This is a genomic window from Pedobacter sp. GW456-11-11-14-TSB4, from assembly GCF_059424425.1.
In genome coordinates this window covers 67,232-124,292 of sequence record NZ_JBWKZK010000006.1, presented here as the reverse complement: position 1 = coordinate 124,292, position 57,061 = coordinate 67,232, and the positions used below count along the sequence as shown (strand labels likewise).

Sequence of the window (57,061 nt, the reverse complement as noted above, 5' to 3'; positions counted from 1 at the left end):
TTTCGAGGGGCCCACCCTCATCATTCACAAAGCATCTAATCACTGTATTCAGCCAGTAATTAGTTCAGGGCACACTCCAGTCGCAGCATATTTTCCTGGATCTTACCCAAAATGCTCCCGAAGATATTGGCAATGGGAAGCCAAAGAAATATGTTCACATACCTAGCAATCCATACCGTCAAGGTCTGTTGGAACCCGTCAAACACCGCAAAGCCGAAAACAAGCGGCCCAAGGATCGCCATGACGATCAGCATAAAGGTCCGTACCACATTGATGCAGAGCGAAGCTGCCGAATACAATACCTCCAGCACCTGGCTCATCCACTTTTTGATTGAGTTCTCAAAATTATACTGCTGCTTTTCCATGTAAAAACTCATGTCATTGGCAATCCCGTCCAAAAACCCTTCATCATCACCATTTGGATCTTTCGGATGTCTGTACTTATACCACTTCTCTCTATCACCCTCGCCCGACTCCCCAACATAGACCTGCCACTTTTTGGTCTTCTTCAGCGCCGCTTCCTTTGCAGCAAGCAATCTTTCGATCGCCTTATTGGAATCCTTTACCATTGCTCCAGTCGCCGAAACCGTCGGTTGCAAAACCCCGTTCATCATAGAGATCACGCCTGGAAACATCAGGATCGCCAGCCCCAAGGCAAATGGCCTAAGCAAAGGATAAAAGTCGATCGACTCGGCCCGAGCAATCTGCTGCCACACCCGCGAGCCGATATACCAAAGCGCACCAAATCCAGCAAGGGCGCGCCCCACATCGATAAGCCTACTACAGAGCGGCATCATCTCCGAATACACCTTGTCCAGCACGGGCTGCATGCCTCGTAGCGACTCCGAAACACCCTGCCCAAAGGAAACCAGCGGCAATACCATCCCTATCAGCACCAAAAAGGCGCTCCATAAAATCTTTCTATCCATAATTTCTAGTTTAAAATCAGTGAAGGCCCTTGAGCTGCCCAAACTCCTTTTTCTGCTGTTTCTTCTGGAGCAATAGCATATTGGCTTCTGAATTGAAGTTCCGCAGGAACATCAGTTTGTCCTGGGTATCCAAAAATATCCGGTCAATTGCCCGAAGCCTTTCATCATCGCTCATCCGGAGCTTGGAAGAGGTAATCACCATCGTCAGATCCTCCAAGTTCTGCAAACTCTGATCAAACAGGTTTTCATAGACCAGCCCCACATATTGAAGCTCATCAGGGGAAAACACATCTGCCGAGCGAAAAGCTTTTAAGGCCCGCTTATACTCTGAGACAATGTTTTTCTGATAGGTAATAATGTCCGCCACCCTTGCATATTTTTTCACTTCCGGCGATACCAGCATCAGCCCATCCAGGAACACCTCGTGCAGAGAGAAATTCCCTTCCGCAATATCTTTTACCGAGCGGTAACCATTGGACACAATGGTATATCCCTTTTTCATATCGGTCAGGATGTTCTTCAGCTGTGATAACTTCTCTACGTTCAGCAATAGCTGCGTTGCCTCCGAAGACTGCGCTAGGCAAACATTACCAAACAGCAGAAAGAGCAAAGCCGAAAAAACGCCAAAATTTCTAATTCTTTTCATATAACCTCCTTAATCTTAAAACCTCACTTCTGCTATCCCGACCAGACTGCACAATGGAAGAAACTTCCAAATAGAACCCAGAAACAAATTCCAGTTTTTCCGACATCGAGCTGTGCACCTTTCCCAGCCGAGAAAGCCGCTCCTGGTCACTGATCTCTAAACTAGAAGCCGAAACCACTAGCAGTAGTTCATCCAGATCCTTGTTGCACTCTTCAATCACCCCGTCACGAACCGAGCGGATATAAGCTAGATTGGAACTGCCCACATCAAGGCGACCCATCAACACAAAAGCCTTGGAAATCTTGCCCTGCATCAAAGCAATCTCCATTACCCTATAATCATTTTTGATCAGCGGATTGACCAGCGCAAGCGAAACAAAGAACGCCTCGTGCAATCCGAACTCACCAGAGGTAAAACCCTTGATCGTACCCAGTCCACCAGAGACCACATCGTATCCTTTTTTCAGGTAACCTGCATAGAGTTTCAAGTAGGCGAGCTGTTTCAACAGGTATTTTTCCTGCGTTTTCTTCTGCCTAAAAAACTCCGCATAGGTTTGTCCATAAGAAAGACCAGAAATAAAAACAAGGCACACTGCCACAACCCATATCTTAATCCTCGATCCCATACAGCTCCCTTAGTTTAGCGGCTTCATCTACCGATTTGGCACGCTGGATACTTATTAGACTATTTTCCCTATTGAACCTTTTCAGGTCCGACCAGTTACGCTCCATTTCCTTTGCCGCCTCGGAAATCAGTTCCAGCCTGGCCGCATCGCTCATCTGGGTCTTGAAGGAATTCACCACCACCAAGATCTGGTCAACATTTTTGACGCTCTCGGTCAGTATCCCCGAATACACCTTTTCCATCGAGGAAAGTTCATCCACCGAAAAGTGGCCGCTCTTACCAAACAGGTTCCAGGCCCAGCGGTATTCATCCACGATATCCAGCTGCCTAGCTGAAAGGTCCTTCAGCCGCTTATAGTAGACAATGGCAGATTTCACTTTCCAAAGCTCTTCGTAATACTTCGAATAGAGTTCCTTCTGCTTCTGAGTCCAATCGGAAATCTCCGTCAGCTTCAGCTTAGAAAGCTGGTTTTCCAAGACCTTCTGCGCATTCTGCAGCCAGATCGTTTCGTTCTGCAGGCGCTGGACTTTAAGGTCCATCGCCTTGATTACCTTTTTTACTCCCGCCTTGATCACTTCAAGTACCGCTACCTGTGCATTTGCCCCAACGGGCAATGCGACAAACAGCGTCATGGTACTCAAGGGGAGTATGACCATAAATTTTTTCATCGTTTTAAGTTTGTTTTTAATGGCGATGAAGAGCCCTAGAGGGGTTTTCATCTTCCTAAATATTTTCATTTCAATTTTTTTGATTTTTTTCACGTTAATTTTTTGTTGTCAGTCTATCTTTTTGTAGACCCTTCGGCCCACACTCAGCGAACCACGATCTGGAAAAAATGAAATCAATTTCCCCTTTTTTGTCTCGGTCAGAACATGGGTATCAGAACTATAAACCGCAGTCCACTTCTCGACCTCGTACTCGCGTTTTCCAAGCTTTCCATCAGTTACCAAATTGAACCCAGTCCTGCGATGGATGACATAATTATTGCCCTCCAACAGTTCTATAGCAAGCGTATCACTTGCCACGGAAAATTCGCCGCCAGCAGAATTCACGTAAGTCCCGGGCATAAAATCCCGAACCTCGTCCGATGAGCAGCCAAACAACATAGCATAGCCCAACAGCATCATACCGATGATTACCAATAAATTTTTCATAGTTATTTTGATTTCGTCCTTAACTCATTTGCCAGTACCGCAATCCCTTTTTGGATCGAGCCGTATCGCCTTGCATACTCGTGTACCTGCACCTTTTCCCGCTCTTCTGTGGTATAGGCCAGATACTCCTCCAATGACACTTCAGTACGATAGACCTTGGAGACCTGACCACCAATAGAGATAAACACCTCCTTGTATTTCCGCTTTGGATCGTTTGCCTTGTTCATCGAAAGGATCTGCGCCTTTTCCTTTTCAGTCAAACCAAGCAGTTCCTGAATCTGATCGAACTTGTTCTGGTATTTGCTCTGGTCCAATAGGATTTTACAGTCGGAGTTATTGATGATTGCCTGCTTTACAATGGGAGAGGAAATGATATCCTCTACCTCTTGGGTAACCACGATCGCTTCACCGAAATGCTTACGCACGGTTTTGAACAGATATTTGATGTATTCCGCCATTCCCTCCTTGGCAATCGCCTTCCACGCTTCCTCCAACAAAATCACCTTGCGTACACCTTTTAGTTTCCGCATCTTGGAAATAAATACCTCCATAATGATGAGCGTTATGACTGGAAACAGAATAGGATGATCCTTCACCTGGTCCAATTCGAACACGATAAAGCGCTCATTCAATAGATCCAGATTTTCGGTAGCATTGAGCAGATAATCAAACTCACCACCACGGTAATACGGAGAAAGCACATACAGAAACCCCGCCATGTCAAAATCCTTCTCCTTTACCTTTGAATGATCGAGCACCGACTGGTACTCAGTTTGCAGGAATTCATAAAAGGTATTAAAGCAGGGAAAGATGTCCGAACGGGAATCAAGATGCTCAAAGTACAAGGTCAACGCATTGCTTAAAGCCACATATTCCGAGCGCCTAAAATTCTCATCATCCTTTTTCCATAGCGCCAGCAAAAGCGTTTTGATACTTTCCTTTTTTTCGGTATCCATCACATCACCAATAGAAAGATAGAAAGGATTAAAAGCAATCGGATTCTCCTGCGAGTAGGTAAAATAATAGCCATCCACCAGATCGCACAATCCCTTATAACTGTGGCCCACATCAACCAGCACCACATGCGCTCCCTGCTCATAGTAGCTGCGCACCATGTGGTTGGTAAAAAAGGACTTACCCGAACCCGATGGCCCCAAGATGAACTTGTTGCGATTGGTCGCAAAACCCAAACTGATCGGTTCATCGGAAATATCTACATGCACCGGACGACCAGAAAGCCTGTCACCCAAACGAATCCCAAAAGGAGAAACCGAACTTCTATAATTACTTTCCATGTTAAAAAAGCATGTCGCCTGTTCCAAGAAAGTATCAAAGGTGTCGTTCATCGGAAAGTCCGCCTCATTGCCGGGCAATCCCGCAAACCAGATCTGCGCCTGCCCATCGGTCTCCTGTTTGGCTACCGCATCAAGCTGCGCCATAGCAGAAGAAACTAAGTTCCGAAGATCTGCCCGCCCAGCCGCATCATCACTCCACGCCAAAACATTAAAATGCGCCTTTACCGGAAGCCTGCCCGAAGCAATTGCCTCGTTTAAAAAATCGTTCACTGAATCCCTAGAGATCGCATTCTCCCTAGAGTAGCCAGACAAAGATTGCAAACGCAGTTTCTTCGCTTCAAGCCTTTTCAGCGTAGCTGAGGAATCCCCCAAAAAAACATACTGGTTGAGGATATGGTTACATGGCAACAGCTGCCCAAGGGGAGAGGCAAACCCAACAGAAAACTTAGTCCGTTCGGTTGAGTACTTATCATAATTAATCCTAGAACCACACAATGCAGGCAGGTCTTCCACATCAGAAAGTGTATAGAGTTCAAGCGCCTTATCACCAACCCTGATCTCATCCCGAAGATGGATATCTCTAATAACCGAAGCCTGTCCCTCTTCCAAAAGGAAACAGTAACGTTCCATTACCCCTGGCAAATTTGCCGTACCCGCTAGTTCATCATCCGAAAGACGATGCAGGGAAACAAAACCGGAATCCTCCATCACCCGAACAAACTGTCCTACAGAATCCAGAAAATCCGAAGTAAGACGTTTACTGATCACCTGCGCAGGGGCAATACTCTTGCGCAGCACATTGCTATACACCGAAGAAGACAGTTTCCTACCAAGGGGTTTCTTGGTCAAAAAGATGTAGCACGAATGGTCCAAACATTCCCGCTCGTTAAAGAACCGCTCAGAAGACCTGGACAAAAAACTATCACGGCCATTACCAAAATCAGCTGCAAACTTGCCCGCACAGAACCAGTCCTGCTTATGGAAAACGCTGTGCTGGGGAAGCAACTTGATCGCCTTCACCCACGCCTGGTGGTAACTTTCATAATCCCTATCCGAAAGTGTAAATATCTCAGGCAAGGAAACCTTGAACCCGGCGGTAATATCTCCCTGTCTAGACAAAATGCAGTTATGCTCAATCTTATAGATCGGCAGCAAATCCTTAGCCTCTTTCATTTCCACCTCCCTTCAGCGAAATAAAAATCCTACGGGAACTGAAGCGTATATAACGTGGCAACCCACGTTTGGCAAAATATTTCATCAGCCCATGTTCACCAAAGCGATGGGATAGACGGAACACCGTAAAGAACAGTCCCGAACCCAAAGAAAGTATCAGGGGCAATACCACAAATATCGAAAGTCCCGCAATATAAAGTGCTGCAAAAAGCACCAACAGAAACACCAGCCCAACTGCCAGGTAGGCAATGTACTGCGCCTTTAGTCCCTTAAATACAATGGGCTTAGAAACCCCCTTATTTATCCTGTATACACTAGCCATAACCAAACACCCCCAACTAGATTCCAAAGAACGATTTCAAAACCGTCGCCACCACAACAAGGAAAATGCAGGACCCAAACCAGGCGGCAGCCACCTTATTGGTATCAGGCTCTCCAGCATTCCACTTGTTGAACACCTTCACCGCCCCGATTATCCCGACAACTGCACCAATGGCATACATCAGATCGCAGCCCGTATCAAAATAACCCTTCACCTTATTGGTCGCCTCCTGTATCCCCGCGTTGCCATCCTGACCAAAACAAACTCCGCACAAAAGCACCAAAGCACTGCAAAGTGCGGCCACCGAAAATACAAACACCAACTCTTTTTTATCCTTCAACCTTTTCATAAAAACTTGTTTAACAATCAAAAAAACTAACACCAAAGATTTTCCAGCTCGCCTGCAGAAAGATCGAAGGGCACATGGGCTGCGATGAACCCATTGATCGCAGCCACACTGGGATGTGCCCCGATCTGCCCGTAATCCTCCTTTACCTTTTCCAGCATCCCAAAGAAATCATCCTTTGAGCCCCCTTGGGATTCCAGCCTGGCAAAAATTCCCTTGAGCTCTTGGATCACATCGGCCACCATCCCCACCTGATCATACCTATCCTCAGCTCCTGCACCCACTGCAAAGGACAGCTGCCCCATTCCAACCACCTTCATCCCTTCTGGCATCGCCGAGGCGCCCATCAAGGAGTCCTCAACTAGACCATCATTACCATCAAAGACCTCATCATCACCATCCCGCAGATTCTCTACCCCCTTTTCCCACCGATGAGGCAAAGGGCCAGATGCCCCATGTCCAAGAAGATCCAAGACTTCCTTTCGGTAAAAAACCAAAAGCACAAAGCAGTACCATAAAAAACTCAGTACGAAGGAGGCGAGTAGAAACTGCCCCCAGGTAAATTGCTGTAACATATCCTATAGATTTTTCTAAGCGCCCAATTGCCCTTAGCACATCACAAAGCTCATCAGATCAAAAAATAATAGCGGTATATAACCCTGGACATAACCCCAAAAAATTGGTCAGCAGCAAACCTGATCGCTACATATCTGTAAAATAAAAAAGCCGTTGGTGAACCAACGGCTTATAATTCAAATAAGATCAAGATCAGATGCATTTACCCTAAGAGAAGAAAGTAAAATGCCTTCACATCAATTGTTTAACTTGGGCAAGTTAATGGGAACAGCCACCTTGATACCAAAGAACATATTTCGGTCCTGAAAATCCTTCTGGGTTTCTGCAATTCCAGTCTTAATCGGGGTCCGCACCTTATCGGTCAGATCCTCATATCGGAAATAAGGAATGACCGAGAGCAGGCTTTTATCCTTTTCCCTGTTGTTGATGTTGAAGACCACCCCTCCCTCAACCCCGGCCCTGAATGTATCGTCTGCCCTTGCAATCACCGTAGGCAGTTTGTAAAGTTCGCTTCCTGCCACATCTGCAGCAAGGTACAAGCCCGGAGAAAAGGTTTTCAGTGGAAGGTAATAGAACTCCAATGTAAATTTCGTTTCAATCCCAGAGGTGATGTCTGAATTGTTGTAGGCTGCCCCAGTCTTGCTTTTCTGGGTGACAGCCGAACCATATTGGAAAAATGGTGTCCTGGTCTCATAATTAAAAGGGGTAAGGTTATTCAGGTTATTGGTCTTCAACAATGCCAAGGTACCCCTTGCCAGCACAGCGGACTTACCCGGCGTAACCCAATATCTGTTCAAAGTCGCACTTCCCCCATAAGACCACCGGAAACCCGGCTTGAAATAAAGGGAGTCCAAGGCGCCGAATTTGGTATGGTATTCATTTGCCTTATCGGTCCTGAGAACTGGTGAAAGGCTTAGCCAATAATACCTTTTTTGTGTCCACACCCCGCTGGCATTAATGATCTGCATATCCAGTTCTTCTTCGGGAAGATTAGGGAGCCGTTTCTCATACTTCTTGTAAAGGGTGACCACCTTGTCATAATAGCTCGAGGTAACAATCCTATCCACCTGGTCGGCGATGTAGGCGGGGTCAAGCCTATAGCTGATGTCAATTTTGGCCTGTGGAAGGTTAGCTAACGTTGTTTGTAATGTTGCACCAGGTAAGATAACCATTTTCGGAGCATTCATTATTATTGGTATAAGCGCAGCGGCAATCCCCTGGTGATCGGCAAGCGACCCTTTTACTTTCCCAGGAACTGGCTTTGGTTTTCCCAAGACCTCTAGGTGATGGTTATAAAGCAGGGTCACCACATAGGCAGTATCCAAAATCCTATTAATCTCTGCCTCAGCAAGAGCGTTTTTTACCTTTACAATTGCCACTTTGTCCCTATTTTCGGACTTGGCACCATATAACGCACTACCCCAGAAAAAAAAGTGGAATGATGGCTTGAACTCAAAGGCCGAATTGGCCACAAAATTTCCCTTAAGCAGACTGAAGCTTTTATCGGTTACCCCTCCCTTGAATTCAAAACTTACTAGATCAAACAATAATTTTTTATTCTTGATTGGAAACATTCCTGAAAGGGTTCCCTCGGGCTTGGATATATCAAGCTTGATACCAGTTATCGGCGTACTCTCTCCAGAGATGGCGTAGGTGATATCATTGCGGATCATTTTGTCAAACGCCTGCGATTCGATAATTTTTTGGGCCCTTACGGCCTGGGCAAGACTGCTCAGCAGTACTATTGCCAGAATTTGGATTGTTTTCATTATGAGGTCAATTTAGATTACTTTTTATTCAAGAAAACTGATGTTTTTTCAATTCCCCGAAGGAGCTATACGAAGATAATCATTTGTCTACCAATATCATAACTAAAAGATCACTTTGCCCAAGAGGGCACGTACGCATCGGCATCATCAATGCGCTTGGCCACAGCAGCCACCATTTCCTCCAGAAACTTGGTTTTTGAAACCAGCTTGCGCTGCTTGATCTTGGCAAAGCGCTGGAAATAGTTGGAAAGGTTCACATGGAAGACCTGCTCAAAGACATTCACTAAATCGGAGATATCGATCTGCCCGCCATTGAGCTGTCTGGTCTCCGAAAGTCCATAGAGCACTTCGATCAGATTGGAAACATCACCGGTCCACTTCAGCTCCTTGCCTTTTCTGCTGATTACAGCTACCCGGGAACTCACTACCGGATGCCCCAGTTCCCCTAACAATATCTCGCGGAACCTTTCAAGGGCGATAAACTTGGAAAAAAGGTAATCGCCCACCGTTGAAAAACTAGGGTCAAGCGGAGGCAGGTCGGCGCCCACCAGCCCTGTAAATGATGCTCCCCGCAAAAAATACAGCTCATCCAGTTCTGTTGCGCCAGTCCTATAATACTCATACATAAAACCATACTGGGAAAACTGCCTGAATATGTATTCCAGCTGTAGCTGTAGATAAACTCTCTGCTTCTTACCCTTACCAGGGGGTCTAGCCGAATGGAAATTGTAATTTTCGACCGAAAGAATGATTAGGGCATAAAATCTGGGCTTGACAAGTTTAAAAAACGCAATCTCCGAGGGCTGATCCGCAAACCCATCGTTTTTTACCATCAGCGCCAACAGCTCCAAAGTAGATCTGACTTCACTCACCTCAGCCCGCATCCTGTCCATAATACCAAGGGCACTGAAAGTCTCCAACTTTTTTTCCAGCTTTACCAAAAGCTCCTGAAATCTCTTTTCCATATTTTTTAGATTAGGTACAGGCCATCCCGATATACGGACAAACCCCAAATAAATCATATCACCCTCAAACCTAGCCAGCTCAGCTGAAAACCGTTTTCATTGGTGCGCTATTGGGTTCATGATTACCTATTGATATGTTAAAAGATGCCAAAACGAACAAACAGGAAGAATGTTCGCAATATGCGTTCTATGCGCTCTGTACATTTTGAATATTGAATAGGATTTACTAACTTGTAGCTATTAACCTGCTGTAAAACAGGTCCATGCCAATCGGCATGCTATGCGCCGGCATTGTTGCAGTAAAAAACTCAACAAGATGGAAAGAATATGTGTTTTTCCCACCGATGTGATGAAGATCACCGGCCTGGGACACCGCTATGCGCAGAAGCTGTTACATGACCTGAAGATCATACTCAACAAAAAGAAACACCAACTGATCACCAAAAACGAACTGGCCGAATACCTGGGCATAGATCCCGAACTAATCCAGCTCCGGTGAAATTCTCTGGTCCGCCCTGGGCGGAAAAATAGGCTGGTCATACCAGATGATAAAATTCGGCACGGTCCTTTGGCTAACCGTCGCAAACCCGCCACTGGGGAACTTAAGCTCCAGCTCGATTGTGCTGGAGCTTCCCTGGTATGCGCAGATGATATTATCCCTTGAGATGATACATGATTTACTGATCTGGAAGAATTCATCTTTGGGAAGAAGGGCGATCGTATCCCTGATAGTGGTGGTCCATGGCTGTCTTGAAGTCAGATGGGTATAGAGAAAAAGGTCCCTGTTTATCGATACGATCATCATGATCTCTTTGATCTCCTGGTTGGAAGTAAGCTTGAATTTCAGCCTGGCCAGCCTCAACACCTCTGCTTTGGCTGCCTGCTCTGCCTGAAATTTCTCCCTGCGCCCGCGTTCCAGGTTCTCCAGCTCAAGTTTCCTGCCAATAGCCAGCTGCCTATCGGCGAAAAGTACCTGACCGAAATAATAAAGATTGGTTACCAGCAGCAAAAGCCCAACCGGAACAATCACCTGATCGAGGTAGGTGGTCTGAGAAAATGTATATCCATTACTGTCATAAAAGATGAACATCGCAGCCAAGGCCATCACCAGAGGCAGAATAATCCCAAGACCAAACTGTAAAACCGTACGCAAAATAGGCCTTTCAAACCATCCAGCCCAACGGTCAAGCCAAACGGTAAGCCAGTGAATAATCTCACCCAAAACCAGTGAGATGGAAACGCTGATGGCTAGGGCACGCGGATAGCCCCTATGCTCATGAAGGGTGGCCCAATCCTTGAGCTCACTGACGTAAACCATCAAAACACCGATCAATACGGCAATCAACATCCTTGGCAAACGTGAAACATAACTGATTTTCATAGCGCACAAATTTGGTCAAAAAAGAAAAATCGATTGTTAAACAACGCTCATGCATAGATAGTCATTTACAAACATCTTGCCATTGCGTTTGGCCGATGATTTTCCTTTAAAGAAAAAAATTATCGTTGGTCAAAGGTTTTTCCCATCGCTTGTCGAATCAACCCCCAAATGCCTTGTTTTGGTCTTTTTGGAGTTTTAGTTTGGCCCTACCTAAACGAAGGTCAGGGGAATGCCCTGACCAATTATTAACCAAAATACATATCATTATGGAAAAACAACCCTTCACCCAAGCGGGGTTTGCTGCCCTGCAGCAACAGTTCTATCAGCTAGACGACAACTCCCTACAGCTCCAGGCCGATCAGATCCAGGAAAACTTCAGCGGCTGGATGGATGATCACTTCGAACTGACCGAAAAGCAACTCAGGTTCCTATCTGAGATCAACCCAAAAGCTGCCAACTTCCTTGGAAGCCAGACCGCATTTGCGGTGGCCAACCGCCTTGACATTGTCCTTTCCAAGAACCAGGAGGAGGATGACGAACACAAGGTAGGCAAGGTGATCGAGCCCAAGAGCAATTTTAGGGTAACAGCCCCAGATGACGGCAGCTTTGCGGTCACCGGGGAATTGTGGATAGAGATCTACTACCGCAGTTCATAAGCTAACCGGACATAGCCCTATCAGGCGGCGCTAGCTGATAGGGCTATCTATATTCAGCAGACACTAAATCTGGAATTCCCGTACGTTGTAAATTCCATTGGACCTTCCAGACTTGGCCGTAAGAAATGCCGCAACAATCATTTGGAAACAAAATTCCGGACCTGATGATTACTGCTTCACGGCCCGTTAGCCCGACCGATCAAGAAACCCATACCATTGCAAACCAAAAAACAAGACCCTTGAACATGCCTGACTACCAGCCGCTGAAAGCAAGGCTCCAACAATTCGGGGCACTTCGGCCGCAGGCCTGGGAAAAAATCCTGGAAAGCTCAAAGCTTACCCATCTGAAACAGGGGGAAACTTTCATCCGAAGACATGGAAGCCTAGCCATTATCCTCGCTGGGCTGATCACCGAATATGATCCCGCCGAGCGCAAGACCCCTTCGATCATCAACTTTCTCGATGAGCTGCAGGCCCTTAGCACCGGCAGGCATAACCAGCCAAATTTCCTGAAAGCATGCCAGCCAACGCTGCTGATCCACTGGGACTGGGAAGCACTGCAATCCCTTTATGGCAATTATCCCGAACTTAAGACCATCTACGAGAGCGTACTTGAACAGTACGAGCAGCGGATCACCCTTCGCATGCGCCTTTTGGAACTCCCTGTAAACGAACGCCTTGAAACCTTCCGCTCTATTTTCAGAAAGCCGCTTCCCTATCTGAAGAAAAAGGACCTGGCCAATTATCTCCACCTGAACTACAGCCATTTCATCCGGATTTGGAATTCCTGAAACACAGTTTGCTGCAACAACTTTATTTCGATGCTGTGGCAAGGCTGAAAACCTCCGGATCATGCTGAACTTGGCAGAAGCAAAAGAAAGGAGGAAGTGACAAAGAACAAGCAAAAATCCAGCAGGCTAATGCCCGCGGTGGTGTACTCCACCAGAACCAACAGATGGCAACAAAACCAAATGCGATGCAACAACCACAAAACAAGGCAAGCACAAAGCTCAGCTGGCCGACCAGAGAGATCCTGATCCAGGGCATTACCGCAAGCTGTATATTTCTATGCGCCTATACAGCATATGCCAAACTGCAGGACCATGACAGGTTTTACAGGGGCCTAGCGGCTATTGCCCATATAGGAGATCATGCCCTTATGCTCAGCTGGTCGGTACCCATCACCGAGCTACTGATTGCCCTACTGCTGATTGTGCCCAGAACCCAACGATTGGGCCTTTATCTGTTCATCCTTATGATGTGCCTATTCACCCTGTACATCGCCAGCATGCTGTTATGGGCATCAAAGCTGCCCTGCAACTGCGGTGGCGCCATCGAAAAACTGAGCTGGAACCAGCACCTTTGGTTCAACCTGGGCTTTATCGCCCTGGCCATCCTTGCCATCCGGCTCAAAGACAACCGAAATTTTAAAATTAAAAATCAAAAAAAATGAACAACATCAAAAAATTCGCATTGGGGCTAATGGTAGCCGCCTTTGCCTTCTCTTTCAGCGCCTTTACCACAAACCAGAAACTGACCATCGAGCAGTGGCACTTCAAAACCGGGGAGCCACTTGCCAATGCCGACAATCCCTCTTCCTATGAAATGCTCTCGAGTATCCCAGCTCCATCATGTCCGGGAGATGAAGTATTGCCATGCGTGGTAGAATTCGACAACCAGAACCCCGGCACCCCGGATCTGGCGTCTTACCTTGCCACTTTCCCTAACGATGCGGCAATTGCTGCCGATGCGGTAAGCAAACGCGAAAACTAAGGCAATGGTGCCGCCCTCCAAGCGGCACCATTTTTAGCTTAATTCAATTCCCTTACATTCAATCATACATTTTCAACTGATTGTCTTCTTAAGACCAGGCTGCTTTTGTTCTTTTTTTAATCGTTCTGTCCCATCCCGTAAATCTCTGTCACCTCATCCGGTATGCACACGGCAAACCTCACACTTACGGGCTCAAGCCTTTAAACCAACGTTCATAAAAATCTATGATGCTATGATGCACAATTTGTCCCAAAACAGTACCTATTCAACCCTAATCACTCGGGAGGGAATCTCGAAGAATTCCGGAACACCGCTCCGAATGTAATTTTCCTCATAGAACCTATCCTGGAGCACACAGGCAAAAACACGCAAAATGAGTTTATTCCGAACAGCATTTAGCACAAGCATCTTGTGCTTGCCCTCATCCCTGGTCTTTTTGATATAATAGTCGGCAATCTCCCATTTTACCCTGAGTGCGGATACCGCACAGATATGTAAAAGCGATTTCATCTTCTTGTTGGCCATATGTGATACCCTTGCCCTCGAGGTCATGGTACCGGACTGCTTTCCAAACGGTGCAATCCCGGCATAACAGGCAAACTTCTTTGGGCACCTGATGTCACGAAATTCATTGGTACTGATCAAAATCTGTAAGGCGGTCACCGGACCAATACATGGAACCGAAACTATCTGTGCAAATATCCTCGATAATCGTTTATCTTGTGCAACAAGCCTTGATATTGCCTTGTCAACATCAGCTATATCAGCCTTGACCGAATCGATGCTGCGCTGGCATAACTGGTTGGCCGTTCCAGCAATTCCTGCCTTGATGAACTGCTGTTGCTCTTTTAGAGGTTCGGCAATCGCTTCCCGCACACTCATTAGCCTTGAACGCAGGGTGGCCAGATTGGCAAGTTCCAACATGATCTGCCGTTTTGGAATCCACAGCCTCAAATCCTCCCTGCACTTATAGGCAAATTCGGCAATCCGCATGGAATCAATTTTGTCGTTCTTTCCACGGATCAGTCCAAGCGAATTTTTGATATGTCCAGCATCCTCGACTACAATATTCGCCTTCATCCCACTGAGCACCTCCATATAATGGTTGCCGTAAAAGCCAGTATTTTCCATCACGAACACCGCCCTGTACATCGCAAAGTTCCGGATCTTTTTCACTTTCTCCATAAAAGCGTTGATCTCCGCCACATCGTTTTTGATCACTTGATGGAAAAGCAATGTCCTGCCTTTATAGACCGCATGGTCAAGTTTGTTCTTCGAAATATCGGTACCGATGAAGTAGGTATATTCATCGGCGTTGAGATGTGCAGGCATAAAATAGTATTCTAGTTCAAATAAAAAATGGACGGGCACTAAATCTTGCTCTAGGTCTTCCCTTAGATGTCTGTCAGCGCTCCTCCCGCCCAATAACCGTTAAGGTTTACAAACCAATTGTGTGTTGACCTCCAAAACCAAGATGGACATTATCCACTGATAGGTCGCTAGCCTTGCTGGCAGATTTGTTCCCCAACTGGTAGAAAGCCATCTCAAAAGGTTAATGCTGAAAATAAGTTTTTTTTAAAAATTCCAGGTGGCAACAGAGATCCCAATGTAATATAACGCAATGTCTGATCGTCCACTAATCGTTCTGAGCCATACCTGAAATCTCTATCACGTCATCCGGTATACTCATGGCAAACCTCCTGCTTCCGGGCTCAAGCTGGTAAACCGTACCATTAACCGTCCTCGTGATCCCGATATTTGCCCCCTGTACGTTCAGCCTTTTGATATCCATCCATCTCAAAGCCCTCATCAAAAGCTCCTTTCTTCTTTCCAGCAGCACAAGCTCGATCGCCTGCTGCTGACCGGAGATCTGGGGGACTACATAGGTGGATTGCCTTGTCAGCGGATCGATACGGAAACGCTTGACCATCAAAATCCTTAAAAGCTCCATCGCCTCAGCTATCTTGTTCTCCCGGGCCTTGCACTCGGCCCCGATCAGGTAAACCTCGTCTGCCGCCAGCCCTGTAAAATAGTTCGAGGAGCCCTCATAGCTTCCCTTGAAACCATATGAACCATCGGTATTGGCTCTGAAGAACACAGCCCTTCTAAGATCATTGGACTGATAGGTGTTATAAAGCTCCCTAGAGATCATAGCCGTTGCATTGCTTACAGCAGAAAGGCTAACAGCCCTACTCTGGTAGATCACCTCGCTGCTGAGCTGCCTGATGGGAAAGGCCGCGGTTGGAACAAGGCTGTTGAAATCAATCAGCTGATGGGGCATCGAAAGGCAGAGCGCCGCCTGCTCTCCAGCCTTGGCAAACTCCCCCATGGAAAGATACACCCTTGCAAGCATACCGTGGGCAGCCTGCCTTGAGGGCCTGGTCGGAGCAACGGCCACGGCAGGCAACAGTGCCACCGCCTCATTCAGGTCCTGCACGATCAACCCATAGGTCTGGGCTACCGTAGACCTCACAGAAACCTCGTTGAAGTTGGTGTTCAGCCTCAAGGGAAGACCAGCCTGCTGGCCCGCAGTTGCCGGGTCATAGCCCAGGCACCAGACCTGTGCCCCCTGGAAATAGAAATGGGCACGCAGGTATAGCGCCTGTCCCCTGATCTGATCCCACTGGACTCCATTTTCGGAGCTGCGTGGAATACCCTGCAAGGTCTCCAGGGCCATATTGGCCACATGGATCATATCATACATCCGCTTCCATTCGTTGATGACCGGGTCATACAGGTTCCCCTTCTGCCAGGTGTACATCCTTCCCATCTGCTCGGTAAGCGCGGCAAACCTGGCATCGGTAACCGAGTAGTCATCCGCTGAAACCTCCCCCGACATCAGATCGGTCTGGTTGACGGTAATCGAATAGTCCAACAGCGCCTGGGCATCCTTCAGCTTGGAGGGAATGACCTGGTTCTTTGTCGGTTTTTCATCAAGGAACTTCTTGCAGCCGCAGGCCATGGCTGCCAGCATCACAAGCAGCACCAAAAGATAGTTATAGTTTGTAGTTTTCATAAAATAAGCTTTAGGTCGAAAAAATTTAAAACTCCGCCCTGAGGCCGATAGCGATATTCCTGGTCAATGGGATACTCGATTCTGGATAGTCCGGATCAATACCGTTTTTATTGGCCGTCCACAAAAGCCCCAGATTGTTCGCATTGGCATAAACGTTCAACACCCTGAACGGCAGCCATGCAGCCTCCTTTTTACCCAAGCGGTAGTTCAGGGTCACATACTGCAGCCTCAAATGATCCCCACGTACCACGTTCACCGATGCACCGGCGTAAAAGGTGTCCCTACCGGAAACCACAGGGTAGGCAGCAGCGGGTACCTGGGTCGTCAGCTCATCGCCAGGCTTCTGCCACCTCAGCGAATAGTCCGAATGCCCGGCCCGGGAATTATATAGGCTGTTGTAATCGATCGACTGTTTGCGGAAATAATAACCGAGTTTATAGTTCAGCGCCACAGACAGCGAAAGGCCACCGTAAGTGAAGTTATTCCCGAGGTTGCCAAACCACCTGGGCATGGCAGAGCCGTGGTATACCAGATCCTCCAGCAGGGTTCCCGTACCGGTGATGGCGGTGTAGTCGCTGCTTACCTGCCCATTCACAACACCCAGCGGAGCTCCCGTCTTTGGATCCAGCCCTTCCCACCTGTAGGAATATACCGAGTAAAGGGGCCTACCCACCCAGCCGGTCATCGAAGGGGTGGTCCCAGAGACGAACCTGTTTCCATAGACCGCATTGGAATAGAAAGCGGTCACCCTGGTGGTATTCAGGGCAAGGTTGAGCTGGGTGCTCCAGCCCAAGCTTCCCGTGAGGTTAACCGACTGCAGCTCCACGTCCATGCCGTTTCCCACCATCGAGGCAACGTTCTTGGTGATCGTGCCACCGGCACCACCTGTATAATCCACCTGCGCGCTACCGAAAAGGTCGGTTGCGTTTTTCCGGTAATATTCCACACTGCCCTTCAGCCTATCTCCACGTATCGCAAAATCCACCGCCGCATTGAACATCGCCACCTTTTCCCATTTCAGCTCGGGATTGGCATAACTGAACAGGGTGGCGTGAGGGGTCATGGTAAAGCTCGACTGTCCCCTGTAGAACAAGGTCGGATAGGCCGTGCGGTTCTGGTCGGTATTGCCACTGTAACCAAAGGTGCTCCTGACCCTAAGATAGCTGAGTACCCCTTTTTTGAAAAATGGTTCCCCAGATATATCCCATGAAAGCCCCAGCGAACCCAGCGGATTGAACCTGTTGTTGGGCAGTACCCCAAATAGGTTAGAACCATCCTTCCTAGCGCTCACAGAAAAGGTATACCTTTTCTTGTAGCTGTAGCTGGCATTGAAAAACGAGGATACGAACCTGTTCACAAGAGATACCGTGGAACTGTTGTCGGGAATCAACCCCAAGGCGCCGGAGGCAAAGTTGGGATAGCGGTTCACGTAGTCAACCGGGGCTGTAGTCAGCACCTCAGAGTCATAGCCGTAGGAGCGGTACTGGTTTGAACTGTTCACATCCTCGCTGAACTCCGCCCCCAGAAGTGCCGCCACCCCGTGATCGCCAAAGTCCCTTGAAAAATCCAGCTGCCCCCTAAGGTTCTGGCTGGGCTGGCGGTTTGCCCGCCTGTCTATGACCCCGCCATTTGGAACCCGGTAGCTCACCACCCCAGTCTGAGGATCGATTTGCGAGAAGCTGTTGATCAGATCCCTTGCAAAAAAGCTTTCCACCCCGTTGATCGTCTGCTGGTCGGAGACCTGGGTCTTGACCCTATATAGCAACGAGACCCCCAGCCCCCAGTCCATCCTGTAGCTTGCGTTCAGGTTTCCCATCACATCAAGGCTTTCGGTATCAACCGAGCGGAAGTTGTGATCGTTCAACGGATAGTACCTCCAGTCCAGAAGCCTGCCGTTACCAGCGGTCTGCAGATAACCAAGAGAGTAGTTCTTGGCCAATGGCACCGGGTTTCCCGCAGCATCTGCGAACCGGGTATACACCGGAATATTCCCCCCTGCCATCGTCACCTCCCCATAAGCTGGCCTTCCCAGGCTGCTGCCACTACTGGTCAGAAATACGTTCGAGGAAATCTCCAGGCCCTTCAGCGGCCTGAACGAGGTAAATAGGTTCGTATTCAGCCTGCTGAAACCCGCTCCAAGCTCATTCTGGTTCCTATCATAACCCACGCTTCCCCTGAATGCCAGCTTCTCGCTGCCACCGCTCACCGTAAATGCATATTGCTGATTGAAGAGCGGCCTATAGAAATACCTTGCAAACTCATCTCGCACATCCTGGTTTGCCCACTCCCCCAGCTGCTGGGACACAAAGGCATCGGACACCTGGCCCGCAGACCTACCTCGAAGCAGCGCCACAACTGGGGTCACCGGGAACTGAGCCCCTGCCGCATTGGTGACCTCGTACTTGCCCGCAGCAAAAAGCATCTGCTCGACGTCTATCAGCTCAGCTGAGGAAATCTGCTTGATCCTGAAAAGATCAGGCTCGGCGCCAACAGTAAAGTTACTGGTCAGCGAAAAATTAAGTCCCTGGTTGAACTTGGCCTTTTTGGAGGTGATCACGATCACCCCATTGCCAGCCCTTGCTCCCCAAATGGAAACCGCGGCGGCATCCTTCAGAATAGAGATGCTTTCCACCTCATTCGGGTTCAAATTCTCCAGGCTGCCCTGATAGGGAAAATTGTCAAGGATGATCAGCGGAGACCTCGGCCCCTGCATCGTACTCAGTCCCCTGACCGAAAGCGAAGGGGTCACCGTACGCCGGTCAAGGCTCACCCCAACCGCAATATTGGGCAACCGGTCCAGAATGGTGGTACCCACCTGCTGGCTGAAAAGCTTCTCATCTATAAGTGTGAAGCTGCCCGTAGCCCTTTCCCTGGGGATCTTTTGGTATCCGGTATAGATGTTCACCTCACCCAGTAAGCTCTGATCAGTCTCAAGCAGGATCTCCAGCAAAGAAACCTCTCCCACGGTAACCCGCCTGGTCCTATAGCCCAAAAAACTCACCATAAGCGTATCACCTGCCGTACGGGAAAAAGAGAACCTGCCGTTCTCACCACTTGAAAACACCCGCCCGGTTTTCACCGAGGTAAGCGAGACCCCTGCCAGAGGCTCCCTGGTCTGAGAGTCCCTGACCACCCCGGAAAACTGCTGACCGGCAGCATCCAGAAACATAAACAGCAAAAAACCAGCAACCAGCATCATCCTTGACCCAGTTCTGCCAATCAGATCCCACACCACCCTTTTCCCCCGCACCATAATTATATACTCGTAAATCTTCTTCATTATCTTATCGGTTTATCTTTGATTACAAATGTGTTGATCGGCCTTTTGGCCTTAACCAGCTTCAGTCCATACCTAGAAAGTTCACTGTTGAGCACCTGAAGGTTTCCAAGGTCCCCAGAAAGTTTGATACTGATCTGCCCGGCATATCCGGTTTCATCCAAAATCCGCATGCCCATCTTATCCTCCTCGTTGAGCCTTCCCACCAGAAATCCCATCGGAACCCTGTTCATCTCCCAGCTGCCCTCGTCCCTGCGGTTCAGAAATTCCCCACCGCTGTAACCAAAGGCTCCTTCATCCCCCTTTCGCACCAGCACCAGGCACCGGGAAACCACCGGCTCAACCACCCCCAGATAGGGCCCATACCTGTTCAGCGCATCCAGCATATCGCTGTACAGCATCCCCGCCCTATCCTTGGGCACGATCAGATCTAGGCAATAGGCGTTTCTTTTGAACCAGTCAGTTGAATTCGGATCAGAACCGGTAGCAGAAAACCCCTCGCTGCTTGTCAGCTGCACATCCAGCCTGTTTGCACTATAGGTCGCATCAAGCCCCCTGAAACACACCCCGTACAGCCACTCCATCGAATGGTTGGTAAAAAGGTATCCCCTAACCACCCCGCCGGATCTTCTGGCCACCTTCGAGCTACCCGTTCCTTCCAGCCTTCCCCTAGTCAAAACCGAATAATACAGCAGGCTGTCCATCACCAGGTCATCCGCGGAAAACAGCGGACGCTCCACATCCCTATCCACCTTGCTTGCAGCCACGACCACCTCGCCAGCAATCGCCTGGGCAATACCAGCTGCCGAGAAATCCTCACCCGAGGTCATTGCCACCACCTTCCCATCCGAACCGATCCACACATAATGCGGAATAAGCCGATGCGGAAAAAGCAGCCTCAACGACCGGTCCTCTATAATAGAGCCCAGCACCTCTATCTTACCTCCGTTCACCCCCTTCATGAACTCTCCAAAGCCCGACTTATCCTCATAGGTCACAGGAAGTATCTTCACCTTGCCAGCAAACTGCCCCTGAAGAGCAATCATCTTATCAAAATTCCCGATGCACGAACCGCACCAGCTCGCCCAGAAATCAAGCACCAGAAGCCTGCCCCTATGTTCCCCCAGGCTCCTTTCCACCACCTTCCCATCCGAATAGACCCTGTGCTGAATCCTCCAGAAATCCTCCCCCACAAAATCACCCACCTTCAGCCCACCGGACAGCGAAACCTGCTCCTGCCCCACCGCACAAAAATTCAGGCAAAGCAATGCCCATACGCATAAAATCGTTATTTTTTTCATCATTAAAATCAGTTAAACCATCCCCCAATCCCCAACAAAATCCTCACGGACAGGGAACAGCAAAAAATAGAAGCAACAGCAAACAAAAAAGAAAAGAAAAGAAAAAAAGCGGGCGGCACGCCCCTGCCCAAGCAGAAGCAAGACATAAAAAAACTATTAACCACCTAAACGAATATGCCGCCACCCGCCTATATCGGAATCAAACCGGAGACTTGATGATCAGTGCATATAATTGTTTTCTGGTAAAGATTGGTTCTAGAGGAAATAAAAAACCACCAAAACCGCTTACTTCTTCCTTTGGAAAAACTAGCGTATTTTCAGTAATTGTTTTAAGTTGTCTTTCCACGGTTAAAAATTTTAACCAAAAGAAAGCATAAAGATTTGGGCCACCTTGATGCATATCCCGTAGTGAAGGTGTAGGACCACCACCGCTCGAAAGCGGCCGAACACAGAATAAGCAGGCGACCCAAATCCTGATACTATGCAAAGATAGTATAGGAATTGAGTTTTCCCTACTTCTCGTGTTCGAACGTCCTACTTTTCACCACAAGTTCTTTCAGTATTACCTCAATTCATTTTAATGAATTAATTTTTTTTAGTTCTTTTTTACAATAGTTATAATTTTTTATAATAATAAGTCTAATATAATGACAATTTTTCAAATCCACAAGTGGAGTTGATAATTTTTTTTTATATATGTCAATTGCGTTGGCAAAATGGCAACTAAATCCAAAGATATTGTGTATGTTGAGATATCTGAATTAGATTATCTAATAATCAAGAATATCAGGGAAATAAGAATGAGCAAAGGCTTGACTCAGTTACAGCTATCTCAAAGAATCAAACTAGCAGATGGATTTGTTTCAAAAGTTGAGACTTTAACAGAAAGAGCTAAATATAGCATCCGTCATTTAAGTTTAATTGCCAAAGTTTTGGATGTACCGGTAAAGGAACTTGTCCCATCTGAAACTCCTATTCACGATCTTGTCATATTAACCTTCAAAAAAGTTCATAAAATCAAAAAAGATGGATCAATATCCTTAAAAAAGGACCTGCAGCTTATAGATATCCAACCTATAAGAAAAAAATAATTTAGGCCTTTTAATTAAATTATAAAATAAAACAATAAAGATGTCGAAGACTTGCTTGTTTTATGTTACAATTGAAAAGGCATGGGTAACTGATTTGATGTTACTCACAATTAGTTAACTTTTTTAACTCTTTTGTCTTGTGAAGAATCTTCAGACAGAATTTTTTAGTAAACGCTGAAGCCGATTGAAAAGCTTTTTTTAACAATGCTAGGTCATTTTTTTTATGTTAAATACTATTTATCAAAAGTTGAAAGTTTATAAATGATTTCTAAGAAATACATGAAATGCACCTACCTGTAGACAATTGTCCGTTGTATCATAAACAACATAAATCAATCTTTGGAAATGGACATTAAAGTAAAGTTTGGTCAACAGCTTAAAAGGTTGAGGTTAGACCAAGCATTATCCCAAGAGAAATTGGCCAACTTAGCTGAATTAGATAGAACTTACATTCCAAGTATCGAGAAAGGTGAACGAAATGTATCACTTGAAGTAATTTATAAATTAGCAAAGGCCCTAAAAATTGAAATCAAAGACTTTTTCGTTTAATTATGCCAGTTAGAGTTGCAGAATATTTTGGTCAAAAAACCGTAGGAAATCCTAATAAGATAATGCCAGTTACTGGAGAACAGAACTGTCCATTTATGAAGGATACTTGTGTTAAGCTAAAAGAAAGTAAAAAACCTATATGCACTGTGACGCAAACTAATGGCGAATCATGGATTGTTTGTAGACATAGGTTGTGTGCGACAAAAAGAATCGAGCTTTTGCCTTATCAAAAAGAATTACTTTTCGAAGTTGCAAAATGTATCTACGGAGACGATGTACTTCCCCAAGACATTGCAATACGTCAAGAGGAAAACATTCCAGTTATTGATGGCTCAAGCTACCATGCAGATTATATAATGAAAAACATAGGAAACCGCGGAAGGAGTAGCGGTCAAAAAAATGTGATACTAGAAATGCAAGGTGGTGGTGAGACGTCAAGTACAGGAGCAATTACAAGGCATGTTCATGAATGGGAAAATGATCCGCTTCGCACAAATGAACAATTAGCAAAATTTGTTAAAGCAGCTCCAATAGTTACCAATGCTTGGAGAAGGCAACAAGAACAATTTTTGATTAAAGGAAATATTGCTCAACTTACTGGTGGCGGTATGGTCTTCTGTGTTGGTAATTTGCTTTATGATTACCTATGGAAACGAGTTAAATATGCAAATTTAGTTGATTTGAAAGAAAATAATTGGACTTTGGCTATAATCGGCTTTAACGAAATTTCAGAACCCAACTCATCTATACTCCACTTTAAAATTGATGAAAGTCGAACAATTTTTACAAACTACATTACTTTCGTTCAAACCTTAATAGCTGTTGGTAAGCCACACCCTAAAATGTTTCAGGGTTTTTTCAACCTTTTAAACGGAGAAATACATAAAAACACTTAGAGACCTAACTTCTCTACAGCAATGATTCTTTCCCCGATCCATTCTATAATGGGTACAGCTACCGCATTACCTACTGATCTGTATCTATTCGAGTCCATTGTTCCGGAAAGCCCTGCAGTTTTTCGTATTCCGAAGGCATCATTCGTCGAACATACAGCATCTGAACTTCCTCTTGAATCAAGGGTATAAGTTTCTCCATCATTTCTGAATCCTTTAGCTTGTGGCCCTGCAGATGGCTTCCTTCCGATTCCAGCATGTTGGATAGAATAGACAGTTGAGTTTCCAGAGCCTTTTGATAATCCTCCGGAAGATTCGTCCCTCTTTCCCATGCCCGATTTAGGAGCGATTTCAGTTGCTTCGGACTCAAAAAGTACCTCGCTGGACTTGAGGCTTCCAAGACTTCCGACAATGTAGACTCTTCGTCGTCGCTGTGGTGTTCCAAAGTATTTAGCATCAAAAATTCTCCACGAAATGCCATACCCGAGTTCATCCAAGGTTGATATGAGTATTCTGAAATCCTCCCCCTGGTCGCTATTGAGTAATCCCGGAACATTCTCAAGAATGATCCATTTAGGTCGTCTATCTCTGAGGAGCTCAGAGAATCTATAAAACAATCCACTTCTTTCACCTTTTAAACCCTTTCTTTTACCCTGATTTGCTAAAGATAAATCCTGACATGGGAAACCACCACACCATATATCTGCATTAGGAATTTCTTTAACATTTAAACTATTAATATCGGTATTCAATTTTACATTAGGCCAGTGTTTTTTAAGCACTTTTTGACAAAACTTGTTTATTTCTGATTGAAAAACAACTTTCATCCCAGCATTTTCCAAACCCAAGTCGAAACCACCTATTCCGCTAAAAAATGATGCAACTCTCAATTTCATATAATTGACTAATATAGTCGATTTAGCTATACTTAGAAAATCCAATTAATATAAACTTTCAACATTGCATAAAACCAAAAAATACAATGCAGTTCAGATACCACCCATATCTGGGTTTTAACTACAAAAAAATTGAACGTTATTTAATTATCTTTCTTTTGACAAAAAAGTATCATCTAAGAAAATCATATGTAATTACGGTTTCCCGTAATTACCAATCTAAAATATTCCTTAGCTTGCCAAAATTAAAATATTATCCCAATGGGAAAGACCAAAGAAATTAAAACTGTAAAAGCACCTGTAAGCAATGATGAGATAGAGGTCATTTCAACCATGAAAAACCCTCGGTTGGTAAAACTAATCGTAAAAAATTTCAGGTGCATAGGATCTAAAGCAGTCCATATAGACCTCAATGATATTGTAGTATTAGTAGGTCCTAACAATGCAGGTAAAAGTTCACTCCTCAGAGCATATGAACTTGTTATGTCTGAAGGCTCAAATGAGGCAAAGATAAACCAGGATGATTTTCCCAACAAAATAATAGACCCAGATAACCTTCCCGAGATTGAACTTCATACAGTCGTCTTCGAAGAACGTGTTGGAAAAAATTGGGTAGAGACAACCGAACAAGGCGAACTACTCGTCCGAGAAAAATGGACATGGAATAGCGTGGGCTCACCGGTTAGACGAGGATGGGATGTTACAACGGGAGACTGGCATGCTTCAAAAGCGCCTTTTGGCCCCGCAGGAGTTGCTAATACCAGAAGACCTGAACCCCATAAGGTAGATGCTTTTAGTAAACCGGAAGATCAGGCTGAAGCTATCAAAAAACTACTGATGGCTGGGATTTTGGAGAAGGTTAGCCAGATGAAGACCGACCAGCAGAAGAATGAATATCATCAAATGCTAGAATCAATAGAAGTTGTACAGGCTAAAGTAATAAAAGATACAAGAGGACAAATAGACTCTGCAAATGATGAGCTGAGTTCGCTTATTGATAAAGTCTTTCCAAATTATAAGATCAGTTTTGATGCTCAGCCTGACAAAAAATCAGAGTCCGTTCTATTCAAATGGACTTCTGATCTATTGATGGGTCCGATGGATGGATACATGAGTACAATTGACAAGCAAGGAAGTGGGGCACGAAGAACTTTGCTATGGACAGCGCTGAAATATATATCAGAGACTACCAGACCAAAAGTCGATGGAGATATTCCCACCCGTCCACATATATTACTGATTGACGAACCTGAAATATGCCTACACCCGAACGCTATCAGGGAAGCATGTAAAGTACTTTACGACTTACCTGCGTTTGGTAATTGGCAGGTAATGGTAACTACGCACTCCCCGATCTTTATTGACTTTTCGAGAGATAACACAACAATTGTCAGAGTAGAAAGAAATGGCAATGGTGATGTGGAAGGAACCACTATTTTCCGCCCAGACAAAGCCAAACTCGACGAAGGGGACAAGGAAAACATCAAACTCTTAAATATGTGTGATCCATACGTTGCAGAATTTTTATTTGGAGGTAAAGTAGTAGTTGTCGAAGGTGATACAGAATACACTGCATTCAACTACATCAAATCCAAACATTTAGAGGAATATAAGGACCTGCATATCATAAGAGCAAGGGGAAAGGCCACGATAGTTTCATTAGTGAAAATTTTGAACCATTTTGGCGCCAGCTATTCGGTTTTGCACGACAGTGACATACCAAAAACCAAAGCTGGTAAGGGAAACCCTGCCTGGGGTAATAATTACAATATCCTAAAAGCTGTATCGGATAAACCTAATGGAACGAATGTGAGATTATTGGCATCTCTACCAGACTTCGAAAAGGCCTACTTTGACATGGAGGTTTCAAAGGAAAAACCATACAATGCCATCCTTACCTTGTCCGAAGATGAAGAAAAATTTAAGACTGTAAAACATTTATTGGATGCATTAATTGATCACAACAAACAAACTCCTAAAAACTGTATTCAATGGTCAGACATTGACCAGTTGGAAGTCGATTTGAACAGAGCTATGGAATAATATTGTCTAGATGGGAGAAAAAACTTGAATATAACCAAATGTTTTAATTATACTCTTAATTATACTAATTCGACCGATAACTGATTATAATCACTAAAAAATTATAAAGGAGAGCATTTCAAAAGCGGATGTTCAGGACTTGCAAAAAAAATTGATGAAACTCTTAATCAATTATAAATTTACCAGTGCTTAATATTTAGACCATATTTTTTTTCATTGGGAAATTCTAATCACATTGCCACTACTCCCTAGCAGCTCTTTTGAGCATAGGTAATGAATTTATGAAAACACATAGCATATTGTAAACATAGGCAACATTAACACGATGATAAATCCGATTTAATTTGGCGACTATAGGATTATCATTATTTTGCATTACAATTAAATTACGTTATCAATATATCTCAAAAATGACCCAAACTAACTACTCCCCAGACTTACCAGTAGAAACGCAGAATCAAGATAGATTTCAGAGATTTAATTTTTCCAAAAGAATTGCCGAAACTATAATTAACAGAAATGTATCATCCTGTATCGTCATTGGAATTTATGGCTCTTGGGGTGAGGGCAAAACATCTGTACTAAACTTTATAGCCGAGGAGCTCGTCAAAGAAAAAGCTCACGTAGTGATGAAATTCAATCCATGGCGATATAAAGATGAACAAACGTTATTAACACAATTCTTTTACCAATTGGCAAATTCCATTGATGTCAAACTCAAAAATAATAAGGAAAAGGTAGGTGAATTACTCAAGAAATATGGAAGCTTAGTAAGTTTTGAAATACCTGTCATGGGAAATATCGGTCAAACTATCGAAAAAGCAGGTGGTGTTTTGGATTTGACTGACACTGAACAGTTAAAGGCAAGAACAAATAAACTTATTGAGGCTTCAGGCAAAAGAATTACAATCATGATCGATGACATAGATCGTTTGGACAAAGAAGAAATCCATGCCATATTTCGGATTGTAAAACTGACTGCTGATTTTTCTAACACTAGTTATGTTCTTTCTTTTGACGAAAGAATGGTGGCCGCAGCTTTGGGCGAGCGCTTTGGAGATGGAACTATTATATCTGGACAGAACTTCCTAGAAAAGATTATCCAAGTGCCTTTGCGTCTTCCAATGGTAAGACCAGAAATCATTCAGAAATTTTCCCTTGACCAGATAAAAAAGCATTTAAGCGATAACAGTATCCAGTTACATGAATATGAAATGGATAGATTTCTTGACGCATATAAATTTGGAATATTAGCAAGAATGAACACACCGAGGGTAGCTACAAGATACTCGAATACGCTTTCATTTTCAATTCCGTTACTTAACGGAGAGGTCAACATTGTTGATCTTATGATCATTGAAGCGATAAAGATTTTCTATCCGGCGTATTATAATTTTGTTAGATACAATGCGGATCTCTTTCTAGGTAATCGTCAACTGAATGACCCAGATGGTTCAATAACAGAGTTCATAAATCAAAAACTATATTTGCTGAAAGATACTACCAACGATGAAAATGGGGCGATACAATTATTGAAGACCTTATTTCCTATATTACGGGGAGAGGAAAATTTTTACACTAATGATAAGATATACTATAAAAACCAGTGTATAACCTCTCCTCACTACTTTGAACGATACTTTACTTACGCGGTCATTATTGGCGATTTATCAGATCTTGAAGTCAAAGACTTATTGATAACACTTGATAAAAAAACAGATGCATTTCTCCGTGTCAAGAATTTAGTCGAGTTATATTCAATGAATACTCTTCTTTCCAAAATATCAGTTGTTGCCCCACAATGTACAGATATAGACAAAATTAGCTTTTGCTGCTTTATGGCAAAACATGGCGATTATTTTACAGGAAATGGGCATGAAGGAACTTTTGAAATAGGAACTATGAGTAAGCTCGCGGTAGAGATAATTAATGAAATTCTATTGTCAACAGAAGAAGAGCATCAAGAAGAATATGGAAAAGTGATTATTGAGGCGTCATACGATATTGATTTTTTAACAAACATGATTGAAGAATGGGAAAATGATAAAAGATCATTATTGCGGACGAAGGCGTCCAGATCAAATTTGTTCAGAAAGTTAGCTATAAAAAGAATTGTTGCACTAGCCAAACCCTTATCAATATTCAAGTCCTACCCTCTATATTCTAAATACTTATGGAATGTATGGACAAATATTGACTTTGAGGAGTCTCAAGATTATCTGAAAAAAGTTTTGAATGAAGATGAAACGGCGTTTATTGATATATTAAATTTATTTGTTGAGAACGAACGCAAATCCACTAATGATTTCATTTATCTGAAAAACTTGAGGAAATCATCATACGAAATAATAGAACTCTCGACCGATGTTGGTCTGTTGGTTAAACAAATCAAGAAAATGTTTACAGATGAACAATTATCTTCTGAGGCACGCTGGATTGAAAGGGGGGAAACTCAAGATTTAGAAAATCTGACAAGACAATTTCTTGCATTCAAAATGGGAACAGCCCCTAAAGTTGACAAGTAGTTTCATATTTGTTTTCAATACCAATAGCTCTGAAACTCTCCTCGAAAATAGATAAATAATTGTTGATTAAGTGATTAACACTATCCCCTTCAAATCATTGCCAAGATCTTCAGAAAGCTAAATTAAATTTTTAAGAAATTATGTTATTACATATTAACTTAAGAAAGAGATGCTTACGGTTAAAAAAAATTAAATCAACCAAATAAAAACTCATGACTAAAAAACCAACACCAAAAGATAATTATTACAAAATAGCCTTCTTCACAGGATTAGGGCTATTATTAATTTCAATATCTTTTCCATTCCTTGTAAATGCCTTTATGAATGACTGGCAGAAAAGCGGAACATTCGGAGACACATACGGCGCGTTGAATGCGCTATTTTCGGGCGTTACTGTTGTAGGTCTTGTGCTAACCATACTTATGCAGCGAAAAGAGCTTGGATTCCAACGGGAAGAAATGGCACAAACTAGAAATGAATTTTCAGTTAATCGGATCACCAACATTATATATAATCAGTTAGAGAGATATGAAAAGGCGGTAGAAAATCTTAACATTACCAGAGGAGGGAGACTCTATAATGGATATGAGGCGATATTCTTTCTGGATTCTGCGAAAAATAAGGTGATCTTTGGCCCATTTGATGAAACACCTGAAGATCAGAGAAAAACCGCTATTAGGAAAGCAAACTGCGAGGCAATGACTATTTACAGTGAGAATGACATCTCCATTGCACAGTTTGCGATGGCGGCCTTCAACGCTGTTAAGGTTATTGAGGAAACCCTATATTCATCTGAAATCTCCATCGAGGTAATGAATAATCTAAAAAATATATTCTTCCGCAACATCGGCTTTATACAACTAGGTATCCTTGAAGATATTGAAGAAAAATACAGAGAAAACAATGAGCTAAGCGTAGAAGAAGGAAGTAACTTCATGGAGGAGTGTGACATTGATACGGGGAAACTTGGAAAAGCAAATATTTTTTTAAAATCTATAAATAAGTTTCGCAGTACCGAAATCACGCAGGCTTCTCTCGATGAGATTAAGAAAGATTGGGATAGACATTTCGGTAAAGTAGCTTAATGATATCACATCTATAAATATTTTCTATATATATATATTTAGCAAGAGCGATTGGACAACTGTTAATGTACAATTATGAATATCGAACCTTAGTAGCTATCTATAATTCCTGAACAATGCTACCCAAACATCAACTTAGCAGGTTTATCACCTGTGACTGGCATTATCTGTGAGGAACAGGAGAATAATTATTCAAAAGCATCCGGTTTACTCCTAATGCACGCGCATTTTAAATACGGAGGTTTAAAGTATTATGATCCACCATTCGCTATTGCCCAAACCTACCCAAACCCTCAAACTAACGGCTCTATCAGACGTCGCTGGCAATAATTGTTGATCCTGTCTGCAATCTCCATCTGCCAATTGGAAATAAAATTTTGATTGGAATACCTGTCCATATCAAACTTCAGCCTGATCACAGAGCACCGGTAATGTTGGTCAACCGAAACATCCTCATTATGGAAATATCCATCAATGAAATCATCATCGGATCCTGGATAACAGAGGATCGTATGATCCGAACCGAAATACTTTGTATAGGCATACATCTGCTGGAGATCACCATGGGATGGCCTGTTTCCGCCTGGCAGCTTCCATTTGGTATCCAGCACATATTTCACCCCATCCTTTAGGATCACAACATCAGGCTTAAGGCCAACAGGCCTCCTGCCTGAAAGTTTCCAATAAGGCTTACTTGACTGCGCCTGAACCTGCCCATCGAAAATATATTTCTTTAAACTCTGGTATACAAACCGTTCCCAAAGAAGGTTCATATCGAACATGATGGCAACCACCTGATTTTTCCCGCCATTGATGTCGGGAAAATAGTTCAACAGCAGCAACCTGGAAATCATCATGGCCTTTCTATAATGTTCATTTTTCCGCGAATACACTATTTTATCGAAAATAGCCTCAGATACCCTCAAGTCCGCCATTTCCGGAAAGTTCAGCAGCAGCGCATTTACCATACTGGTCAGTGCCTGGTTGGCATTTACCGTTCTGATAAGCAATAGGGTTTTATAAAGCAGCTGATTTAGCAAATGCTCAGAATCAAAGATGGTATACTTCACAAAAAAGCGCTCTTTGTGAACCGTGTTGGCAGCAATATGTTTTTGAAAGATGAGCTTACCCTTAAGGGCGATCGAATTTGCCTCGACCTTCCTGTACTTCTTCAGCAGCCCCCTGTGCAGGATAAGCTGGACATGGTCCAAAAAAGACTCCAGATAAAGATCCAAAATACTGTTCCGCTTAATTTTAAGACTGGTCTCACTGGAAGCTGCCACATCCAGATGCCCGACCTTTTTGAGCATATCCACCAATATCTTTTTCCACTTATCTTTTCCACCCCTATCAATCTTGGGCAGGACCTCAATAGTAAGGTTACCCACTTGGATCACCCCCACATATTCACAGAACTTGACCCCCTTATGAATCAGTGAATAATACGGCACTCCATCTTCTCCGCTATGGCGCTGAAGCGCTTCCAGCTCCGATGGGCCAAGCCCATCCTCTGGGCTCGCAGATGACCTTAGCGTTTCATATTCGAACACTGTGATGGTCCGCCTATTCATCGGCAGCAATTTTCTTGCCCATCAAAAGATCTACCGCCCTGTCAAAGTCAACCTTCATCTTTCTGCCGTTGACAATGATCTCAAAGGAATCCTTCATACGATAATCCAGGATTTCGTACACCTCCTTATCGTTCAGTCCATCACTATCATAATCAAAGTAAGCAAAAAGATCCTTGTCAACCTGGTTTTTAACCCTGATAAACCCAGCTCCCAGCGCAAGCCCTATCTTGCCAAGGTCCCCGTAGAAATATTCCTGTAAAAGCGGAATGATTTTCCTGTAGATCACCTGCTTAAGGTCCAATTTTGAATAGACACCCATCAGGTAGGAATGACCGATTGAATGATCTGATGACAGCAGCTTTTCCAGCCGTGCATTAATCTTTTCAAGGAAACCTTTCATGTCAAATGCATTGGAGAAAGTGAAGTCAAAGATGGTTTCATCCGCACCATCCTTCATTTTTTTCCAATACTCCTCTTTTTGGTTTTCGTTCATGGCTAACAGCTCCGAAGCATCAAGCAGATGATAGAGGCTTTGCTCCTTCTCCAAAAAATCACTATTGTTCCAAGGCTTATCCTCATGTTCCCACCATAGCTGCCAGACCAATCGCTGAGGGGTGAGCAATTCTGGTCTGGATGGCATCTCCTGAAAACTGAACCTGCGTCTCAATGCGGTATCCAGCGCCTCAACACTACGGTCGGCTGTATTCATCGTACCGATCAGGTAGAGGTTCTTTGGAACCGTGAAGGGCTGAGCGGAGTATGGCAAAATAATCTCCAACTCCTCCTTTTCACCGGCTCTCTTATTATCCTCTATAAGGGTGATCAGCTCCCCGAAAATCTGGGAAACATTTCCCCTATTGATCTCGTCGATGATCAGTACATATTTTTTGGTGGCATTATCTTGGCCTGAAACGCTAAATGGGTAATGTTCCGCAATATACCTGCTGATGGCTATGGTATAGGAACTCCAGTCATCGATGATACCTTCCATCATATAATGCATTACCATTTTTTTGGTGACCACCATTTCGGTCGCATTTGTGGTCTGTGGAATGGATACCACGTTATGGTTGGAATTGATCCTGATATTGAATGGCTTGTCCCTTGTTGGAGTTCGAAGGACCAGGGTATTCTCATTCTCTACAACCTCTTCGATAAACCTCTTATAAGAATCCTCAAAGCCCGACACGGACTTGGTCTTTGCCGCCTGGATACAGAGCTTTTTGAAAATGCCATCAGCAACGCGGTAGTTTACCGCATCCTCAGTACCTCTAGGCGCTACTGGCTTGATGCCCTCGATGAAATCTTCATAGGCCAAACTCTGGTGGAAGGTACAAAAGGCAATCTGACCACTGGTATCATCAAAATCCTTTATCAGCAGATCCTTGAACCTCTTTGTAAGTACATTTCTATTTGCAATGTTTGCAGTATAAAACGCGTTGTCGATGATCTGCAGTGCCTTATCTATGGTATGGTAGGTCTTGCCCGTTCCTGGAGGTCCATAAAGTATTTGATTTAGTTCCTGAGCTGTGTTTTTTTGGCCGTTATCATCCATCTGGTTATTGGCTATTGGGATGATCGCACGAATACGCTCACCCATGTTATTTTCAAGATAGACCAACTGGTCCATTATTTTTTCGATCAGATCATTGTCCTTTGGCTGCAGTCCCACCTTAGTTCCGATACTTTGGGCTTTATGCCATTTTATCCATTCAAGACTATCAGGCAGACCATCCCCAATCAACTGGTAAAAGCTAAATTTGTCAGGCCCCTCAAAATGCAGGTCTACAAAGAAGCAGTTCTTATATTTCCCCCTACTCCTTATAGAAACTTCATAATGCGCCTGGTGGGTGCCAATCTTCCCTAGAGCATCCTCAATCCATACAAAACTATCCTTTGGATTGACCATGCCCTTATCCATGAATCTCCCCTCCATTAAAATGAAATCCTTCAGAATGCTTTCCTGCTCGGACATTGCCTCCCTGAGGTTATCGATCACACCCGTAAAGGTCACGTCATTCTTGTCCAGCATCTTGAACAGAATATCCTGCGCTAATAGCTTATGGCTATCATCTTTATAGATATCCTCTGGCAGCTGATTTGAAACCAGCTCCAGCAGCTCCTCATCGGGCTGGATATAATCTCGTACAAAGTCTGCTACCAGACCTAAATAATGGATATACTTTTCATTCTTCTTTTTGGGCTTCTGACCAATTAGCAGACAATATTTCCGATAAAACGAATTTTTATAAAAGGTATAGGTCCCAGGATACTTGACCGTCAGGAAGGTAGCTATGGACCGCTCGTCATGATGGTGTCCCATGTCCTGGCCCATCGAGCGGTAGGTAGATAGAATCTGCTCCTGAAAGGAAAGGATTCGTTCATACAGGTCTACAGTTTCATCAAACAAAATCCTGAACGCCTGGCGGTATTGATCTGGATGCTCGATCAGAATATGCTTTCTCACCCGGTCATTGTTGTAATAGACCAGATTGCCATAATTGAATGCTTCCATCTCGGTTTTGAAATCCACGGCATCTGTGTCAGGCATCCCCTTTAGTTCGCTCAGCATTCGCCACTTGTAGATCTCTTCGGAAAGACCTTTTTCTATCAGGTCTTCCTTATATTTTTCCACCATCTTTCTGATGGGGTCAACAGTTTTCTGCTCGATCTGAAATTCGGGACCAAGGGTTTTCAAAAATTTTTGTGCCATTGTGGTGGTCAGCTCTCTATGAGAGAGCAACTCCCCATTGGCATGCTCGTTTGCCACAACAACCACATGCTTTGGAGGGTACTTGTTCCCGTTATAGTTCAGGTCATAGCCGTTAGATTTACCTAGAACGTAACGTAATCCATTTTTATCGATGTCCTGCAATGCCTGCAGAACATGTTCCTTGGTAATGTTTTCTGGTATCAATGAGAGCGGAATTTAAAAGTTATAAATTTTTTTTCGAATGCATAATACGGATTTTTCCAAACATTCCTACATCCACATTCCAATTTATTACACCATATATTTAAATTTCACGGCAACTTATCTTCATATTGGCATCATTCCCGCCAATTGATTCTGCGCGAAGGGTTTTTTGCAGGCCGAAAAAGAGCGCAGGGAAAAAGCAAAAAAAAGGGGTTTCCCCCTTAGATTACCCCCTCCTCTGCAAGCGACAGATAACCCTCGGCACTAACGATCAGATGATCATGCAGCTCGATATCAAGAAGACAAGATGCAGCCTTGAGCTTTCTCGTCAAAGCGATATCGGCACTACTGGGCTTCAGGTTTCCTGAAGGATGGTTATGGGCAAGGATGATCCCACAGGCGCAGCACTTCAATGCCGTAGCAAAGATCAGCTTGGGATCTGCCAGCGTGCCGGATATACCGCCCGAGGATACCTCAAAGATCCCGATCACCCTATTGGCCCTGTTCACAAGAATGATCTTGAACTGCTCCTGAAGCTCGATCCTATCCAAATCCCAAGACCCAATAAGCACATCGAACGCATCCTTTGAAGTGGCAATCCTAGGCCGATCAGTTGCCCTGAACTTGGGCCTGTAACTTACATTGATCTCAGCACAATGAAACTTTCAGGTGGGGTTGAATGACTTTTCCATAATTACCAGATTTTAAGGTTTAAAAATTAATTATGGTACCCGATCAGCCCGCAGCGACCACTAAGGGCAAGGTGGAGATCTTAAAAATGTGGAGGGATCCCGCCGAGGCGGGAAACCCATTTTTCAGATACTACCTTGGCGAAGCGAACCCATGTGGGCGCTGCGGGCTAACTTTGTAGGATAATTGATTGAAAAAAATGCTTTCTGACAAACGAATTTAGTCAAGCATGGCATGTGTCATATCATTATGAATTAGCCAGAATGTGATGGAATTGAATTTTTGACTTTAAAGTAAAATAATTATTAATTGATGGATTTTAAAAAAACATCCTGAAATTTCATATGCCGTAAATAAAAACTTCCTTTTGAAGGTCAACGAACTTAACCTAGAAATCAACTAGTTACATTGAACTAAAAATCCTCAATCAAATTGTTAATATAATTATGCTCCCTGGCTTTTCAATCTTGACTAAATGAGAAAAGCTTTGGGTTTCCAAATAAAATTTTATTAGCTTTAACTATAAGTTAACAATAATCATGAAATCGTTAAGGCTCTTTCCTATAGTTTTGGTATCTGGTATTCTGCTATTTTCAGGGATGAAATGTAAAAAAGAAACATTGGACCCAGATGGCTTACCAAAATTTTCGCAGACTGGGGCAATGGTCTTTGCTTGTAAGCTTAATGGAGTGAATTGGATATCGTCTAAAAAAACTGGTGATATTGTAGGTGGAGTTAATGAAGATTTGATATCCTTCAGGGGCACCAAGTATGATAATAATTATGAGATATTTGAAATTCAAATAAATAAACCTGGAAGCAATACTAGTTTCAAATTAAATGATCCATCAAACCAATTTGCTTTATATATAACAGATAAGGTTTGTCAAAATTCATCAGGTAATAACACCAATCGATCCAAATCAAGTGATGGTGAGGTTTTATTTACCAAAATTGACAAAATCAATAAGATAATTTCTGGCACTTTCTGGTTTGATGTTCCAACCGAGAAATGCGGTAATCTAAAGATTACAGAAGGTAGGTTTGACATTCAATACAATTAACCCAAATTTTTTATATTTATGAAAAAATTAACTGCTCTTCTGTTAATCTTCTTTTTTTTTGTTTCTGTTGCAAACGCTCAACAGGATACTACCACTTTCTACGGAAAATCAAATTACATGTTCCAACACTTGGACAAAAGTCAGATTTCCACAGGGTTAATGAGGGATTACGGAATTGAGTTCTTAAACCTTGGCAATTATAACGGCTCATTTCTTGCAGACAGCAATTACGTTGGTCTTCAAGAGTGGAGATTGTTATACGCAAGCTTATATAGTTCCCAGATAAATTCCAATTCTAATATGTTATATTTGGACACGATCAACAAAAGAGTAATAAATTATATTCCCTTAAACCTGCCAATTACTTTTGCCGTTTTGCATTACAATTACCAGAGTGTGCGTGAGGATGCTTTGAGTGCTAACTTAATTACTGTAAGCAATGACCAAATGTTTGATGTTCCCGGCAGAAGTCAAAGTCCATACCAGAACAACCAGATATTTGCGGTAGCGCCATTACGTCAAGCCGCAGTTTTGGGGAGCAATAGCATAATATTTAGGCCTAAAATGTTTTTTAGCAATACTGGAAAAACACTCAGTAGCATTGCCATAGATATAGGCGAGACGGGTTCTTATCAGGGGGTTACATTTAATTCACCCTTTAATGTCAACTTTACTCAAGCTGGTTTCGTCTAAATTTCTATTCGAATTACATATTCAGATTCTACGGTCAGCTATGCACACACAAAAGTTTTGGTTTATCCCTACCCAGATGATAACCAAGAACAATTACGAACCTTAGGTACGCAAAAAGTGAAAAATCAAGCATATCGATTTGGAGGTGGAAGAACATCCACAAATACAACAATCGATGCCATCAAAGCTTACCAAGGTGTAAATGCTACAGGAGATATAACGGTTCAATTGGCACTTAATAATACAACTGGCAACATCCGCAAGCCATTGATTGTCGTCGAAGGCTTCGATATGGACAACAGCTATGGATTTGGGAATTTTGTAACCAGTATCAGTTTAGATCGTAATACAAACCCAATCCAGGCAATTACCTTAAACCAAGGCTTAGATGATATAAACGAATATGATTTAATTTTCGTAAACTTTGGAGATGCCACTGATTACATTCAGCGAAATGCCTTTTTATTGGAGCGCGTGATTGAATATGTCAACACCGAAAAGAGAAATTATAATGGAGTTCGCCAAGAGAATGTGATTATTGGGTTAAGTATGGGTGGTTTGGTAACCCGCTATGCCTTAAGAGATATGGAACTTAATAGCGTACTGCACGAAACTCGCCTTTTCATTAGTCATGACACCCCACACCATGGTGCAAATGTACCTGTTGGCGCGCAAGCTGCTGTACAACATTTGGCATCTTTTCAGATTATAAGTGGTTCCTCGGATTTCCCCTATATAAAATGGGTTGATATGTTTCCTGATCTTGCAGATGCAGAGGATGATTTCAATTCACCTGCTGCCAAGCAAATGTTAATACAGCGCTACAACCTAAATCCTTCAAACTATACCCTAACGGCAGATAATGCCACGCATAATACTTTTTACACGGAGCTTAATAACATGGGCTGGCCTGTAAATAGCAAAAATCTAACTCTCAGCAATGGAGCTTGTGATGGAAGCCTGGTATTTCCATCAAACAGCAGAATATTTGAGTTAATTGGGGATACTTCAATGACATATTTCGGACCGTTATGGAAATCTGCAGCAATGTCAATAGCAGCACCAATTACGCCGATAGTGGTGTATGGAGGCAACGTTAATGTACGCAATTTACTGATTCAATTTCCGCTCAGCATTTTTTCGACTAGGTCATCCCTAAACTTGGATTTTAGAATTAATTCGGTTCAGCAAGGTATCAGTGAACTTTATCGAGGTGATATGTACATCAAAAGAAAACTTTTATGGCTTATAAACTCAAACAGCTATATAATCAAAACGCGGGTAAATTCGGTTGCAGGCATGTTGCCATTGGACAATGCACCTGGAGGATTGTATGACATGAACGAATTCGGTTTGGATGCAACTGTTATTACCAATAGTCTACCAGAATTTTTCTCAGGTATACCAGCTCGTGTACTTCAACCAAGGTTCTGCTTTGTACCAACCGTAAGTTCTCTTGCAATCGCAAATCCATGGCAAAATTTGACCAGCAGTTTATGTAACACTACAAACTGTAACACCAATTCAGGTATAAAGAACTATTATTCTCCAGCGGAAAATCAACTTCACATCTCATATACACAATTAAATTCAAATTGGCTACTGCAGTGGCAGAATCCCACATTCGATTGTCCAAAAATATGCCAGACGAATTTCAATATATCTGGCCCATTTCAGTCTGGTAGTAACACTACATTTTCTATGTCTTCACTTCCTTCTGGGGCGACAGTAAATTGGGAAGTAACAAGCCCTTACACAATTAATGGGTCATCAACTGCCAATCCGGTAGGTGTTGCTATTCCTTCTAATAATAATCAGTTTGCGCAACTTGTAGGAACCATAAATACCAGTTGCTCCCAAACACCGGTAATAAAACAATTGGTGCCTGCAAGTATTACAGCCTCTTTAGTTGGAAATGGCATATGCGGAGAGGGCGTTGCAGAGATTAACGTACCAAATGGAGCAAATTTCATATGGAGGGTAGATGGCGACTTGTCAATTAATGGACAAGGACAAACCTTATCGACAACAAGTAATTCTATTGGCTTAACTGGTTTATCAGGCCTTATAACATGTGAATTTAAAAGTTATAATAACACTGTAGTCGCCCAGTTCGTCTACCAACCTTACCAAAAACCTATCAGTATTGCCGTTAACCCAATGTATGGAAGTGAGCCTTTATCAGCAACTATCACAGGCATAGACTTTGGCTATAATTCCATTAGATGGTACCTTGATGAGTCTATAACAAACGAGACGAGTGAAAGCTACTATGATGGTAATTTATCTTGCGGCATGCATACCGTTCGGGCAGAAATTGACTTAGCTTGTGGATCGACTGTGAGCCTGGGACCAGTTGAGGTGGAACGTTATTGCAGTTTCTTGCGGAATATGGTAATTTACCCTAATCCCGCTGTCGGCAGCAATTTATTCATTGCTCCAGATCAAGGTAAAATGGAGAAGGCATCTCCAACCGAAAAAAGCAAAATAAAGGAATATGATTACTGGTTGTATGATGCAAGAAGCAATGTGATACTTAAAGGGAGAAGTAAGAATTTCAAGGTCGAGTTAGACACCCGAAACTTAAAATCAGACACTTATTTTCTTCATCTACGGACGGAAGGAGATAAGGAGATCATCAAAAAACAAGTTATCATTCGCAACTAGACGAAAGCGATTTTGTGCTTAAGCTGTTTTGCACAACCTTTTATTTTTCTTGTAAAAACAATTGTAAAAACAAAATTCATCTTACCACTGATCTGTTATTTACCGATGTTGGCTTCCCAGATGTAAATAAAAGAAACCAATATTGATCAATTGTTATGCAACAACTCAAGAATTATCAAGGTAACTGAGCGTTATTTTGAAACAGCTGCTTAAATGAATAGACATTGTTAATTGTGGGACAGGCCCACCGGCTCATAATAAACCATCCTATTCAAATCGCAACCTTACTGGAAAACAACGAAATAATAATAATAATAATAAACAAACTCAGATTTTATCATTTAATTCAAGTAAGTTAGCTATCCAAGCAAAGGGTTTTTGCAGTCCGAAAAAGAGCGAAAGGAAGCACAAAAAAAGGGGGGTTACCCCTTAGATCACCCCTCCTCTGCAAGCGACAAGTAACCCTCAGCACTAACGATCAGATGATCATGCAGCTCAATATCAAGAAGACAAGATGCAGCCTTAAGCTTTCTAGTCAAAGCGATATCGGCATTACTGGGCTTCAGGTTTCCCGAAGGATGGTTATGTGCAAGGATGATCCCGCAGGCGCAGCACTTCAATGCAGTGGCAAAGATCAGCTTGGGATCAGCTAGCGTTCCGGACATACCGCCCGAGGATACCTCAAAGATCCCGATCACCCTGTTGGCCCTATTCACAAGAACGATCTTGAACTGCTCCTGAAGCTCGATCCTATCTAGATCCCAAGACCCAATAAGCACATCGAACGCATCTTTTGAAGTGGAGATCCTAGGCCTATCAGCTGCCCTGAAATTGGGCCTGTAACTTACATTGATCTCAGCACACTGAAACTTTGAGGTAGGATTGAATGACTTTTCCATAATTACCAGATTTTAAGGTTTAAAAATTAATTATGGTACCCCATCAGCCCGCAGCGCCCACTAAGGGCAAGGTGGAGATCTTAAAAATGCGGAGGGATCCCGCCGAGGCGGGAAACCCATTTTTAAGATACTACCTTGGCAAAGCGACCCCGTGTGGGAGCTGCGGGCTAACTTTGTAGGATAATTGATGATTAAAAAATGATTTTAACAAGGTATCCGCTTAGGGAATGCAGCTGAAGCAAGATCTCTAAATAGCTTATCTGGAAGTCAAGCTGAATACCCCAGCGATTGGGTTGAGATATGTGCCTAGTGATTGTCCATTATTGTCTGAAACAATTATCCCTTCCTATTTATTTTCCAGCGCCTTTTGCACGAGCTACAGGAAGTTGGGACTTGCTGAGGGATTTAAGCAGGTTCCGATGAGTTAAAATCGTATAATTTTAAAACCTGATATTTCCCAGAAGGAAATAATAGCTGGAAGTTTCCTTTTTTACCGGCAAAGATCCAATTACGGGTAAAACAGTCAATGTAACAGAAGGCAGGTTTTATGTTCCTTTTACCAATTAAGATTAAATCAGTGCTTTTAACCAAACATGCTATAAACAAAAATATTAACTTGAAAGCCTACGAACCGTCTCAAGTAAATCTTCCAAATCAAATGGTTTCATGATAAATGCATCACAATAATCAGATGATATTTCATCGGCCATTTTTGGTGTCACACCTGCCGAGACAAGTACCAATTTGATCTCTTTCAAATCCTCAATACTCCTTATCTTCCTTGCTAATTCCCTTCCATCAAATTTACCTAAATGAACATCTAAAATTACAACTTCCGGTTTATAGGTCTCTACCTCCCCAATAAGGTTTTCGCCATTTGTTAAAACTTTGGTCTGGTAACCCTCTGACCTCAGAATCAGTTCCATCACATCCGCATTTTCCACAGAATCATCAGCGATAATAATTTTATTCATAGCATTGACTTTAAGCAACCTTATAATAAAGCAGGAATCCATCTTGCTCCCATTAATAGATAATGTCGAATTGAACACAAATATTAAAGGAGTCTAAAAAGAAAACGGGATTACAACCTAAGTCATAATCCCATTTAATTTAACGCTCTCGATGTAAATATAATATTATTTTCCGTTTTATAAAGAAATAATTGAAGCGTTTGCCGGAGATTTAACCAAAAGCATTCCTTCCACTTCCCATCAAAGTGTGCATGCAAAGGTCCTGAGGCATTTTACGACTGAAATTCCTCTCTGGATGGATGAATGGGATAGTAGCGTTAATGATGGCTTACTTCGCATGTATTGGCAGTACCAATAAACTTCCGGTTGAAACTGCGGCTGTGTATCCGATATTGGGCCAACTATGTAAGATCGCTGGGCACACTGGCTTGATCTCCGACCAAAAGTTTGCAAGACACCTGGGAAAGAAACTCACCCGCCTCAGGTCGATCATCACTAATACAAAAAAACCTTATCTATTGGACAAAAGCGTTTAATCCGCTTCGGGGTGATACCTTCGAAAAGCAGCCACCCATCCCCTTCTCATGCTTTAGGAATTTCAGTACAGTTTCTCCGAAATTGCTACAGCACTCCAAATTAGACCGGGGATATATTCAGCAGGGCTTCGTAAGTGCATCGCTGAAGGTCAAAAAATAAAACTATGGCATCATGGAAAAAAAACACTAGTCACTACCAGAAAAATACCTTGCTGATCGACTAGGAGATCAAAAAATAATCCATTAAGCATCCATCAAGGAGTCGAGTTCAATTAACGAAACCTTTTCATTACATTTATGCACTAGGCAATCACCACAGATGAAAAATTCATTTCCCGTCAACATCATTCCAAGCGGAGACAGCCAGCGTATCGCAGCGCTGGAGCGCTACAGGATATTCGGTGCGCCCAATCAGGCTGCCTTTGACAATATCGTCAAACTGGCCAGCACGATCTTTCAGGTCCCCATGGCCCATATCTCCTTTCTTGATGCTGATCATGAATTTATGATAGCCAATATAGGCCTTGGAGAGGTCGGACTTGTGGACCGAGGTGACAGCCTATGTGCCCTTGCCATACTTGAGCCTAGGGTTTTGGTAGTTGAGGATGCGCTGAAGGAGCCGATGCTGGACAAACATCCAGCTGTTCATGGTGAATTTGCCCTAAGGTTCTATGCCGGAGCACCGATCATAACCCCAGATGGGCATATCATCGGCACGATGTGCCTAGTGGACAAACAGCCACGGAAGCTGACCGAGCACCAGATCGACATCCTTGCTGAACTGGCAAAGGTTGCCATGGAACAGGTCGAACTCAGAAGAACCAATATGGAAAAAGCTGACCACCTGCGGTTTCTGCTATCGCAAAAGGATGAATTCATCGGTATCGCTTCCCACGAACTGCGCACGCCGATAACCTCCCTTAAGGCCTATCTACAGCTGATCAAACGCAGCCTATCCGGCCCACAATCATCTCACCTACCCCATCTTTTACACAAAGCAGCCACCAGCCTTGAAAAGCTTAACGGAATGGTCGAAGACATGTTGACTGCCACAAGGCTGAGCAAAGGTATGTCGACACCCGAGAAAACCGATTTCGATATCCACCAGGCCATTACCACATGTTGCGAGGAACTCTATCAGATGGATGTGAACATGCCTAACATTTCTGGGGAACCAACGACCGTTCACGCCGACCCCAAACAGATTTACCAGGCCATGGGCAAGCTGATTGACAACGCCATAAAGTACGCCTCTGGAAAAGACAAACTGGAGATCTCGATCTCACAAAAAGATGATATGGCTGTCGTGCGCATCACCGACCTCGGACCTGGCATTGCGCCCCAACGCCTGCCAAACCTGTTTGAACGTTTCGGCACCTATGATTCCAGAAAGCAGATATCCGGTCTTGGTCTTGGACTTTACATCAGCGCTGATATCGTCAAATCCAATGGCGGGGAGATTGGCGTAGAAAGCCAACTTGGAATGGGCACTACCTTTTGGTTCAGCCTCCCACTTGCATAAAGGTAATCAATGAAGCCCGCCACCCACCTGCCCTAAAGCAAACAACTGGAGAACCATCAGTCATTGATTGTTTAAGACACTGCCCAGATCACCCTATTTTTGACCGATAGGCTTACCTTCGGCTCTGTTGATGGCAAATGGAATACATTCTATGGTTGACCCATTACGCCCGGCCCTCAAACATTCTCTATCCGAATATGTTACACTACATATCCCGGGTAATTGCCATGAAAAACGAAAACAGTGCCACCGACTTTGAGCGCAAGTTCCTAGATTGCGACAATAAGTTCCAGACCATATTTGACCTTACCAGCACCGCAAGCAAAGTGATCGGCTCGGATCTGACCATCTTAAAGGTAAACCACGCTCTTGTCAAATTATTGGGATACAGCGCCAGGGAAATGGAGGGTACAAAAATACTAGAATATGCATGTGAGGAATATCAGGATCACTGGCTGCAACTTCAGCACGAGCTTTGGGCCAAAAAGGTACCCTTTTTTACATTGGAGGCATGCCTATACCATAAGGATAGGTCTCTGGTATGGGTAAAGGTGACCACTATACTATATAAAGATGAAGGGGAAACCTTTGGATTTACCGTCCTGGATGACATTACATCACTAAAGGATTTCCAGCAGTCAGAAACCAGGCTATCCAGGGCCTTGAGATATTCAAAGGCAGCGGTATGGGAACTGGACTTGAAAAACCAGTCGGTCTTTCGGTCGCAGGGTCATGATGAGATCTTCGGCTATCCCACCCACCAGAAAACCTGGGATATGGAAAGATATGCTTCCCATATACTCGAGGAAGACCTGGAAGGATTCAACCGTGCTGCAGGACTGCTTATGAATGGCGAACATATTGATCTTCAAGTTCGCCTAAAAAACGCTGGAGGCCCGATAAAATGGATAAACTTTCTGGGTACGGTCGAAAAGGATTCCGATGGAATACCGGCGAAGGTGCTGGGAGTGATCAAGGATATCACCATCGATAAACTCATCGAAGGACATAAGGACGACTTCATCAGTATAGCAAGCCATGAACTCAAAACACCCATCACCAGTTTGAAGGCCTACCTACAGATTTTGGACAAAACAAGAGATCAACTACCCCCCTCTACGCAGACCATGATCTCAAAAGCCAATAGCAGCCTGGAAAAAATTGTGACACTTATAGAGGACCTGCTCAATGCAGGGAAAACATACCAGCAGCAGCTGGCGCTGAAAAAAACCAGGGTCAATCTCTATCAGATCGCCAGGGAATGCATCGAACAGGTCAACCATTCCCATCCCTCTGCAGAAGTCCTGCTTTCAGGGCAACTGGAGGTATGGGTGAATGTGGACGCGGAACGCGTCGGCAGGGTAATCATCAACCTGTTGAATAATGCCATCAAATATGCGACGGATTCCGGAGAAATTATGGTCGAGCTTAAGACAGTTGGAAATATGGCCCAGCTATCGGTTACCGATAAGGGTCCGGGAATTTCCCCTGATAAGATACCGCTGCTGTTCGACCGTTACTACCAGGTCAGTCCCGAAGAATACTCAGGTCTTGGACTTGGGCTTTTCATCAGCGCTGAAATCATCCGCAGACACTCAGGAGAGATCTGGGTGGAAAGCAAGGCGGGCATTGGCTCGACTTTCTGTTTTACCATCCCGCTGTAATTATACCAGAAGTTCACTTTCCAATATTAGAAAGAAACTGCTCTTTGATTTTGTGAGCCTGCTTCCTTCTCCGTCGAAAGGTTACCGCTTTTCGCGCTATTTAGATTTAATTTCTTAAGTTCCTCCATCAACAAATCAGCAACCTCCTCCTTGATCCTGTTATAATTTGCCGTCACATCTTCAGTTGAAACACTTTTAATAACTGGAATTTCCTTGTAACCAGCTTCCTCCTTGGCAATCTCCTTATGGTCATTCTGTATTTCGCAATGGAACATCTTAAGCTTGATTTTCTGCTCTGGATTATCAGCGACAACGCCCACAAATTCCCCCGAGGAAAGTGTTGCAATCTTGCTAGCAGGAATGGCATAATCCATTTGGGTGGCCTTGGTGATCGAAGTATCCGAGCTGTTGATACTCATGCTGTCCTTCTGCTGGGAAATCTTTCCGAAATTCTCCGATAATGTCTTTGCTGTTGAACCTGTCACCTGGCCACTGATCACATTCCCAACAATTCCCGTAATCACATCCGCCTGTTCTGCGCCATAATCCTTTTTGAGCTGACTGAAATCCTGAACCGCTAAAGCTGTGGAAACCTTGTTGCTCCTGGCGGTAGCTATCAAGCTATCCATATTGTTGAAATAGATCGTCGGAAACTCATCAAAGATCAGACTATTTTTCAGCTGCCCTTTCCTGTTGACCAGTTTTATCATCGTGGAAATATATAATGAAAGCACTGCTCCATACACCTGCAATTTCTGCGGATTGTTACCGACACAGATGATTTTTGGTTCCTGTGGGTTATTTACATCAAGCGTAAAATCATTTCCGCTCAACACGTAATAAAGTTGAGGTGATGCCAACCTTGCAAGCCCGATCTTGGCCGAGGCGATCTGTCCTTCCAGTTGCGGCATCGCATCCCTCTGATAGGCAGAAATAAACGGGTTCATGAGTACCTTGATTTCATCCTGGGTTTCCAGCACCGCAAATAGCTGATCATAGTCCGACTGCATCAATTCGATCACATGGGGAAGCGTACAGTATTTCCCATTTTCATATTTTCTCAGATACCAGATACAGGCCGTTAAAAAGTTGATAGGAGATTCGACAAAGAAATCACCCTGCTTTTTGATCCAGTCACGGTTCAGCCCCATCATGATCGTGCGTGAGGCTTCGGTTGCATCGGTAATATCTTCCATGCTTTCTGGATGCAATGGATTGCACCTGTGGGTACGGTTCAGATCATCAAAATTGATCACAAAGAATTTTGGCTTGATCGGATAATTCTTGGCATATATCAGCAGTTTGTTGTAGGCCAGTTTACTCAGGTCGTCAAACTTGAAATCATACAGAAACATCGAAAACCCCTTTTTGATATGCTGGTCAATGATGTGCCTAATCACAAAATAACTCTTTCCAGCTCCGGGTGTTCCTGCAATCAACAGCCCGCGAAATGGATTGATCACATTGATAAAACTATCTCTTACCTGTTTTCCCAATCTATATCTGGCAGGTAGGTTGATGGAATATTCATTTTCCAGCAACCTTTCTTCCTGCGGAAAGGTTTCGTTTTCCTCATTGAAAATATCCTTGTTCAATTTTTCTTTTATCAACCTACTTAACTGTCCTCCCCCGGTCAGGATTAGCATATAACCAACCAAAGTGATACCCATATAACAGACCGCAATGACCAAAGAACCTGCTGGCAAATAAAACACAAGCACGGCAATAAAATACAATAGCAAACCTGTCAGCGAAAAAGCAACAATACTTCTGATTTCAATCTTCTCATCTTTTTTGCCCTGTACCCCGATAAGGGAAATAAGTAGCAACAACAAACAGGCAAACTTTGCCCGCCACATTCCGGTAAACAGTCCCGTTCTGGATATGTTCTCGATGATCCCATCGGTAACGCTTGCAGTCAGTCCCCAACTGGCAAACGCCCGGTAACAGCACAAATAGAAATGGATAGATAGAATAAATAAACTGATGAGTCTAGTAAAATCAATGATCTTCCGTAGCCCCTGTATGTCTTCGCCTGTATTCATTTTTATAAGTTCTGTTGGTTAGCTTTTTTCTTTTTCTTCTTTTTACCGAGGACTGTTGGCGGATCGTATTCCGCCTTTTCGAGTAAAGGTTCCAGCGGGTTTCCGAGGAAATGGTTTGGCTGGTTCGGCTTGAGATAGGTCCTGATCTGGTCTTGAGCTTCAAACTTTTCAGTGATCGCCCTCGCACTATAATCCTTCCCAAGATCACTACCATTGAAAACGGTTTTGAGCCTATGATCGACAAAGGTCAACCCATATATCATTCCATTTTCGTTCTGCCGAAACACTAGCCCGATCTGTTGTTTGGCAAGCTCGTTCACCAGCGTATTTCTGGTAAGGGTATTGTATTTCTGCAATACCCAATCGATTCTTTTCTTCAGGTTTTCTCTCAATGGCTTCCTCTTTTCCATACCTGCCTGAAAATCCTTCTCCAAATTCTTTAGCGTTGGCTGATCATAAAAACTGCTCGCTTTGATCGGTACGCCAATTGGATTTCGTTTTTCATCAAGCACCGAATACAGCAATCCCTTTTTTTCAAACATGGCCGTCTCTTCATTTCCCCTATCTGCCCTGATATTGAACTGGCCGAGTATGGCGTTGAATTCGGCAAGCGATGTAAATGCATAATTCTGTCTCACCGATAGCACAATGGAACCAATGACCTGTTTGGTAGGCTTCTGCCCATAAACTGCAGGCATAATAGTTAGGTTATTGCTCTGTTTTCTTCCCTCGGCTTTAATGAGGTCAAACTCTTGTTCGATGGCTTTTCTTGCTGGCTCGGAAACAAGCCTGCCCATATTATGGGTGTATTTCCGTTTGCCGTCTTTCTGCATTAGGGTGGTTGCGATATGGATATGGGGATGGGCGGCATCAAGGTGCTGATAGGCGATGAACGGTTGTTCGCCGAAACCGATCTGCTCCATATAGGTCTGGGCAATTTGCTGTACCTTTCCTGGGTCAAATTTGTCGGAGGCATCAAAATTTAGGCTGATGTGCATCGCATTGGTTTTAATAGTCGGGTTAAGATCGGTGAGGTTTTTAAAGCGTTGGATTTTTTGGTCTAGGTTCAACTTGTCGATGTCGACGGCAAACCCACTGGCCAAAATAATAGTAGCCTCTTTCTTTTCCACTTTGGTCTCATTGTAGATCAAAATCCCCCGCATGCTTTTACCAAATTTTATTTTTGCAACCATTTTTCCGCCAGTTTGGAAATGAGCTCGAAGAGCCTTTCAACTTTCACCTCGACTTTGATAAATAGTATTAAAGTCTGGTCACTATGAAACTTCTTTTCGGCATCGGTTTTACAGGCATTAAAGTAGCGGGTCTGTTGATTAATATTTACCCCAATCGACTTCAGCTCTTTTCGGATCAGCGCCATTTCTTCCATCGGTCCGTTCATGCTAGCATCTCTGTAAAAGCAGTTGATCTTTTGGCTGGTCAGGATTTTCCTAGCCACCTCGGCCAGGCTCTGGCAGTCGCTTTCAACTAATAGTTTATTCAGCTTTTGATGAAGCCCGTCGTTTACCCGAATGATTAGGTTATGCTTTAAAAGTTCATCTTCGCTGGTCTTTTTCTTTGACATTTCTCATTACTTTTAGAATTACGAGTTCCGAGTAATTCTCCGACCAAAAGGGCGGCAAGATTTCCAATGCGCATGCATTGGTACATCTTGCTGCAAACATGGGTTTGCTAGATTTCATACTCCTAACATTTTTGATTGGCTAAAATATATTGCCGGATGTTTGTATTATTTGATAACAAAAATGAAAAATTACATTTTCTTGATAGGTGTATGATATAGGTTATAACCTTAAATTATAATGTTACAAATTAATCAATTTGATAATTTTCTTGTAATGATTTGACATGAAGTAAAGCCTTGATTCCATAAACTGATTAAATGTAAAAAAGCATTAGCCAGCACATTTACAATTACAAGAGTCTAGTTTCTAAAACATTCTACCAATAAAAAAATTCCATTTGAAATAGGTGCAATATTAATATAGTAAAATAATATGGAGATATGAAAAAGATTAAAGTGGAAACCAAAATATTTTTCCATAACAATATTCTATAATTGTAATGATAAAAAATTCTAGTGAATTAAAGATAATTGAATATTGTTGTTAGAAGTTTCTTGTTAACAACGTATTTTTTTATATTGGACTAATAAAACTAAAAAACGCTGATTAACAAAATTTCTTTTATAAGTTCTATAGCTACTGATAATTGTATACTGTGATGGATTTCCTTAGTTCCTAAATTTGTAAAATTGAAAAAAAGAATACACTTCTATAAACAAAGAGACCGAAATGATTGTGGTCCAACCTGCTTAAAAATTATTGCTAGATACCACGGTAAAAATCTTAACATACTGAAATTAAGAAAAATTTGCGGAATAACTTCAACAGGTGTAACTTTTCTAGATTTATATGATGCCGCTAATGAACTTGGGTTGGAAGCCGTCGCATTAAAACTTTCTATAAATGAGCTTACTAAAGTTAACCTACCATGTATCCTCCACTGGAGACAAAATCATTTTGTGGTTCTCTATAAGATAAAAAATAATGCTTTCTACATATCTGACCCTGCAGTTGGAAATATAAAATTAACAACTGAAGAGTTAAAAATGAATTGGATTTTTCAAGATTTTAGTGATAAAGGAAATGCACTGTTACTTGAGCCAACCAAAAAGTTCTTTGAAATAATGGACGATGAAATACCTAAGCTAAGCTGGAAGTTTGTCACAGAATACCTATTTACTTATAAAAAATTATTAGCCCAGATTGTACTTGCATTGGGTATTTCGACCATTTTCCAGCTATTGACGCCTTTTTTAACTCAATGGATAGTTGACACTGGAATTGCTTTGAAAGACATATCCTTTATTCAGGCTATACTTATTGCACAACTTGCAATATTTGTTGGCGCTACAAGTGCAGACTTTTTACGGTCATGGATACTTTTACACATTAGTACTCGTGTGAACATAGCTATTTTAACTGACTTACTAATTAAAATAATGAAATTACCTATCAGTTTTTTTGACTCAAAAACAACAGGTGATATAGTGCAAAGAATATCTGATGTGAAGCGAATTGAAAGATTTCTAACTGGCTCAGCATTGTCAGTATTCTTTTCTATCCTCAATTTTCTTGTATTTGCAATTCTTATAGCTTTTTACAATATCAATATATTCCTCGTCTTTTCCTTTTTTACAATTTTATACGTTTTTTGGATAAAATCATTTCTTAAGAAAAGAAAGGCACTTAACTACGTAGAGTTTTCAAATGGAACTGACAACCAAAATTACCTGATAGAATTAATTGAAGGTATGAAAGAGATAAAATTAAATAATGCAGAAACTGTGTATTTCAGTAAAAGTATCCACCCTGTTTCGTTCCAAACTGTCCAGCCCGAAGAGGGCTTTTTCTTTTTAGGCCCTTTCCATCCAGAAGAGAATCTCGCTGCCCAGATCCAGAACCGGCAGTTCCCATCAGGTTCCTTTTGCTCCGCAAAAGGCCAGGATCACCTCAATTTCAACATCACGTTGCAGTAATAGATATAGGTAAGTTGACAGCAGAAAAGACCTGTCATTTTTAGCGTTTAGAGAAGCCTGGATTTACTTTCAGTATGCAGGATGAACGATGAGTCCAGAAGACATCATCAACGTATCAAAATGCCTTAAAATCAGCCGAATGCACACTTTCAGGCGAAATGGAGTGAACACTTTGGAGCGAAAGATGTGGCCACTTTGCAAAAAAAGATGCGGCCACTTTTGGAATAACCCCCACAATATCATGCACTATAACAAATTCACCATTATTCTCGCTAGTTTGTGCTATGAAAGGAAATTGTAGATTCTCGAGCTCTTGAGCTTTTATATTTAAAGCATAATTTCTAATTTGAAAACTGTTAAGTACATCGCTAATTGAAAGAAAGCTTCCGTACTCAGGATGCATTTGGAGCTCATTAATTACTTCTTTTTCGTTAGCCTTGACACTGTAGGATCTAAGAAAATTGATTAAAACGAATTCTATGTTTTCAAGACCACTTAAAGCAAACATATAAAGCATTAATTAAATTCATCAGTTAAATTATAATTTTTTTACACCCGCTTTCCAACAAAAAACCCTAAGTAAATGTATTTTTTTTAATTTGTATTTCCAAAAAAAGATATTCGACAAGAGCTATTTTTATTTATCTACTTAATAAAAATCATTAATATAATCAGACCTTATATCAATAACAATCTAATTGGTATTATGGAACATTACAAGTATGTATACCTAAATTGCAGACGTCTGTCTAAAAATTTATCGTAAGATAGCGCAAATGATCATTATCTAATGTCTCCGATCAAACTAAAATTAAATCCGAGATATTTAAAAAGATCTCCAACCAGGAAGAGGTGCTTATGAAATGCTGCCAAAAATTTGTTATAAGACATCTTATTTTATATTTTAGATAAAAATTATTTTGTCACTAAACATCAACCACTACTAAGCTAACTAATATGAAAAAAATCATTATATTAATTTCTCTAACAGTATTGAATTACAATATCTGCTTAGCTCAAAAATCAGAGCTCGCTGTCGGGCATGCTATTTATAACTTTATTCATTTAAGAGACACTACACAAAGGGATAAACCATATGAAGAAGAATTAAATCTATTCATAAGTAAGACTTCAAGTTTTTACAGTAGTGCTGATGCAGTTAAAGATAAAGCAATGATCGACAATCAGATTCAAGAACAGCTGAAAAACGCTGTTGATCCAAATAAAGTGAGCTTTAATATTTCTGGAAGTAGGCAAGTTACGACAAGCGAATACTTTCAGTTTCTTGCTGAGAAAAAGTTATTTGTAAAGCAACTCTTAGGAGGAAACCCCTTTTTAATTGAACAAAGCCTACCAAAAATGAATTGGCAGATAAAAGGGGATACCTTAACTATTAAGGGATTAAAATGTCAACTTGCAACAACAGTCTTTGGTGGCAGAGACTATAATGCTTGGTTCTGCGCAGACATGCCTTTCCAAACTGGCCCGTGGAAGTTCAATGGGCTCCCTGGACTAATAATTTCGGTATACGATACTAAAAATGAAGTAAGTTTTAAACTTCAATCATTTAGTGATGTGAGAAGCAAAAATATCTTACTTACGTTACCTGACGATGTTATTAAAATTACCCCAGAAGAGTTTGCGAAATTAGAGAAGCTTGAAAGAACAGATCCTGCAGCTTTCTCTAAGATGGTAGGACCAGGTAAAAATACTGGACCATTTGCTAATGTCGATAGAAGCAAAATTAGCTCAATTAGTATTAAAAAACCTAAGGCTTCCTTTAGTAATGTTATAAACAACCCTTTAGAATTACCTTCAATTAAATGAGGCAAATTGCATTCATTGCCTTTATTTTATTAACTAGCCAGACGATTAGTTTAGCCCAAAAGATTGAGGGAAAAGTGACCGATAGTCTATCAAAAAATATTTTTTCCGCTAGTGTAAATTTGATCAGAAGCAGTGGAACAATCATTTCTTATGCCGTTACTGACGAAAATGGGAGGTTCAACTTAACATTGCCTGCAAATACTGATACAACAAACCTAATGTTTAGAATAAGTTGTATAGGGTATAAGCCTATTCTAAGAAAAATGTCTGGTTTCGAAAATTTCTATAACTTCAAATTAACAGAAGATGCATACCATTTACAAGAGGTTTCGATTACAAAGGTGAAATCTGGCATTTCATTGAATGGTGATACTGTCGATTACCTGGTTTCAAAATTTAGTACTGAACAAGATATGGTTATAGGCGATGTATTAAAAAGGATGCCCGGAATTAAAGTTGATGCAAATGGGAAGATAAGTTTTAACGGAAAACAAATATCTAGTTTCTACATTGAAGGTGACGATCTTTTAGATGACCGCTACAATATAGCAACCAGATCAATACCAGCTTCTGCAGTTGAAAAGATTCAAATATTACAAAATCACCAAGCAATTAAGATGCTCCAAGGCAAGGAACTAAGCGATAAATTAGTTTTAAATCTTAAACTTAAAGATAATTCAAAGGTACAACTACTTGGACAAGCAAAGGCGGCGCTAGGAACTCCTGAAAAATACGATGGAGATTTGAACCTAATGATGTTTAAAAACAAGTTTAAAGCAATAAATTCTATAAAAGCCAACAACATTGGAAATGATGTATCCTCTGACATAATCTCCCATAAAACAAATGATGAAAGACCTACAATGTTTGGAGATCCTGTCGATCAATTATCCATTGGAAGCACTGGCGATCCAAACCTTCCTTCTGAGCGTTTTTTGTTCAATAAGGTCACATTATTGAATATCAATAATTTAATAAAATGGGGCGAGGACATTCAGTTCAAGTTCAACGTATCTTATCTAAATGACACTCAATCTAGAAAAAATGAATCTGAGACCATTGTTCAATTACCACAATCCCTGATTTCTTATAACGAAACCCAGGTTACAAAGACCAGATTAGATTTAGTACATTTACAAGCAAATTTAAATATTAATAAAAAAAATATATATTTGAATAATACACTGAAATCTGACTTTAACAGAAATATTGGCAGGTCTACCCTCGCTGCCAATAATCGGGTCACAGATCAAAATCTATCAAATTTGCCAGCAAGTTTATCTAATGAAATTAATCATATGACTATCTTGAATTCTGGATTAATTTTAAACTCTTACTCCCAAATAAGTATTTATAAGGCTCCTGAGATCTTATCAATAACGCCCGCTCCTAGCGCAAGCATTTTCAATAACGGTATGCCATATTCCAATGTAGAACAAAGTGTCTCAATACCAACCCTGAATTTCAATAACAACATAACTTTCAAATACCCCATAAAAGGTGTAATGATAGACTTTAAAACAGGACTGAATTTTCAACAACAAAATTATAACTCTACTCTTTCTTTCCTGCCATCTGGTTCATCTATTAGAGTAAATTTTCCTAATGGTTTAAATGACGTTTATTGGAGACAAACTAAGGCGTACCTCGAACCCCGTTTACAAATTGCGGGCAAAAAGCTTATAGTAGACTTGGAACTTCCGATCTTTTTTCAAACAACCAAATTCTCGCAAAGAACCAATAACGTTGAAACAACAAATTCTCAAGTATTCTCTACCCCGAAAGTTAGTTTGAGATATAAATTAGATGTTCAGAAAAGTGTAGAGTTGACTTATAGGTTATCCAATGATTTTGGAGAAGTGAGCGATTTGTTCAGCGGGCTAGTTTTAACCGATTATAGAACTTTAATTTCAAATTCGGGGATCCAAAATCAACGTACTGCCCACATGACCAATTTGAACTATAAAATGTCCAAAGTAGAAAAGTTATTCTTCATGAGCGTTGACTTACAATTATTATTGTCAAGATCAAATATAATTAGCTCAAATACAACAGATACAAACTTCCTAAGTCAAGAAATGTTACCAGTTGAAAATAATAATCGAAACATATCTATTTATACTTATTTTAGTAAGTATTTGTTTCCACTATCTTCAACATTAACTGCAAGTCCGTTCTTCTCTTCATTTTCACAGAATATTTTGCAAAACGGAGTCTTTCTCCCCATTAAAACAAATGTTGCAGGTTTAGGTTTAGGAGTCGAGACTAAAATAAATGATAAAATATCTTTTAATTATAATGGTAAGTTTAGCAACGTAGACATATCAAAAGATTTATTTAACAGACAGATTAGTCATAAGTTTGCTGTAAATTACATTCCCCTAAAAAACCTTTTTTTTAAATTATCGTCTGAAAGAGGGAATATTAAACAGTCTAATGTAGAAGAGCAATTTTATACTTTTGTTGATCTTTCGAATAGATATCAGTTTAATAAGAAGAAATTTGAAATTGAGTTACGGGCTAATAACATATTGAATACCAAAACATTTGTTTATTCAAATCAGTTACAAAATACCACCACTTTCAATACTTATACTATTCCTGGTAGAATATTTTTGCTAAGTTTCCTATTTAACTTTTAAGCATTCTTATTCTAGAAATAAGTTTTAATCCTTTTTTAGCTTTAGAAAGCGTTACTCTCTTCTTTACTTATAGATTATTGACTATTTCATCCTCATTTTAACTAGTCTATATGGATCCATTATAACATCCGTCTTCACGAGTTCATCAGGTTTTAAGTGATAAATGAACTTTCTAAGTTATTCCCAAAAATCATTTTCTCCAAAATAATTAAATTTTTTAGTCAAATTCGTGTGCAAATCGTGTGCAAATAAAAAGCCCCACTCGGACGGAGTGGGGGCTAACTCACTGATTGTGAGCTCCCTCTGCTGGGCTCGAACCAGCGACCCTCTGATTAACAGTCAAACTCAATTACATTGGGTTATAACCCGGTTCATCCACCAATCGGTAAAGTTACGATTGTAATCTTTGCTAGATATTGAGATGAGATGGAAACCCAATGCCTTGACAAGTTAGCCGAAGATTCCCAACCGTTATGCCAAGAGGCATCACAAAAATGCTATTGCGGGGATAGGGAGAAGAGCATTGAGGAAGTTATTGAAGGCCTGACAGACCTTATCACCATCCTCTCGCAAAAATTGGATATCCTGGATGAAAGGTTTAATCGCATTGAATACATAAACAAAAAAATCAACGAAATACATGCACTGCACTTTCCAAAAGATGCACTTGAAAAAGAAAAAAACCTGACGGAAAAATTTCTCGCGGAAATATTGCTCGGCATACCAAGAAAACGCAAAAAATAGCGTTGTCTAAATTTTCGGGATAGTTTTATCGTTCTTTACAAACTTCAAAAGATCCTTTAGATAAGTTTCGGTCTCGACCAGACTTCCATGTCTGTTGGCAGCACAGATTTCGGCCAACGTCCATCCCGCCTTAAATTTCTTTACATTGGAAAAATGCTTGAAGGAATATAGCGTGTAGTTTTTCTTATCGAGCTTTGTGGCCTTTAAGCATTTCTGGAAACGGTTGTAAGGTGTATTTTCCCCTATCCTCTTTTCGCTAATAATCGTTTCGGTCGAGCCCAGTAAATAATCAGTGTCTTCATGGGAAGATAATTTAAGTGCTTTCAGTTCACGGCTCAGGCTTTCATCAATACTAACAGGCAAGGACTTTTTATTCTTGGAAATGCTTGCAGGAACGGTAATCACACGCTGAGCAAGATTGATGTGCTTCAATTGAAGATATCGCAGTTCTTTAGGCCTAATGCAGGTATAGTATATCATCTTCACAAAGAAAAGACAATACTGGTCGTGCTCATTCAGCCATTTCATAATAGCCTTAAAGTCCTTATCGGAAAACACCTGATGCGATTCGGTCGGGATTTTTGTTCTGGTCTCGATATCGGTCACGGGATTTTCAGCGATATATTTGTTGATCTTTAGGTACCTGAAATAATTGTTAAGGATGATCCTTGAGCTGTTATAGGTAACTCCAGTCCATTCGCGTTTCCTTTCCATGAAGTTTAGAAACTCGGTAATTTCATAATCTGAAATTTCACTTACCCT

Annotated in this window: 48 protein-coding genes (1 of these 48 only partly in view); 21 read left to right on the top strand and 27 right to left on the bottom strand. The window is 42.3% G+C overall.

Annotation, left to right across the window (positions count from 1 at the left end; all coding sequences use genetic code 11):
* Positions 1 to 59: 59 nt before the first annotated feature.
* From traJ to AC07XU_RS17255, 11 genes are all read right to left on the bottom strand, one after another.
* Entirely contained in the window at positions 60 to 929 is an 870-nt protein-coding gene (traJ, locus tag AC07XU_RS17305; protein ID WP_494944884.1) for a conjugative transposon protein TraJ, read from the bottom strand.
* Between the two features lie 16 nt (positions 930 to 945).
* Entirely contained in the window at positions 946 to 1,575 is a 630-nt protein-coding gene (locus tag AC07XU_RS17300) for a TerB family tellurite resistance protein (protein ID WP_494944883.1), read from the bottom strand.
* Positions 1,562 to 2,200 carry a hypothetical protein gene (locus AC07XU_RS17295; RefSeq protein ID WP_494944882.1) on the bottom strand — a complete coding sequence of 213 codons (639 nt, stop codon included), beginning with the start codon at positions 2,198 to 2,200 and terminating at the stop codon, positions 1,562 to 1,564. The genes AC07XU_RS17300 and AC07XU_RS17295 overlap by 14 nt, the downstream gene beginning before the upstream one ends.
* Positions 2,184 to 2,960, bottom strand: coding sequence for a conjugal transfer protein TraI (locus tag AC07XU_RS17290; RefSeq protein WP_494944881.1), 777 nt, complete (start codon positions 2,958 to 2,960; stop codon positions 2,184 to 2,186). Before AC07XU_RS17290 ends, AC07XU_RS17295 begins: the two co-directional genes overlap by 17 nt.
* 15 nt (positions 2,961 to 2,975) lie before the next feature.
* Positions 2,976 to 3,353 carry a hypothetical protein gene (locus AC07XU_RS17285; protein ID WP_494944880.1) on the bottom strand — a complete coding sequence of 126 codons (378 nt, stop codon included), beginning with the start codon at positions 3,351 to 3,353 and terminating at the stop codon, positions 2,976 to 2,978.
* Between the two features lie 2 nt (positions 3,354 to 3,355).
* A complete protein-coding gene (locus AC07XU_RS17280; RefSeq protein ID WP_494944879.1) occupies positions 3,356 to 5,821 on the bottom strand; it encodes a TraG family conjugative transposon ATPase in 2,466 nt (821 codons plus the stop codon).
* Positions 5,808 to 6,143, bottom strand: a complete 336-nt coding sequence (locus tag AC07XU_RS17275; protein ID WP_494944878.1) for a DUF4133 domain-containing protein — start codon at positions 6,141 to 6,143, stop codon at positions 5,808 to 5,810. Before AC07XU_RS17275 ends, AC07XU_RS17280 begins: the two co-directional genes overlap by 14 nt.
* Positions 6,144 to 6,159: 16 nt before the next feature.
* Positions 6,160 to 6,492: a DUF4134 domain-containing protein gene (locus tag AC07XU_RS17270; protein WP_494944877.1), complete on the bottom strand. Its 333-nt coding sequence runs from the start codon at positions 6,490 to 6,492 to the stop codon at positions 6,160 to 6,162.
* Positions 6,493 to 6,518: 26 nt separating this feature from the next.
* A complete protein-coding gene (locus AC07XU_RS17265) occupies positions 6,519 to 7,064 on the bottom strand; it encodes a hypothetical protein (protein WP_494944876.1) in 546 nt (181 codons plus the stop codon).
* Between the two features lie 237 nt (positions 7,065 to 7,301).
* Entirely contained in the window at positions 7,302 to 8,834 is a 1,533-nt protein-coding gene (locus tag AC07XU_RS17260; RefSeq protein WP_494944875.1) for a hypothetical protein, read from the bottom strand.
* 110 nt (positions 8,835 to 8,944) lie between these two features.
* Positions 8,945 to 9,799, bottom strand: coding sequence for an RteC domain-containing protein (locus AC07XU_RS17255; protein WP_494944874.1), 855 nt, complete (start codon positions 9,797 to 9,799; stop codon positions 8,945 to 8,947).
* A 316-nt stretch (positions 9,800 to 10,115) separates the two neighbouring features.
* On the opposite strand from AC07XU_RS17255, the gene AC07XU_RS17250 reads away from it, so the two are divergent.
* On the top strand, positions 10,116 to 10,298 hold the full coding sequence (locus AC07XU_RS17250; protein ID WP_494944873.1) for a hypothetical protein: 183 nt from the start codon (positions 10,116 to 10,118) through the stop codon (positions 10,296 to 10,298).
* Here the strand turns inward: AC07XU_RS17250 and AC07XU_RS17245 are convergent.
* Positions 10,281 to 11,180, bottom strand: coding sequence for a LytTR family transcriptional regulator DNA-binding domain-containing protein (locus AC07XU_RS17245; protein WP_494944872.1), 900 nt, complete (start codon positions 11,178 to 11,180; stop codon positions 10,281 to 10,283). The two genes, AC07XU_RS17250 and AC07XU_RS17245, sit on opposite strands and share 18 nt — an antisense overlap.
* Positions 11,181 to 11,446: 266 nt before the next feature.
* On the opposite strand from AC07XU_RS17245, the gene AC07XU_RS17240 reads away from it, so the two are divergent.
* The 4 genes from AC07XU_RS17240 (at position 11,447) to AC07XU_RS17225 (ending at position 13,609) form a co-directional block, all read left to right on the top strand.
* Positions 11,447 to 11,836: a hypothetical protein gene (locus tag AC07XU_RS17240; RefSeq protein WP_494944871.1), complete on the top strand. Its 390-nt coding sequence runs from the start codon at positions 11,447 to 11,449 to the stop codon at positions 11,834 to 11,836.
* Between the two features lie 125 nt (positions 11,837 to 11,961).
* Positions 11,962 to 12,627, top strand: a complete 666-nt coding sequence (locus tag AC07XU_RS17235; RefSeq protein ID WP_494944870.1) for a Crp/Fnr family transcriptional regulator — start codon at positions 11,962 to 11,964, stop codon at positions 12,625 to 12,627.
* Between the two features lie 164 nt (positions 12,628 to 12,791).
* Complete coding sequence (locus AC07XU_RS17230; RefSeq protein ID WP_494944869.1) at positions 12,792 to 13,289, top strand: MauE/DoxX family redox-associated membrane protein; 498 nt, start codon at positions 12,792 to 12,794, stop codon at positions 13,287 to 13,289.
* On the top strand, positions 13,286 to 13,609 hold the full coding sequence (locus tag AC07XU_RS17225; RefSeq protein WP_494944868.1) for a hypothetical protein: 324 nt from the start codon (positions 13,286 to 13,288) through the stop codon (positions 13,607 to 13,609). Before AC07XU_RS17230 ends, AC07XU_RS17225 begins: the two co-directional genes overlap by 4 nt.
* 261 nt (positions 13,610 to 13,870) lie before the next feature.
* Here AC07XU_RS17225 and AC07XU_RS17220 read toward each other — a convergent pair whose 3' ends face one another.
* The 4 genes from AC07XU_RS17220 to AC07XU_RS17205 all read right to left on the bottom strand — a co-directional run bounded on the left by AC07XU_RS17220 (position 13,871) and on the right by AC07XU_RS17205 (position 21,206).
* Complete coding sequence (locus tag AC07XU_RS17220) at positions 13,871 to 14,941, bottom strand: IS110 family RNA-guided transposase (RefSeq protein WP_494944867.1); 1,071 nt, start codon at positions 14,939 to 14,941, stop codon at positions 13,871 to 13,873.
* Between the two features lie 304 nt (positions 14,942 to 15,245).
* Complete coding sequence (locus tag AC07XU_RS17215; RefSeq protein ID WP_494944866.1) at positions 15,246 to 16,625, bottom strand: RagB/SusD family nutrient uptake outer membrane protein; 1,380 nt, start codon at positions 16,623 to 16,625, stop codon at positions 15,246 to 15,248.
* A gap of 25 nt (positions 16,626 to 16,650) precedes the next feature.
* A complete protein-coding gene (locus AC07XU_RS17210; protein ID WP_494944865.1) occupies positions 16,651 to 19,905 on the bottom strand; it encodes a SusC/RagA family TonB-linked outer membrane protein in 3,255 nt (1,084 codons plus the stop codon).
* Positions 19,905 to 21,206 carry a hypothetical protein gene (locus tag AC07XU_RS17205; protein ID WP_494944864.1) on the bottom strand — a complete coding sequence of 434 codons (1,302 nt, stop codon included), beginning with the start codon at positions 21,204 to 21,206 and terminating at the stop codon, positions 19,905 to 19,907. The genes AC07XU_RS17210 and AC07XU_RS17205 overlap by 1 nt, the downstream gene beginning before the upstream one ends.
* Between AC07XU_RS17205 and AC07XU_RS17200 the strand changes: the two genes are divergently transcribed.
* From AC07XU_RS17200 to AC07XU_RS17185, 4 genes are all read left to right on the top strand, one after another.
* Entirely contained in the window at positions 21,170 to 21,580 is a 411-nt protein-coding gene (locus AC07XU_RS17200) for a hypothetical protein (protein ID WP_494944863.1), read from the top strand. The two genes, AC07XU_RS17205 and AC07XU_RS17200, sit on opposite strands and share 37 nt — an antisense overlap.
* Before the next feature lie 339 nt (positions 21,581 to 21,919).
* Entirely contained in the window at positions 21,920 to 22,294 is a 375-nt protein-coding gene (locus tag AC07XU_RS17195) for a helix-turn-helix domain-containing protein (RefSeq protein WP_494944862.1), read from the top strand.
* Between the two features lie 345 nt (positions 22,295 to 22,639).
* Complete coding sequence (locus tag AC07XU_RS17190; protein WP_494944861.1) at positions 22,640 to 22,843, top strand: helix-turn-helix domain-containing protein; 204 nt, start codon at positions 22,640 to 22,642, stop codon at positions 22,841 to 22,843.
* Between the two features lie 2 nt (positions 22,844 to 22,845).
* Positions 22,846 to 23,739: a hypothetical protein gene (locus tag AC07XU_RS17185; protein WP_494944860.1), complete on the top strand. Its 894-nt coding sequence runs from the start codon at positions 22,846 to 22,848 to the stop codon at positions 23,737 to 23,739.
* On the opposite strand, the gene AC07XU_RS17180 is transcribed toward AC07XU_RS17185, so the two are convergent.
* Complete coding sequence (locus AC07XU_RS17180; protein WP_494944859.1) at positions 23,736 to 24,632, bottom strand: DNA cytosine methyltransferase; 897 nt, start codon at positions 24,630 to 24,632, stop codon at positions 23,736 to 23,738. The two genes, AC07XU_RS17185 and AC07XU_RS17180, sit on opposite strands and share 4 nt — an antisense overlap.
* Before the next feature lie 261 nt (positions 24,633 to 24,893).
* Between AC07XU_RS17180 and AC07XU_RS17175 the strand changes: the two genes are divergently transcribed.
* The 3 genes from AC07XU_RS17175 to AC07XU_RS17165 all read left to right on the top strand — a co-directional run bounded on the left by AC07XU_RS17175 (position 24,894) and on the right by AC07XU_RS17165 (position 30,285).
* On the top strand, positions 24,894 to 26,675 hold the full coding sequence (locus AC07XU_RS17175; RefSeq protein WP_494944858.1) for an ATP-dependent nuclease: 1,782 nt from the start codon (positions 24,894 to 24,896) through the stop codon (positions 26,673 to 26,675).
* A 410-nt stretch (positions 26,676 to 27,085) separates the two neighbouring features.
* On the top strand, positions 27,086 to 29,200 hold the full coding sequence (locus tag AC07XU_RS17170) for a KAP family P-loop NTPase fold protein (RefSeq protein WP_494944857.1): 2,115 nt from the start codon (positions 27,086 to 27,088) through the stop codon (positions 29,198 to 29,200).
* Positions 29,201 to 29,412: 212 nt separating this feature from the next.
* A complete protein-coding gene (locus AC07XU_RS17165) occupies positions 29,413 to 30,285 on the top strand; it encodes a hypothetical protein (protein ID WP_494944856.1) in 873 nt (290 codons plus the stop codon).
* A 293-nt stretch (positions 30,286 to 30,578) separates the two neighbouring features.
* Here AC07XU_RS17165 and AC07XU_RS17160 read toward each other — a convergent pair whose 3' ends face one another.
* From AC07XU_RS17160 to AC07XU_RS17150, 3 genes are all read right to left on the bottom strand, one after another.
* On the bottom strand, positions 30,579 to 31,856 hold the full coding sequence (locus AC07XU_RS17160) for an McrC family protein (RefSeq protein WP_494944855.1): 1,278 nt from the start codon (positions 31,854 to 31,856) through the stop codon (positions 30,579 to 30,581).
* Positions 31,849 to 34,773: an McrB family protein gene (locus tag AC07XU_RS17155; RefSeq protein ID WP_494944854.1), complete on the bottom strand. Its 2,925-nt coding sequence runs from the start codon at positions 34,771 to 34,773 to the stop codon at positions 31,849 to 31,851. Before AC07XU_RS17155 ends, AC07XU_RS17160 begins: the two co-directional genes overlap by 8 nt.
* 221 nt (positions 34,774 to 34,994) lie before the next feature.
* Positions 34,995 to 35,372 carry a JAB domain-containing protein gene (locus AC07XU_RS17150; RefSeq protein WP_494944885.1) on the bottom strand — a complete coding sequence of 126 codons (378 nt, stop codon included), beginning with the start codon at positions 35,370 to 35,372 and terminating at the stop codon, positions 34,995 to 34,997.
* Between the two features lie 630 nt (positions 35,373 to 36,002).
* Between AC07XU_RS17150 and AC07XU_RS17145 the strand changes: the two genes are divergently transcribed.
* From AC07XU_RS17145 to AC07XU_RS17135, 3 genes are all read left to right on the top strand, one after another.
* Positions 36,003 to 36,527, top strand: a complete 525-nt coding sequence (locus tag AC07XU_RS17145) for a Riean_0653 family protein (protein ID WP_494944853.1) — start codon at positions 36,003 to 36,005, stop codon at positions 36,525 to 36,527.
* Positions 36,528 to 36,545: 18 nt separating this feature from the next.
* Positions 36,546 to 37,220, top strand: coding sequence for a hypothetical protein (locus AC07XU_RS17140; protein ID WP_494944852.1), 675 nt, complete (start codon positions 36,546 to 36,548; stop codon positions 37,218 to 37,220).
* Between the two features lie 117 nt (positions 37,221 to 37,337).
* Positions 37,338 to 39,887 (top strand): T9SS type A sorting domain-containing protein, encoded by a 2,550-nt coding sequence (locus AC07XU_RS17135; protein ID WP_494944851.1) that lies wholly within the window; start codon positions 37,338 to 37,340, stop codon positions 39,885 to 39,887.
* 434 nt (positions 39,888 to 40,321) lie between these two features.
* Here AC07XU_RS17135 and AC07XU_RS17130 read toward each other — a convergent pair whose 3' ends face one another.
* Together AC07XU_RS17130 and AC07XU_RS17125 are read right to left on the bottom strand one after the other, a co-directional pair.
* Entirely contained in the window at positions 40,322 to 40,786 is a 465-nt protein-coding gene (locus AC07XU_RS17130; protein ID WP_494944850.1) for a JAB domain-containing protein, read from the bottom strand.
* A gap of 611 nt (positions 40,787 to 41,397) precedes the next feature.
* Complete coding sequence (locus tag AC07XU_RS17125; RefSeq protein WP_494944849.1) at positions 41,398 to 41,760, bottom strand: response regulator; 363 nt, start codon at positions 41,758 to 41,760, stop codon at positions 41,398 to 41,400.
* A gap of 855 nt (positions 41,761 to 42,615) precedes the next feature.
* On the opposite strand from AC07XU_RS17125, the gene AC07XU_RS17120 reads away from it, so the two are divergent.
* Positions 42,616 to 43,818, top strand: a complete 1,203-nt coding sequence (locus AC07XU_RS17120) for a GAF domain-containing sensor histidine kinase (RefSeq protein ID WP_494944848.1) — start codon at positions 42,616 to 42,618, stop codon at positions 43,816 to 43,818.
* A 227-nt stretch (positions 43,819 to 44,045) separates the two neighbouring features.
* Entirely contained in the window at positions 44,046 to 45,482 is a 1,437-nt protein-coding gene (locus AC07XU_RS17115) for a sensor histidine kinase (protein WP_494944847.1), read from the top strand.
* A gap of 26 nt (positions 45,483 to 45,508) precedes the next feature.
* On the opposite strand, the gene mobC is transcribed toward AC07XU_RS17115, so the two are convergent.
* Genes mobC through AC07XU_RS17100 form a run of 3 tightly spaced genes read right to left on the bottom strand, consistent with a single transcriptional unit; the run spans position 45,509 to position 49,109 of the window.
* Positions 45,509 to 47,527, bottom strand: a complete 2,019-nt coding sequence (gene mobC / locus AC07XU_RS17110) for a conjugal transfer protein MobC (protein ID WP_494944846.1) — start codon at positions 47,525 to 47,527, stop codon at positions 45,509 to 45,511.
* A gap of 2 nt (positions 47,528 to 47,529) precedes the next feature.
* Complete coding sequence (locus AC07XU_RS17105; RefSeq protein ID WP_494944845.1) at positions 47,530 to 48,720, bottom strand: relaxase/mobilization nuclease domain-containing protein; 1,191 nt, start codon at positions 48,718 to 48,720, stop codon at positions 47,530 to 47,532.
* Entirely contained in the window at positions 48,705 to 49,109 is a 405-nt protein-coding gene (locus tag AC07XU_RS17100) for a mobilization protein (RefSeq protein WP_494944844.1), read from the bottom strand. The genes AC07XU_RS17105 and AC07XU_RS17100 overlap by 16 nt, the downstream gene beginning before the upstream one ends.
* Positions 49,110 to 49,799: 690 nt before the next feature.
* Here AC07XU_RS17100 and AC07XU_RS17095 point away from each other — a divergent pair.
* Complete coding sequence (locus AC07XU_RS17095) at positions 49,800 to 51,086, top strand: cysteine peptidase family C39 domain-containing protein (protein WP_494944843.1); 1,287 nt, start codon at positions 49,800 to 49,802, stop codon at positions 51,084 to 51,086.
* Between the two features lie 115 nt (positions 51,087 to 51,201).
* Here the strand turns inward: AC07XU_RS17095 and AC07XU_RS17090 are convergent, their stop codons facing one another.
* Complete coding sequence (locus tag AC07XU_RS17090; RefSeq protein WP_494944842.1) at positions 51,202 to 51,594, bottom strand: cysteine peptidase family C39 domain-containing protein; 393 nt, start codon at positions 51,592 to 51,594, stop codon at positions 51,202 to 51,204.
* A gap of 449 nt (positions 51,595 to 52,043) precedes the next feature.
* Between AC07XU_RS17090 and AC07XU_RS17085 the strand changes: the two genes are divergently transcribed.
* The 3 genes from AC07XU_RS17085 (at position 52,044) to AC07XU_RS17075 (ending at position 56,299) form a co-directional block, all read left to right on the top strand.
* Positions 52,044 to 52,913, top strand: coding sequence for a GLPGLI family protein (locus AC07XU_RS17085; protein WP_136878287.1), 870 nt, complete (start codon positions 52,044 to 52,046; stop codon positions 52,911 to 52,913).
* Between the two features lie 263 nt (positions 52,914 to 53,176).
* Positions 53,177 to 55,555, top strand: a complete 2,379-nt coding sequence (locus AC07XU_RS17080; RefSeq protein ID WP_494944841.1) for a hypothetical protein — start codon at positions 53,177 to 53,179, stop codon at positions 55,553 to 55,555.
* Between the two features lie 426 nt (positions 55,556 to 55,981).
* Entirely contained in the window at positions 55,982 to 56,299 is a 318-nt protein-coding gene (locus tag AC07XU_RS17075; RefSeq protein WP_494944840.1) for a hypothetical protein, read from the top strand.
* Between the two features lie 6 nt (positions 56,300 to 56,305).
* On the opposite strand, the gene AC07XU_RS17070 is transcribed toward AC07XU_RS17075, so the two are convergent.
* Positions 56,306 to 57,061, bottom strand: partial view of a tyrosine-type recombinase/integrase gene (locus AC07XU_RS17070; RefSeq protein ID WP_136878284.1) — the 3' portion only. It continues 441 nt past the right edge of the window; 756 of the gene's 1,197 nt are visible here — the last part of the coding sequence; the start codon falls outside the window, past its right edge — the gene reads right to left on this strand; it ends in the stop codon at positions 56,306 to 56,308.

Coding starts and splice junctions, on each gene's coding strand:
- traJ (WP_494944884.1), bottom strand. CDS start 929: ATGGATAGAAAGATTTTATGGAGCGCCTTTTTGGTGCTGATAGGGATG.
- AC07XU_RS17300 (WP_494944883.1), bottom strand. CDS start 1,575: ATGAAAAGAATTAGAAATTTTGGCGTTTTTTCGGCTTTGCTCTTTCTG.
- AC07XU_RS17295 (WP_494944882.1), bottom strand. CDS start 2,200: ATGGGATCGAGGATTAAGATATGGGTTGTGGCAGTGTGCCTTGTTTTT.
- AC07XU_RS17285 (WP_494944880.1), bottom strand. CDS start 3,353: ATGAAAAATTTATTGGTAATCATCGGTATGATGCTGTTGGGCTATGCT.
- AC07XU_RS17280 (WP_494944879.1), bottom strand. CDS start 5,821: ATGAAAGAGGCTAAGGATTTGCTGCCGATCTATAAGATTGAGCATAAC.
- AC07XU_RS17275 (WP_494944878.1), bottom strand. CDS start 6,143: ATGGCTAGTGTATACAGGATAAATAAGGGGGTTTCTAAGCCCATTGTA.
- AC07XU_RS17270 (WP_494944877.1), bottom strand. CDS start 6,492: ATGAAAAGGTTGAAGGATAAAAAAGAGTTGGTGTTTGTATTTTCGGTG.
- AC07XU_RS17265 (WP_494944876.1), bottom strand. CDS start 7,064: ATGTTACAGCAATTTACCTGGGGGCAGTTTCTACTCGCCTCCTTCGTA.
- AC07XU_RS17260 (WP_494944875.1), bottom strand. CDS start 8,834: ATGAAAACAATCCAAATTCTGGCAATAGTACTGCTGAGCAGTCTTGCC.
- AC07XU_RS17255 (WP_494944874.1), bottom strand. CDS start 9,799: ATGGAAAAGAGATTTCAGGAGCTTTTGGTAAAGCTGGAAAAAAAGTTG.
- AC07XU_RS17250 (WP_494944873.1), top strand. CDS start 10,116: ATGGAAAGAATATGTGTTTTTCCCACCGATGTGATGAAGATCACCGGC.
- AC07XU_RS17245 (WP_494944872.1), bottom strand. CDS start 11,180: ATGAAAATCAGTTATGTTTCACGTTTGCCAAGGATGTTGATTGCCGTA.
- AC07XU_RS17240 (WP_494944871.1), top strand. CDS start 11,447: ATGGAAAAACAACCCTTCACCCAAGCGGGGTTTGCTGCCCTGCAGCAA.
- AC07XU_RS17235 (WP_494944870.1), top strand. CDS start 11,962: ATGCCGCAACAATCATTTGGAAACAAAATTCCGGACCTGATGATTACT.
- AC07XU_RS17230 (WP_494944869.1), top strand. CDS start 12,792: ATGGCAACAAAACCAAATGCGATGCAACAACCACAAAACAAGGCAAGC.
- AC07XU_RS17225 (WP_494944868.1), top strand. CDS start 13,286: ATGAACAACATCAAAAAATTCGCATTGGGGCTAATGGTAGCCGCCTTT.
- AC07XU_RS17220 (WP_494944867.1), bottom strand. CDS start 14,941: ATGCCTGCACATCTCAACGCCGATGAATATACCTACTTCATCGGTACC.
- AC07XU_RS17215 (WP_494944866.1), bottom strand. CDS start 16,625: ATGAAAACTACAAACTATAACTATCTTTTGGTGCTGCTTGTGATGCTG.
- AC07XU_RS17210 (WP_494944865.1), bottom strand. CDS start 19,905: ATGAAGAAGATTTACGAGTATATAATTATGGTGCGGGGGAAAAGGGTG.
- AC07XU_RS17200 (WP_494944863.1), top strand. CDS start 21,170: ATGCCCATACGCATAAAATCGTTATTTTTTTCATCATTAAAATCAGTT.
- AC07XU_RS17205 (WP_494944864.1), bottom strand. CDS start 21,206: ATGATGAAAAAAATAACGATTTTATGCGTATGGGCATTGCTTTGCCTG.
- AC07XU_RS17195 (WP_494944862.1), top strand. CDS start 21,920: ATGGCAACTAAATCCAAAGATATTGTGTATGTTGAGATATCTGAATTA.
- AC07XU_RS17190 (WP_494944861.1), top strand. CDS start 22,640: ATGGACATTAAAGTAAAGTTTGGTCAACAGCTTAAAAGGTTGAGGTTA.
- AC07XU_RS17185 (WP_494944860.1), top strand. CDS start 22,846: ATGCCAGTTAGAGTTGCAGAATATTTTGGTCAAAAAACCGTAGGAAAT.
- AC07XU_RS17180 (WP_494944859.1), bottom strand. CDS start 24,632: ATGAAATTGAGAGTTGCATCATTTTTTAGCGGAATAGGTGGTTTCGAC.
- AC07XU_RS17175 (WP_494944858.1), top strand. CDS start 24,894: ATGGGAAAGACCAAAGAAATTAAAACTGTAAAAGCACCTGTAAGCAAT.
- AC07XU_RS17170 (WP_494944857.1), top strand. CDS start 27,086: ATGACCCAAACTAACTACTCCCCAGACTTACCAGTAGAAACGCAGAAT.
- AC07XU_RS17165 (WP_494944856.1), top strand. CDS start 29,413: ATGACTAAAAAACCAACACCAAAAGATAATTATTACAAAATAGCCTTC.
- AC07XU_RS17160 (WP_494944855.1), bottom strand. CDS start 31,856: ATGAATAGGCGGACCATCACAGTGTTCGAATATGAAACGCTAAGGTCA.
- AC07XU_RS17145 (WP_494944853.1), top strand. CDS start 36,003: ATGAAATCGTTAAGGCTCTTTCCTATAGTTTTGGTATCTGGTATTCTG.
- AC07XU_RS17140 (WP_494944852.1), top strand. CDS start 36,546: ATGAAAAAATTAACTGCTCTTCTGTTAATCTTCTTTTTTTTTGTTTCT.
- AC07XU_RS17130 (WP_494944850.1), bottom strand. CDS start 40,786: ATGGAAAAGTCATTCAATCCTACCTCAAAGTTTCAGTGTGCTGAGATC.
- AC07XU_RS17125 (WP_494944849.1), bottom strand. CDS start 41,760: ATGAATAAAATTATTATCGCTGATGATTCTGTGGAAAATGCGGATGTG.
- AC07XU_RS17120 (WP_494944848.1), top strand. CDS start 42,616: ATGAAAAATTCATTTCCCGTCAACATCATTCCAAGCGGAGACAGCCAG.
- AC07XU_RS17115 (WP_494944847.1), top strand. CDS start 44,046: ATGAAAAACGAAAACAGTGCCACCGACTTTGAGCGCAAGTTCCTAGAT.
- mobC (WP_494944846.1), bottom strand. CDS start 47,527: ATGAATACAGGCGAAGACATACAGGGGCTACGGAAGATCATTGATTTT.
- AC07XU_RS17105 (WP_494944845.1), bottom strand. CDS start 48,720: ATGGTTGCAAAAATAAAATTTGGTAAAAGCATGCGGGGGATTTTGATC.
- AC07XU_RS17100 (WP_494944844.1), bottom strand. CDS start 49,109: ATGTCAAAGAAAAAGACCAGCGAAGATGAACTTTTAAAGCATAACCTA.
- AC07XU_RS17090 (WP_494944842.1), bottom strand. CDS start 51,594: ATGTTTGCTTTAAGTGGTCTTGAAAACATAGAATTCGTTTTAATCAAT.
- AC07XU_RS17085 (WP_136878287.1), top strand. CDS start 52,044: ATGAAAAAAATCATTATATTAATTTCTCTAACAGTATTGAATTACAAT.
- AC07XU_RS17080 (WP_494944841.1), top strand. CDS start 53,177: ATGTCTGGTTTCGAAAATTTCTATAACTTCAAATTAACAGAAGATGCA.
- AC07XU_RS17075 (WP_494944840.1), top strand. CDS start 55,982: ATGGAAACCCAATGCCTTGACAAGTTAGCCGAAGATTCCCAACCGTTA.